Source organism: uncultured Mucilaginibacter sp., assembly GCF_913773635.1.
Taxonomy (GTDB): domain Bacteria; phylum Bacteroidota; class Bacteroidia; order Sphingobacteriales; family Sphingobacteriaceae; genus Mucilaginibacter.
On the sequence record NZ_CAJYGQ010000012.1, the window covers coordinates 57,672 to 115,342 of the forward strand.

Below are 57,671 nucleotides of genomic sequence, written 5' to 3' on the forward strand. Positions count from 1 at the left end.
GCCGCCCAAGATCAAAAGGTAAACGAACCAAGCCCATTTAGTAGAGTACCAAGGTGGCAAAATTTCAAATTGGAAGGCGGTAATAGCAGTTTGTAAGCCGTTGGCCAATCGTGCTTTAACCTTAAATGTATAAACACCTGACCCGAGGTTAGTAAAATCTTTTTGTGTTGCCGCACCCCAATCTGACCATTGTTGGGAGTAACCGTCTAAATAGTATTGATACCTGATTTTATTCTGCCTGTAGTAAGGAAGCGTGTATGAGATGCGGACATTGTTACGGGAGTTTTTTAATTGCAATTCATCGTTTGAAGTGCCTGTTTCAGTTAATGTAATATACTTGTCGGTTATATCATCAACTTTACGTATAAGTACTTTTGGTAACTTCTTTGGATATTGATAGACATCTTTTTCGCTACTGTCATAAATTACAAAGCCGTCATCAATACTAATGAGGTATGTTGATTTAGTTATGCAGCTTATATTTTCGTAATACTGAACCATACGCCCGTTTAAAATACTGAACGGCGAATGGTTTGCTATAACTTTTCCGGGTTGTGTAAAGCTCACCAGGGCAACCTTTCCATGGTTAATAAACCAGTACTTATGCTCGTCGGCCTGAATGACTTTGTTTGAACCCGAAAAAAGCTGTAATGACTTATTCAACGATTGATAAGACGCAAAGTGGTTACTAATGTCGTCATAGGTATAAAAGCCCGAGTCGGTTGCAAACACTATTCGGTCTTCAAGATTGAAGACGTTTATATTGAAATTCGCCGGTAGACCATTGCGCTCATTAAAATAAGCTTTACTGATCACTTTTCCATAATCGGCACTTAAGGTTAATTTTATGAGCCCCTTGTAAGCATGGCTTACCCAAATGTTGCCTTTATTATCCTGCTCAACCAGTCTTGATGGCTCGTTAAAACCATTGATGTGCTTATAAAATTGCCAGTGGCCAGTTGCACTTTTGTTGTACAAAACAAGGCCGTTATAAGTGCCTTGGATGAGGTAGTTGGATGACGATTTTAGTTTTTTGATTGTCCAGCCGCCGCTTACCTTCGAAATTTGCTCAACGGTGTTTTCATTTACGAGGTAGGTGCCGTTGTTGTGTCCGCAAAGTAATTCACCGTCAATTAAAGACAAGTCCCATACCTGCCCCTGAGTACCTGGAATAAGTTCAAACTTAAGCTGATTGCGGTTCACAGACGACCACTTGCTGTAAAACAGCCCTTGGTTTGTGCCCAGGTATATTTTACCATTATGAATTAAGCTGGAATATACTGTACCAAAATCTCCTGACTTATCAAGGTAGAAGTACAGCGGCGAGTTAAGCTCTACCCGGTCAATGCCGTTATCAAGTCCGGCCCATAGGTTTTGGTCATTATCTGCGTATATACTTAAAACAGTATTATTTTGAAGACCACTGCTTTTACTTATCTGCTGTACAATTTCGCCTAGCTCATTAATGATAATGAGGCCATTCAATATGGTTCCGTATGCATAATATTTACCAAGTACTTTGCAGCCATTGTTCAACTGGTAATTTTTCAAGAATCTATTTGCCGGAGTATTAAAGGCCGAAAAACTGCTTCCATCGAACAAATAGAGTCCGTTTTTTACTGTACCGATTATAAACTTTCCGTTAGTGAAGGGTAGTATAGAGAGCACCTGTTTTATGCTTTCGCTGCCTTTAACAAATGATAGCTTATTGTCTTTAAGTTCAAAAAGTCCCTTGCCTAAAATTTCCACAAGGAAACGATTGCCGCATTTGTGCAGGAACAAGAATGATGCATCAGCTTTAATTGTGGTTATTTTGTTGTGCTGATATATATAAATCGACGAGAAGGATTGGAACAGCACACGGTCGCCATCTACGTAAATCTTCCATATTTCATCGGTTACTTTTGCCTTTTGCGGAAGCAACGACGTAAGAGATTTAAAAGTAAGCTTGTTGTTTTTATAATGCCAGTACCCAAAATCACCAAAGCCGCCCGCATAAACTCTTCCGTTGTTATCAGTTGCTACCGAACGTACAATTTGCCTGTGAGGCATTTGATGCTTTTGCCAGTAACGGCCATCGTATACTAATAAACCCTCAGCATTTCCATAATACATTATACCACTCTCGTCTTGCGCAACTGCCCAGTTTTGGTTTCCGGCATTATAAGCGGCTTTGGCATAATTTTGAATGTATGGCACACCCAGGCTTTTTATCTCTGCAGCATAAGTAAAATTGCAAGCAAAGACGAATAATATGAGGCAAGCAAGGCGAAAGAGTTTCATTTCAAGAGTGTATAGTTACTACTTTAATGCTTTAGCCAAGCGATCAGGGTAGTCGGTAATTATGCCATCAACATTGAATGCTAAAGTTTTATTTATATCATCAAGCTCATTCACAGTCCACGGGCATATTTTAATGCCTTTTGCATGCAACGCGTTAACCATTTCGGTATTGACCATGCCATAATGCGGATTGTAGAATTGAGGTTTAAAGCCAAGCAGCGCCAGGTTTTGCTCTACACTCACTTTATTATCGCCCGTTAAAAAACCAAGCTTTACTTTCGGATACTTTTTAGTTAAAACTTGCAATGGGCGCATATCAAATGATTGAATAACAAGGCGGTCACGAAGTTTATTAGACTTAAGTGCAGACATAACCTTCTCAACAAATACAGCAGGTACGGGTTGTTCAACACCATCTGTTTCTTTGCTTGATTTGATTTCGAGCAGGTAATTAACTTTCGGATATTTGTGTGTTGCGGTGAATGCTTCAACCGAGTCAATCATTTCGGATAACAGGGGGGCATAAGATGCTGTTAATTGCTGCTCCGGAAAAGCCGGATATTTTTTTAAGCCTATCTTAAAATGTCTTATATCGCTATAATTCATCTGGTAGAACGTATACTTTTTACGTTCACCCGGCGCAATATCACTTCCGCTGGCTAATTGAGTATATTCAGGGTTTACCGATGAGTCATGATAAACCACAACTTGTCCATCTTTAGTAATGTGCACATCAAATTCAATAGTGTTACAGCCCAACTCAATAGCTTTAAGCATAGACGGGATGGTATTTTCAGGCATCAATCCGCGTGTTCCACGGTGGCCTATTTTTAAGAATGCAGTATTACGCTTTCCAATAGAAAATGATAAACATACAAAGCTTGTAATAACTACAGCAACGGCTGTTATTGATTTTTTATAATGCATATTAAATTGTGTGATTAGATGAAGCAGTAGGTTGTCTGCTATCCTAAAGTACGGGCAAAGGTAATGAACCCGTTTAAATTGCAAACATTTGCAAGTAAATTAGCTTACGGCAAAAAAGACTTTGAAGGTATTGAGGATTGCCGAACAATAAGTTCTGTGCTAACTTGGGTGCTCATTGCTTCATATACCGGGTACTTACTTTCAATAACGTTTATAAGCATTTCGGTAGCCATTTGGCCCATAGTGAATGCAGGTTGCCTGATTACAGTAAGCGGAGGTGCAAATGATTCTGCCACCTCTGAGTTGGTGAAGCCGGTTAAGGCCACATCCTCAGGTATACGGTAGCCCATTTTTTTAAGTATAGGTATGCAGCCGGTTGTTAGCCTGTCGTTTGTTGATATAATAGCCTGAGGCCGGTCGGGCAAACTCATCAGTTCTTGCAAAGCATTTTCTACCTCTCCGGCAACCATTCCGCCATGATGACAATACTTAACGTACTCGGGTAAAATTTGAATATTATGCTTAAGTAAGGCAGCTTTGTAACCGTCAAACCGTTCACGTGTATTAAGCAAATTAGGTGTACTGGCTAAGTTTGCAATTTTGGTGTACCTGGCATTTATCAGTTGCTCAGTAGCTTCAAAAGCACCTTTAAAATTATCCACAGTTACTTTGTGAGTATCAATATTTTCGGCAATACGGTCAAAGAAAACCATAGGAAAACCTTTACTGTGCAAAAATTTAAATTCTGAAGTATCGGTAGTTTCTGCCGAGAGGGCGATGAGCAGCCCATCTACATGCCTGGATAAAAGGTGTTGCACATTTGCCGCCTCACGTGCTGCTGATTCATGTGTTTGCGTGATGATTACATGATAGCCTGAGCTGTAAGCAATTGACTCGATACCATTAATTGCCTGCGAAAAGTAGTTATTAGCAACTTCACATACAACAACGCCAATTGAACGGCTTCGTTGTTCTTTCAGGCTAAGAGCAATAGGGTTGGGGCGGTAGTTAACCTTTTCGGCGTATTCTAAAACCAGTTTTTTTGTTTCGGTCCCTATTTCATAGCTGCCATTTAATGCGCGAGACACCGTTGAGGTTGATAAACCCAGCGCTTTAGCAATGTCTTTTATAGTATAGGGCTTAAACATATGTCCGCTGTAAAATTATGGTATTTAAATCATTTATGTAGTACATAAATCATAGTTCACTAATGGAAGTTTGACTATTGAATAATGCTTTGCATTGACATTTAAGCGGGCAAATTATAGTACTTTTGCAAGTTGAATTTTAAGCGTAAGTCATTGCGCATTAATTGTTATGTTAAAGCTTGCCAAACTAAATAACAGGCCCGAAATTTTTCATTCCATACAAGGTGAAGGTAAAAATTTAGGCAAACCATCAGTTTTTATACGTTTATCATTGTGCAATTTATATTGTAAGTGGTGTGATACTGATTACACCTGGAATTGGGAAGGAACATCTTACACACATAACAATGAAGCTTTGCCAGGCTACCAGAAGTTTGCTAAAGATGAGATGATGGCTCTTTTGAGCGATGACGAGATAAACAACATTGTGGCCGACTACAACTGTAAAAATTTGGTTATTACAGGTGGCGAGCCACTTATTCAGCAAAAGTCGCTTATTTCATTGCTTCAATTACTGCGTAAAACCAACCCGCTTTACCATATTGAGTATGAAACTAATGGTACGTTTATTCCTTTGCCTGAAGTAGATGCTTTGTCTGATCAATACAATGTTTCGGTGAAGTTATCAAACTCTGGGGTGGATTATGGCGAACGCGTTGTGCCCGAGGTAATAAGTTGGTTTGCAGCATCTCCAAAATCAAACTTCAAATTTGTTGTAGATACAAATGATGACCTGAATGAAGTTCAACAAATAATCTTTGATCATAAAATAAATAACGAAGCCGTGTTTTTAATGCCACAAGGCTCATCGGTTGAAAGTTTACAGCAAAAACAAAACTGGATTGTGGAGTTATGTAAACAGTATAATTACAACTATTCTGATAGGTTGCACATCCATATATGGGGTGCTAAACGCGGCATTTAAATTCATTCATCTGCGCTTAAGACTGTCGACTTCCAGCGTTTGTTCAGTCAATGTTAAGTGTAACGGAAATAGATAGTCAATTGGTATAAAAACTTAATGTTACAATTATGTTAAGTTATTGTATATTTATTATAACCAATTGTAAATAGCGTGAAGGGTATAGTAGGGATGAGTTTTTTTGCTTTATGCTTTAAGTGTTTGGTTTTTACCGCTAACGCTCAGGGCAGGAGCATACCTATTAAACTTAATTTGTATAATGACCCCTTTGTTGCAACTGCCGATGCAAGTGTTCAAATAGCGGTTGATACCGTTTTAACACAAAAAGGTATTAAGGAATTTTATAGCAAAGTTAATTCATCTCAATACAAGCTCATTACTGATTCACTAATAGCCTATAAAAAGGAACATCAACTTAATGATTGGTTGTATTACCAGCTTGTAAGGCGTGTTGCTGAGCAAATAAGCCCTAAAAAGGAAAACTACCCTCGCTATACTTTATATAAATGGTTTTTACTTGCTAAAACCGGATATGATGCCAAATTAGCTGTAGCCAATAACAAGCTAATATTTTATGTTTACAATGATGAGGATATACGCGATATACCCTTTTTTATGATTGATGGTAAAAAGTATATGTGTCTTAATTACCACGATTATCCAAAAACTGATTTAAATGAGGATGTGCCTTACCAGGTGAAGATTGAAGTGCCGGGGGCAACAATGGCTTTTTCATATGCCGTAACGCGTATGCCCGATTTTAAACCCGAAGCGTATTTTGATAAACAGCTGGCTTTTGTGTATGAGCATAAACAATACAGCTTTAAAATAAAGCTTAATAAAACGGTGGACAGCTTGTTTACAAATTACCCTGGCGTAAGCTTTAAAAGCTATTTTAATATACCGCTTACTAAAGAAACATATGGATCATTAATACCCTTATTGAAGCAAAATGTTAAGGGGATGGACGAGAAAAAGGGAGTTGATTACTTGATGCGTTTTACACGCTATGCATTTCTGTATGAAGATGATGAAGTAAGCTATGGGAAAGAGAAACGCATGTCGCCCGAGGAAACGCTTTTTAATACCTACAGTGATTGCGATGACCGTGCCGCCCTGTTTTTTTATTTAGTGAAGGTAATTTACAACCGCCCAATGATTGCCTTGTTGTTTCCAACGCACCTTACCATTGCTGTGCAATTTGATAAACCGGTAGGGGGCGAGTCAATTATTTATAACGGTAAGGCTTATTGGGTTTGCGAGCCTACGTTGCAGCCGGAAGATTTAAAAATAGGGCAGCTTGCAACTAAATATAAGCATCAGCCATTTGAAGTAGTTTATCAATACCAGCCAGAAGCTTACCCGAACGGTCTTTGATGTTAATATGTGTTAATCAAAACGGGCTGCATTAACGCGGCCCGTTTTGTTGTAAATTAAGTATCAATGCGCTGTTTTTAAATCATTTGTAGTGATTTCTTTAGCCTCTTTTTTACCAAAGAAATAGTTCTTCATGTTCACGCGTATGAGGTACATACATGGTACCAGTATCAGCGTAATTATGGTTGCAAAGCCCAAACCAAATATCATTGTCCAGGCAAGCGGACCCCAAAAAGCTACGTTATCACCACCAAAGTGAATGTGTGGTTTAAAGTGGGTAAACAAGCCTACAAAATCGATATTAAAGCCAACAGCCAACGGAATTAACCCTAATATGGCGGCAGTTGCCGTAAGCAATACAGGTGTCATTCGGGTATGCCCTGCTTCAACCACAGCATCGTGCACGTTTGCTCCCTGGGCTATAAGCATATCGGTAAACTCAACTAATAAAATTCCGTTTCGTACCACTACACCGGCCAACGCAATAATACCAATACCTGTCATTACAATTGACATAGTCATTTGGAACATACTCATACCCAGCAATACGCCAATAATACTGAAGAATATCTCGCTGATGATGATGAGAGTTTTTCCGACGGAATTGAACTGTAACATCAAAATGATAAGAATTAAACCAAAAGAGGTAAGTAACGCGCCGCCTAAAAAGGTTGCAGCCTCTAACTGATCTTCCTGCCCGCCGCCCTGGCGTATAATAATGTTATCGGGTTTTTTAAAGTTCTTTATTGCCGTTAAAATGCTTGCGTTTACATCATTGGCATTATAAGGCTTTATAACATTTGATGATAATGTTAAAACGCGGCGTTGTTGTTTACGCTTAATGTTGCTAAAGGTATTAGTGTAACGCACATCACTGAAAGCAGATACAGGTACCTGTCTTATAGCTCCACCTGTAGCTAAATCACGATAGGTAATTTTCATGTTCTGCAACTCTTCAATGCTGCTGCGCTGGCTTTCAAGCGCACGCACTTTAATCTGGTAGTCGTCTTCTTTGGTGTTTCTGAAATCAGCAGCTCTCCATCCAAATATTGCGGTAAGAAGGTTATAGTTTATTTGCTGTGTTGAAATACCTTCACGATTTGCACGTTCTCTATCAATGTCAAAAATAATTACTGGCTTATCGCTTTCAATATCAGGTACTAGGTTTTCAATACCGGCAATGTTTTGTTTAGCCAGGTAGGTTTTTAACCTGTTTCCTGTTTTTACAAGTGAATCCAAATCGTCTCCGGCAATTTCGATACTAATATCTTTTTGCACCGGTGGGCCTGCAGCCTCTTGTGTTACAGCAATCTGCACGCCCGGTACAATACCTTTAACGCCATCTCTTATTTTATTTAAAATTTCCTTAGTGTCTTTGCCGTCACGCTCACCAAACTTTATAAAGGCAACGGTTACCTTACCCTTGTTTTGATAATCGAGCTGGTCTTCATCTTGCGGGTCGGTAACGCTTTTTGTAACGTTTGATATGATTGACGTTACAATGTCTTTATCGGGTTCAACTATTTGCGACACCTTTTGCTCTACTTTTCTAGTAACCTCGTTGGTTGTAGCCTGGTCGGTACCAATAGGCAAGGTGATATATACATATGCAAAGTTGGGGTCTCCAGATGGGAAAAAGTTGGGCGTTTTACCCACAAGCCCGGTTAACACTATAGCAAAAACAAATAAGCCTAGGGTTCCTAATAATATGGTAACAGGACGCTTAACAGCACGCTCAAGCCATTTAGCATACCAGCGCTGAAACTTTGGCCATGTGTTTTTCTGAAACCTGTCGATAACTTTTAGCAGGAAGAAATGATTGATAAGGTAAAGTGCGATGATAAGCACCATAAAATTACCGAAGCCAACGTTTATAAGATAAGCTATGACCGTAGCAATGCTTAAATAAATGAGCGCACGTTTAGTAGCCTTATCAAATTTGGGGTTTTCATGTTCACCTTCATGGTGCGGCTTCATAAAGTCAACGGCAAAAACCGGATTCATGATATAAGCCACCACTAAGGAAGCAAGCAAAGTAATGATTAACGTAATTGGTAAAAAGAACATGAACTTACCGATTATACTATTCCAAAATGCCAAAGGAACAAATGGTGCAAGCGTGGTCATGGTGCCTGAAAATACAGGCATAAAAACTTCACCCGCGGCAATTTTAGCAGCCTCTTTAATAGGCACCTTCCCATTGTCAAAAATTCGGTGAGTATTTTCAATAACCACAATTGCATCATCAACCACAATACCCAGCGCCAGCAAGAATGAGAACAGCACAATCATGTTTAATGTAAACCCTATGGCAGGCATAAGCAAAAAGGCTATAAAGCATGATAGCGGAACCGAAAGCGCCACAAACAGCGCGTTGGTTGTTCCCATGAAAAACATCAAGATAACCGTAACAAGAACGAAACCAATGATGATTGTGTTAATCAAATCATCTAAAGTAGTTCGGGTTTTGTCGCTTTGGTCGCCGGTTACAGTAATGTTTAAGCCTTTTGGAAATGAGCTTTTCTTTTTCTCTTTAATCAGCGCAAATATTTTGTCTGATGCTTCAATCAGGTTTTCGCCCGAGCGTTTACTAACGTTTAAGGTAATTACGTTTTTAAATTTTGTATCGTTCGGTCCTTTTAAACGTGCAAAGTTCTCTTGCTCCAAAAATGAATCTTTTATTTCGGCAATGTCTCTTAAGTAAACAGGTTTACCCTGTGGGTTACGTATAATCATAGCCGCAACCTCGTCTGCACTTTTAAAGTCTTTTTTGATGTCTATACTACGGCGTACACCGTCAGACTTTATAGTACCGGTTGATGACAGGATGTTTTCATACCCTATAGCCGTATTAATGTCCTGAAAAGTAAGTTGAGCTGCGCTCATCTTATTAATATCAACGTTTACTTGTATTTCAGGAGTTAAGGCACCAATCTCATCAACCTTTGATATTTCTTTAAAGCCTTCAATTTCATCTTTCAAAACATCAGCATATTCTTTGAGCTTTTTCAGGTCATAGTCACCTGAAAGGTTCACGTAAAGAATAGGCAAATCGGCAACGTTAATGTCAGATACAACCGGCTCCTTAAAATTATCATCGTTTTGAGGTAAGTCGTCTTTTGCTTTGTCTACGGCATCCTGTACATCAATCTTTGCATCTTTGGTATCAATGTTTGGCGTAAACTCGGCTGTAATAATTGATACGTTTTGTACGGAGTTTGAGGTAACCTTTTTTAAGCCTTTTAATGATTTAAGCTTCTTTTCAATTTGCCTGGTTACCAAGTTTTCAATATTCTGAGGTGACTGACCTGCGAAAGTTGTGTTGATAAAAATTTTAGGAACAGCAATATCAGGAAAATTTTCTTTTGGCAAATTATTGTAACTGATGATACCCAAAATGGTTATCAGGAACATAAGTACGTAAATAGCCGTTTTATTATCTATGGCCCAACTTGAGGGGCCAAATTCTTTGTGTACATCTTTCATATTAATATGATGTAAGGTGGTTGCCTATATGGTTTAGTTTTACTGCTGGGTTACCTTTACCTTGTCGCCGTCTTCAACATCGGTAGCTCCGTCAATAATCAACTGGTCGCCGGCCTTGATGCCTGATAAAATTTCAGTTTTCCCACTATAGGTTTTGCCAGCTTTAATAGTTGATTTTTTTGCAGTGCCGTTATTGATGATGTACACAAAATCGCCCTCCTCTGAGCGTTGTATAGCTTTAATAGGTATAACTATAGCATCAGATTTAGTATAATCGGCAATCTTCAAAATTGCAGTCATGTTAGGGCGCAAGCCTTTGCGTTCGGGTAGCTTTACCTCAACCGCAAAGCTGCGCGACGCCTGGTCAATTGATTTTGCGGCAAATGTTACCCTGGTTTCAACAGAATCTCTGGCATCCGGAACAAGAATTTTCACCATATTACCGGTATTAACACTTCTTGAATACGACTCTGGGACATCGGCCTTAACTTTTAAGTTTTCGGCATTTACTATGCGTATACCGTTTTGTCCTGGCTGTATTACCTGGCCAAGCTTTAGGTCCATTTGGTCTATGGTGCCGCTTATAGGAGCTATAATGCGCATTTGGTTTGCCTGCTGACGCAGTGCGGACAGACCTTTTTCGCTGGCCTCTAAAGTAGTTTTAGCTTGCAGGTATTGTACTTCGGTACCAATTTTTTGATCCCATAAAGCTTTTTGGCGCTGAAATAATGAGCGGTTAAGTGTCAGTTGTGCCTCGGCCTGAGCTATATTTTGTTTTACCACGCCATTATCAAGCTGAACAAGCAATTGCCCGCGGCTTACGCGCTGACCTGCTTTGGCGTAAATTGCTGTAATAGTACCCGGCACCTGCGGATAAGCTACTACATTGTCTTGGGCATCAATGCGTCCCTGTATTTGAACATAATTGACAAACTCACCAGTTTGAACCGGGAACACCCCAACCTCAACAGCTGCTGTGGAATCGGTATTACCAACCTCGGCTTGTAGCTTAGTTATTTTGGAGTTTAAGTCGGCTTGTTGTTTTTTCAATTCAGCAAGTTCGGCTTTCTTGTCTTTAGGTTTATTACTGCAGGCCGCTAAAAAAAGCAGTACAGGTATGTATATAAATTTTTTCATGATTTGTGTTCTATAGGTTGTGTTTGATTATTGTATACGTCCGTATGCTTTCTCCAGGTCAACTTTACTTACCAGGGCATCATATAAACCTTGTATGTACTTGTTGTCGGCATCTTCAAGAGCCGTTTGGGCTTGGGTTACCTCAATGCTTGAGCCAACGCCTTGCTGATATTTAATTTTTGATACCCTTAGTACTTCGCGGGCAAGTTCCTGGTTTTTGCGTTGACTGCCAAGGGTTTGTAAGCCGTTGAAGTAAATTATTTTAGCCTGGTTTGCTTCAAGAGCCAATGCATTTTTAAGGTTTGACTGCTCATTTTTTGATTTCTGAACTGTTATTTCAGCCTGGCGCAGTTGATTGATGCGCTGACCTCCGCTAAAAATAGGTACGTTTAAACGCAGCCCTACATAACTTGCCGGAAACTGACTACTGTATAAATTGCCAAAAGTGTTATTTTGGTAAGATGATGTATAATTACCAAAGGCGCTTAATGATGGTAAAAACAAAGCCTTGGTACGTTTTATATCATATTCATACAGCTTTATTTGAGTTTCAGATAAGCCATATTCAATACGTTTTTTATAAAAAGTAGTATCAGTGCTTTCAGCAGTAGCAGATTCATCGAGTTTTACATCTGCCAGCTTATCTTTCAAAATTAAGTTATCATCAACGGGCATACCCATCTGAAATTTAAGAAGCTGATAGTTGAGTGCCAAAAGTCTTAATACATTTTCGCGCTGGGTTTGCAGCGAGTTGTATTGCACGGTTAAACGGTCAACATCAATTTTCTCAACAAAGCCTTGTTTGTTTTGGGCTGTGGTCTGATCCAATTGCTGTTTCAGCTGTTTTATGTTTGCATCAAGCAGCTTCACCTGCTCATCACTTACCAAAACCTGGTAATAAGCCTTGGTTACATTTACGTTTACATCAATGCGGCTGCGGGTATAGTTGCGTTGCGATAGCTCTTTGTAAGTTTTTGAAGCTTTCACACCCACCAAAAAGCTGCCGTCAAAAATAAGTTGAGTAACATCTGCCGCTAAAGCCGACTGGTATTTTACCCCAAACTTTACTGGAATAAACGAGCCGGGCTGCCCAATAAATTCACCAGGGATGAGTGTAGTAGGAATTTTAAGATAATCCTGGAAAGATGCACTTCCATTAATTTGCGGCAAGCCGGATCCGATTACTTCCTTGATACGGTATTCTGCGCTTTTAACGTCTAATGCGGCATTTACCACAGAAGCCTGGTGCTCGTAAGCATAAGTTATACATTCATTGACACTGAAATTGTGAATTCCCTGCGCTTCGGGTGGTTGATTTTGACCCGAGGCCGTTTCAAAGGCTTGAAATCCACTAATCAGTAGGAGTACTGCTGTTAGTTTTGACAGATTCATATTTAAAGGTTGATATGCGTTGTAAATTGTGTTTGGTGTTGATATGTCAACTATTTATTGCTTCAGTTTCTTCGATGTTGTTGGCGCATTTGTCTAAAAGTTCAGTAAGTATCAGCTTTTCAGCAACAGAAAGATTTGAAAACATCCTATCATCCATTTCGCCAACTTCTGCCGTGATTTTTTCTGTAAGCCAAAAGCCCTGTGCCGATAGTTTTACAAGTTTTTTTCGTTTGTCTTCCGAGTCGTTTTCTACTTTTAAAAAACCTGCTGATTGTAAAGAACTAACGGTCCTTAATACCGATGATTTGTCTCTTAAAAGTTCGTGTGCTATATCTTGTTGAGAGCAAGGCCCCAAATGATGAATCACCATTAAAACGGGTATTTGCTCAACCTGAATTTGCATCCCTTCATTAGAAAAAAATCTGTTGGCTTTGTTACAAATAATTTTGTGCAAATGAAAAATTCTAAATAACAAAAGCCCCTTATTAAAATCACATTTCTTCACCTCACAAAGCTATAAATAATGGTTGATGTGTCAACTAAAATTTGGTGCAACAAATATTTTATTACTGTTACATGTCAATAGATGGTATTCCTTGTGTGCTAATTTTGGTGAATTAAAACAAATCCACTTGTATATGATTGCGTATAAAAAAGGTTTAATGAAACGCTTTGACACGCTCTTCATCATTATAGTTGTTACTGCTTTTATTGTTGTATATGCAGTTTCGTATTTTATGTTTGATATGCTTGATGCAAGTATTGGATATAAATATGGAACACCAATTTTTATCATCAGCCTTGTTACAGCCGTTTACTACGCATTTAAATACTACGGCCCCCAAAAATGGGAAGCTTATACAATAATTGTTTTTGTGACTGCTATAACCTGGGCAGGTACACTAAGCACTATTCAAAAAGCCAGTTTTATTTGTGATGCCATATTTAACAAACAGGTTGATGTAATAGTTCCGGTAGTAAGTGTGACCAAAAAATTCACCAAAAGTTCTTTTTCTCACACAAACGTATCCATTACTTATGATAACACGGAGGTTAAGCTTGAAACCTCGCGCACTAACTTTTTCTTATTACAGCATAAAAAAGAAATCAGGATAATAATAGGGAAAACATCTGATTACGGATATTATGTTACCAAGCTTTACACCTCACCGGGCGAGGAAAGCCAGGCAACATTATTATATTTCAAAGACTGGTGGCACCGTAACTGGTTTTGGCCTTTGCTGCTTGGAGGTTTTATCTTAATTATTGTCTTAACCGTTGTATTTGGTAAACCAAAGCCGGTTACACTAAGGGATGAAATAAAAGTAAAAAAGCCAATGCCTTTTTGGAAAGCAATGGCTTTGATTATGCTGATAGTTTTTGGTTTACTATTGTTAGCTTACCTCGCTGTGGTAGCTTACGTTTACCTGTTTAAAGGTGGTTGCCAATACTGTGGTGGATAAATAATCACTAACTTGTAATACGTTTTTAAACTTGTACTGCAACCAACTGTTACGGTTAAAAGTTAGGCTTAAGAAGGTACTTGTTATAAAATCTGAAGATGTGCTCGCACGCTTCTTCGGCAGTATCAACCAGGCGATAAAGGTTCAAGTCGTCAGGGCTGATGTTTTTTTCCTTACCAAGCATGGTTCCTTCTATCCACTCAAACAAACCCTTCCAGTAATCTACGCCCACAAAGCAAATAGGGAAACGGGCTATTTTGCCGGTTTGAATAAGTGTTATCGCCTCAAATGCTTCGTCCATAGTACCAAAGCCGCCAGGCAATACAATATAGCCCTGCGAGTATTTCATAAACATAACCTTGCGCACAAAGAAGTAATCAAACTCCAATAGCTTGTCGCGGTCAATATATTTGTTATGAAATTGTTCAAAAGGTAGCTCAATATTCAATCCTACTGATTTGCCGCCGGCTTCATAAGCACCTTTGTTAGCTGCTTCCATAATACCCGGCCCACCGCCCGATATTACGCCGTAACCTTGCTCAGTTAACAAACGGCCACATTCTACAGCCATTTCATAATAACGGTTATCATTAGCAGTACGTGCCGAACCAAATATTGATACACACGGACCTATTTTAGCCAGCTTTTCAAAGCCGTCAACAAATTCGGCCATTATTTTAAAAATCTGCCAGCTGTCAGTAACCTTTATTTCGTGCCAGTTCTGGTTCTGAAAAGCTTGTCTTATTTTATCATCGCTTGTCATATAAAATCAATTCAAAATATAAATAATTACAACGCTGCAATATGTTTTTTAGCCTTTGAGGTAAGCAGCAAGCCCACAAAGGTTATCAATCCGTTTACTATGATTAATTCATTGTCAAATACGTAACCGCCCATTAACTCTTTTGATTCTGTACTTAAAAAGTAACACACCGCCGGCGAGATCAAGCAAACAAACGGTACCAGCTTGTCATTAACCTGGCGGCCACTCATAAAAAGTCCAAACCCGTAAAGCCCCAGCAGCGGTCCGTAGGTGTATGATGCTACTTTGAATATAGCACTTACCACAGCATCATTATTTACAGCGTTAAATAAAATAATGGTTAAAAACATGAGCGCCGAAAAGGCAATATGAACGTAATGCCTAGTTTTAACCATGGCTGTACTATTAACATCGGCGCGCTTGTTAAAGTTTAAAAAATCTACACAGAAGGAGGTAGTCAATGCCGTAAGGGCCGAATCGGTAGTAGCAAAGGTTGCTGCCGTTAGACCGAGCATAAATACAATAGCCGGTAGGGTACCTAAATGTTGCAGGGCAATGGTAGGGTACAAATAGTCTGTTTTTTCTACCGATATGCCATTTTTTGCTGCGTAGAGGTAAAGCAGTGCGCCAACGCTTAAAAAGAAGATATTAATAATTACGAAAACGGTAGTGAAGCTGAACATGTTCTTTTGCGCCTCGCCAATGTTCTTACAGCTGAGGTTTTTCTGCATCAGGTCTTGGTCAAGCCCAGTCATTGCAACGGTTATAAACAGGCCACCTAAAAACTGTTTGCTCAGGTGAAGCTTGCTGCTCATGAAGTCATTCAAAAAGAAAACTTTTGAGTAACTGCTGTTCTTAATTGCCTCGGCAGCTTCAAAAATATTATAATTTAAACTGCGACATATAAAGTAAATAGACAAAAAAACGGATGATACCAAAAAAAGTGTTTGAAGACTATCAGTTATGATGATTGTTTTTAAGCCGCCTTTAAACGTGTACGACCAGATAAGCAACAAGCAGAACAAAACTGTAGCTGCAAACGGCAATCCATAACTGTCAAATATGAATTTTTGCAATACAATTACAACAAGATAAAGCCTGAATGACGAGCCAATAGTTCGGCTGATTAAAAATATGGTTGCCGCTGTTTTATAGCTCCATTTCCCTAACGCGCTTTCAATGTAACTGTATATGGAAGTGACCTGCAGGCGGTAATACAATGGCAGCAATACGGTTGCAATTATGATGAAACCTGCAGCATTGCCCAATACAAATTGAAAGTATGCAAACTGATCACCGCTGGGGGCGCCAACCTTGCCCGGAACCGAAATGAACGTAACACCACTGAGGGCAGTACCAATCATACCAAACGCTACCAAATACCATTTTGAATTGCGATTCGCTACAAAAAAGGTATCGTTATCAGCCGATTTGCGCGATGTGAAATAAGAAATTAAAATGAGCACCAAAAAATAGGCAGCAATAAATAAAAGTAAAACTCCGGGCGCCATGCTGTGTCTTGTTTAAGTGTAATGTCTATTTAGCCGCGTTATTATATCAAAAGAACCATACGTGGCAATACTCTCGCATATATACGAATTTTAGTAACGATAAAGTAAAGCCTTTAAAACGGCAAACCTAATTGCCGTTGTTTTTGTAATTTTGGGTAATGAATTTTTCGTCGAAGTTGCTGGAGAATGCAGTTGCAGAGTTTTCGAAGTTGCCCGGTGTTGGACAAAAAACAGCTCTTCGGCTAGTGTTGCATTTACTTAAGCAGGAAAAAACCGATGTCGAGCGGTTCAGCAATTCGGTAACTAAGCTACGTAACGATATACAGCACTGCCGCACCTGCCACAACATATCAGATTTTACCGTTTGTGAAATTTGCGCATCACGTAAACGCGATCATGGAACTATTTGCGTTGTTGAAGACACGCGCGATGTAATGGCCATAGAGAATACAAATCAGTACACTGGTGTATACCATGTGCTAGGCGGACTCATTTCTCCTATGGATGGAATAGGTCCTTCTGACCTTGAAATTGATTCGTTGGTAGAAAGGATGAAGGCCGAAGAAGTGCGTGAAGTGATATTTGCGCTTAGCGCAACTATGGAAGGCGACACAACCATATTTTATTTGCACAAACGTTTAAAAGAATTCAAAATAAATTTCTCAACTATAGCCCGTGGCATAGCATTTGGAGGAGAACTGGAGTATGTAGATGAAATCACCCTTGGTAGGTCGATTGCTACCCGCGTACCATACGAAAGTTCTCTATCTAAGTAAAATATGCAGCTATCTACAATTATTATTAATCATAATCAATGTAGACCTTTGAGACATGCTCTCGGGGCTTTAAAGCGCGCAGCTTTACCAGACAGTGAAGTAATAGTAGTTGATAATGCTTCTGAGGATATTTCGGTTAGAATGGTAAAAGCTGAATTTCCTCAGGCAAAAGTTATCGAGCATTCGCGTAAGCAGGGATTTGCCAATGCAGCTAACGAAGCAATTAAGGCGAGCAAAGGTGAGTTTGTACTTTTACTTGATGCAGCAATACTTGTTAGTGAAGAAACCCTTGACAGATTAAAGGAGTTTTTGCAAGCACATCCGGAGGTAGGTGGAGTATCTGTACGTATGCTTGATGCCGAAGGGAATTTTGTTGAAGGATCTAACAAAAACATGCCCCCTGAATGGATCAGCTTTTTCAGATTAACTGGCTTATCAAGGTTATTTAGCAAATCGAGGTTGTTTAGCAAACATTATGAAGCCGGTTGGATAGAGGGCTTTGAAAATACCGAAACGGACGTGCTTAATTCATGTTTTATGTTGTTACGTCGCTCGGTATTACAAGAAATAGGCATGTTTGACGGCCGCTTTAAAGGTTATGGCTACGATATAGATCTATCGTACCGTATACGTTTGGCCGGCTTTAAAAACTACTATTTTGCCAAAACATTCGTAATTCAGCAAGTATCACAACCCGCATCAAAGGTGAATTGGCAGCACATGAAAAACTTTTACGGTGCAATGCTTACTTTCGCAGTAAAATATTTATTCAGGCTGCCTGAGTTGCGTGTTAAAAACATGCCGGGGTGGTCATCTCCGGCATATGAGCTTAAACAATAAAGTAGTAATAATCACCGGCGCATCTTCGGGTATTGGTAAAGCACTGGCCTATGAACTTGCAAAACGCGGTGCTAATTTGGTATTGGGTGCAAGGCAGTTTGTAACCTTGTGTGATATTACGAGCGATATACAAAAGCAATTTAATGTAAAGGCACTGGCAGTACAATGTGATGTTACTGTTGAAGAAGATTGTGCCCATTTAATTAAGCAGGCCAAGCTAACTTTTAATAGGGTGGATGTGCTTATAAACAACGCCGGCATATCAATGCGTGCCTTATTTAAGGACCTTGACTTGCAGGTTTTAAAGTCATTAATGGATGTGAACTTTTGGGGTACGGTATATTGCACTAAGTACGCGCTTCCTGAAATTTTAAATACACAGGGAAGCATTGTAGGCGTATCATCAATAGCCGGGTATAAAGGCTTGCCCGGGCGTACCGGTTATTCTGCATCAAAGTTTGCCATGAATGGTTTTTTAGATGCCCTTAGGGTGGAAAATTTAAAAACCGGAGTACATGTAATGACGGCCTGCCCCGGGTTTACTGCATCGAACATTCGCAATACAGCCTTGAATAAGGAAGCAAAACAACAAGGCGAAAGCAGCCTTGAAGAGGACAAAATGATGACCTCCGAAGAGGTAGCAGCTATAATTGCCAATGGTATCGTTAATCGTAAAAGAACTTTGATACTAACAGGGCAAGGTAAGCTAACAGTGTTGCTTGGTAAACTATTTCCGGCCTGGTTAGATAAGCTGGTGTATAATGTATTTGCAAAGGAGAAGGACCCTTTGTTGAAATAATTGAAAAAAGAAAACCCTCGCCCTGAAAAGCGAGGGTTTTCTTTTTTCAAACAATGCTTCGCGTACTGTTAAAAAAACGATTTAATTAACCGTTAATCACTTCTCCACCGTTTACATGAATAATTTGTCCGGTAATATATGACGAATCTTCAGACGCAAGAAAAACATAAGCCGGACCCAGTTCTGAAGGTTGACCTGCGCGTCCCATTGGTACATCCTGTCCAAACTTTGCAACTTTTTCTTCATCAAAGCTCGATACGATGAGTGGCGTCCAAACAGGTCCGGGGGCTACACCGTTTACACGAATATTTTTTTCAGCCAGATTTTTAGCAAGCGACCTTGTAAACGTCACAATAGCTCCCTTTGTTGATGAGTAATCAATTAACTCGGGCGATGAGCGATATGCAGTTACTGATGTTGTATTGATAATGGTATCACCATCAGTTAAATGCGGTACAGCTGCCGCGGCAAAATGAAAGTGCGAAAAAATATTTGTTCTGAAAGTGTCTTCCAGTTGTTTATCGTCAATATCGCTCACATTTTTTTGTGGAAACTGTATGGCTGCATTATTGACCAAAATATTCAGCTTGCCTAATTCAGCAATTGTTTTTTCAACAGCATCTTTACAAAAGCTGCTGTCTTTAATGTCGCCTTTCATCAGTAAACAGCGTTTGCCTGCTTCTTCAACCAGTTTCTTCGTCTCTTGGGCATCGGTGTCTTCATCAAGGTAAACAATTGCTACATCGGCACCTTCTTTAGCGTAATGCACACTAACAGCACGTCCAATACCGCTGTCTCCACCGGTTATTAACGCAACTTTACCGTTAAGCTTGCCGGCAGCTTTGTAGTTGGGGTTAATGTACTCCGGTCTTGGAGTCATGGCGCTTTCGTCACCCGGTTGATGTTCCTGCGTTTCAGCCGGGAATGAGGTTGGTTTGTTTTCCATAGTTCAGTAGTTTTAATACTAAACCTATTTATTAACTATTAGTTCAATTTAATTCAAATTAAGCATCAAAAGGCGTTTTAGATTGTGCAAAATCACTTATCTTACTTAAATCTAAAATCATCTTACCGCTGTAATGGGCGTAAAATGCAGGCACAAAGCTTGCACCTCAAACAATTTATCATATTGGTAAGAGGTTCGGGAATGTACCGTTTCCGAGAAGGAATCATCATAAGCCTTTAACAACACGGCAAAATTGGCGTTGGAACGCTCTAAATCTTCGCTGGTAATATTTTTTATAGTGCTATCATCGTTTAATGGATGAACAACCGTCCGACTCAGGGCCGAAAAGAAAAAGGCATTATAAAAGTGCTCGGACAAGTTTCCGCCATCGGCACCTCTGAGATTTTCGATGCCGGTTAAGTTGTAAACGGTTGCAAAAATAAGGTTTGTAATCAAATATCCGGTTACAATATTTACCAAAAAGCGGATCCAGCTCATGCAGATGAGGTTGTTGCCTGCCTGCCAAAACCTAAATCATCTTCTGGGGTACTCACTCATTTATCAGAAGCCATATGATGTATTGCAATATTATTTGTTAATAAAATTATATTAAGATTTGCAATTAGAAAAATCAATAATATATTTGCCAACATAAACACAACATGAAATTACAAAACAACAACTGGTGGTGGCTTAACGAGAAATCGTAAGGCAATCTCCTGTTTTTGTATGTACAAAATATTACGAAGGGTTGCCCAAAAGGCAACCCTTTTTTTTGCCCCCCAGCCCCCTGAAGGGGGAGCAAATGAATCAACCAGGGATAAAAAGTTTAAACAATTTAGAAAGGCAGCTCCCCCTTTAGGGGGCTGGGGGGCTATGAAAGCAATACTTAACCACTTATTTGAACATAAAACATTCAGCCGCGAGCAGTCGAAAGAGATTTTGACTAACATCGCTCAAGGTAAGTACAATACCTCGCAAATGGCGGCATTTATGACGGCCTATTGCATGCGTATGATTACGGTAAACGAGCTAGAGGGTTTTCGTGATGCTATGCTTGAGCTATGCCTTCCTCTTAAGCTGGAAGCCGATGAGCTGATAGATTTGTGCGGAACAGGCGGAGACGGTAAGGACACGTTTAATATATCAACGCTGGCATCATTCGTTGTAGCCGGGGCGGGTTATAAGGTGGCTAAGCATGGTAATTACGGCGTGTCGTCGGGCTGTGGTTCAAGCAATGTAATGGAGTATTTAGGTTATCAGTTTACCAATGATTTTGATGAACTAAACAACAGTTTAGATAAAGCTGGCATTTGCTTCTTGCATGCTCCACTGTTTCACCCGGCTATGAAAACGGTTGCGCCGGTACGTAAAGAACTGGCCGTGAAAACATTTTTTAACATGCTGGGGCCAATGGTAAATCCGGCAAGGCCAAACAACCAAATGGTGGGGGTATATAACCTCGAACTGGCAAGGTTGTATGCTTACCTTTACCAAAAAGCCGACGTAAATTACACCATTGTTAACGCGCTTGATGGGTATGACGAAGTATCGCTTACAGGAGATTTTAAAACTTTTTCAGCCGAGGGCGAAAAGATTAACAGCATTAGCCAGTTAGGTTTTGACAAAGTAAACCCTGCAGATATAACCGGGGGGCATACCGTAGCCGATTCTGCTGGTATATTTACGCAAGTATTAAAAGGTGAAGGCACAACGGTGCAAAATAACGTTGTGCTATGTAATGCTGCATTGGCCATTCGTACCATTGAGCCAGCTAAAACTTTCGCCGATTGTTTTTATGAAGCAGAAGAAGCGTTATTAAGAGGAAATGCTTTAAAGAGCTTTAAGGCGTTGTTGAATTAGTTTTTAGTTCATGGTTCATAGATGATGATAGTTAGTAGTAAGAATTATCAACTAACAGAAGCCAATATGAATTATGATATATCACCTATGAATTACCAGATGAAAATAAAGGTATGTGGCATGAAGGTGCCTTGCAACATAAAAGCTATTGCTGGTTTAGAACCCGATTACATGGGATTTATTTTCTTTGATAAATCACCACGATATGTGGGTGGTTTGCCTGCTGGTGAATTATTCACTTTACCTGCATCTATTATTAAAACAGGTGTTTTTGTGAATGAAGATGTAGACACCGTTAAACAACTTATAAACCAATACCAGCTTGCTGCCGTACAATTGCACGGCAATGAGAGCCCGGAATACTGTGTTGAATTGAGAAAACAGGTAACCGTACTTAAGGCCTTTGGTGTAGATGAAACTTTCGATTTTGATAGGTTGACAGACTACGCTAATAAAGTAGACTACTTTTTATTTGACACCAAAACGGCGGCACATGGCGGCTCGGGGCTGGTATTTGATTGGCGTGTGCTGGAAAGATATAAGTTAGATGTGCCGTTCTTCCTTTCGGGCGGATTGAGTGCTGACAACCTACCTGAGGTAAAACAAATTAAACACCCGACGTTTTACGGTGTTGACTTAAACAGCCGCTTTGAAGTGGAGCCGGGAGTGAAAGACGAGGACAAATTACGCACTACTTTTACATTATTGAGAACAAACTAAAATGAAATATACGGTTAACGAACAAGGTTACTATGGCGATTTTGGTGGTGCTTACATCCCCGAAATGCTGTACCCGAACGTAGAGGAGCTACGCCAACAGTACCAAAACATTATTACCGACGAAAGCTTTAAGGCCGAGTTTGAATCGTTGTTAAAAGATTACGTAGGCCGCCCATCGCCTTTGTACCATGCCAGGCGCCTGTCCGAAAAGTATGGTGCAAACATTTTCCTTAAGCGTGAGGATTTGAACCATACCGGCTCACATAAAATTAATAACGCTATTGGGCAAATACTTTTAGCGCAGCGTTTGGGCAAGAAGCGCATTATTGCCGAAACCGGTGCCGGTCAGCATGGTGTGGCTACAGCCACCGTTTGTGCCCTCATGGGTATTGAATGCGTAGTTTACATGGGCGAAATTGACATGGAGCGCCAGGCACCAAACGTAGCACGTATGAAAATGCTGGGAGCGAAGGTGGTGCCGGCTACATCGGGGAGCAAAACCTTAAAAGATGCCACCAACGAGGCCATGCGCGACTGGATCAACAACCCGGTTGATACGCATTACATCATAGGTTCGGTAGTGGGGCCATACCCTTACCCGGAGATGGTGGCCAGATTTCAATCCATTATATCGTTAGAAGCTAAAAAACAACTGCTTGAGCATACCGGCAGCGAGTTGCCGCAGTACGTGCTGGCCTGTGTGGGTGGCGGCAGTAATGCAATGGGTATGTTCTACCATTTTTTGGAAGATGAGCAGGTAAAACTAATAGCTATTGAAGCCGCCGGAAAAGGGGTAAACAGTGGTCATTCAGCTGCAACCTCGGTTTTAGGTAAAGAGGGAATACTGCATGGCAGCCGCACCATTTTAATGCAAACCGAAGATGGGCAGGTTGTAGAACCATACTCTATCTCAGCCGGTTTGGACTATCCGGGAATAGGTCCGCAACATGCGCATCTGCATAAAATCAAACGTGCAGAATATGTGAACATTACCGATGATGAAGCTTTGCAAGCAGGCTTATTGTTATCGCAACTGGAGGGTATTATACCGGCCATTGAATCGGCACATGCATTCGCCCAGCTTGAAAAAATGAAGTTTGAGAAAACGGACAACGTGGTTGTCTGCTTGTCAGGTCGTGGCGATAAGGATTTGAGCACTTATATTAAACACTTTGGATTTTAACATTGGTTCATGGTTCATAGTTGATAGTTCATGTTAAAAAATACAGAACTAATCTTTACTATGAACTATCAACCATCAACTATGAACTAACAGAATGAACCGATTAAACAGCATGTTCAACCAAAAGAAGAACAACTTGCTATCAGTATATTTTACCGCCGGGTACCCTGACTTAAACGCTACTGTTGATGTAGCCGAGGCTTTAGAAAAAGCCGGGGTTGATTTTTTGGAAATAGGCTTTCCCTATTCCGATCCGGTTGCCGATGGACCAACTATTCAAAACAGTTCGCAGCAGGCGCTTGATAACGGTATGACGTTGAACGTTTTGTTTGAGCAACTGGCCGAGTTGCGGAAGCGTGTAAGCATTCCTGTTTTACTAATGGGCTACGCTAACCCTATGGTGCAATACGGTGTTGAGCGTTTTTGTGCCAAAGCAGCCGAAGTAGGAGTAGATGGCGTAATTGTACCCGACCTGCCAATGTATGAATACGAAACCTTGTATAAAGAATGCTTTGCCAAACACGGCCTCAGCAATATTTTCCTGGTAACACCGCAAACCGCCGAAGATCGCATACGCAAGATAGATGGCCTGAGTAATAGCTTTATTTATCTGCTATCATCAGCGTCAATTACAGGCGGTAGCTTGACCCTTTCAGATGTTACGGAAACGTATTTCAAACGCATTAAGGACATGGAATTAACTAACCCGGTGGTTATCGGTTTCGGCATCAGCAATAAGGCTGCATTTGATAAAGCTACCGCATATGCCAACGGTGCAATTGTTGGTAGTGCGTTTGTGAAGTTCCAGGCTGAGGAAGGGTATTTAGAGCGTATTCCGGAGTTTGTAAAGAGTATCAGAAATTAACCGCAAGGCCGTCCTGATCCCCCTTTAAATTATTTTATGTTATTTCGACGTTGGAAGAAATCTTTTCGAGGCGATCAGTTGGTCGGGTCAAAAAGATTTCTCATTCTTTGAGATGATTGGTGGTGGAGATAAGGATATGACGCTTTAGGTACCTACGGCTACAAATAAGCCTCCAAATCACCCTTACCCTCACGTATAACCTCAAACTCACCCGACGTAACATCTACTACGGTTGAAGCTACGTTGCCGCCATATCCTCCGTCAATTACAATGTCAACTAAATCCTGATATTTCTCATGTATCAGTTCCGGATCGGTTGAGTACTCTATAATATCATCATCATCTTTAATGGAGGTTGACAATATTGGGTTGCCTAACTGGTGTACAATTTCGCGGGCTATAACGTTATCAGGCACACGTATACCCACAGTTTTCTTTTTAGAACTAAGTAGTTTTGGTACTAAGCCGCTGGCATTTAATATAAAAGTGAACGGACCAGGCAGCGCCTTTTTCAATACCCTGAAAATGCTGTTATCTATTGGCTTGCTATAATCAGCCAGGTTGCTTAAATCGTAGCATACAAATGAAAAATTAGCCTTTTCAGGCTTTATGTTTCTAAGTTTGGCCACAGCCTCAATAGCCCGGTGGTTAGTTATATCGCACCCTAAGCCGTACACGGTATCGGTAGGGTAAATAATCAAACCACCTCGGCGCAAAACCTGCACCACCTGTTCAATAGCCTTAGGATTTGGGTTTTCGGGATATATTTTAAGTAGCATAAATATGAAGCAAATATAGCGTTAAATGGTTTTAGCAATGTTTCCCAACAGCGTTTACAAATATTAACCTTTAGTAATAATATTGCATTTAAGTCAATAACATTTAGCTGTTATAGTTAAAAAACATATTACTTTTTGTACCCCAAATTAGAATAATATACATTAGTACCGTAACGCAACTCTGCCTTTTTGCGTATTAAGCTTGTAACCGTGCAATGAGGGTAGGAGAGGTAAAAATTTCACTGATATATCTGTTGACTTGTTGCTTGTGGATAACCGCAAGCGATAAGGTACTCTTTTTATTCAGAAGCCAGCTTAATGCTGCTGATATGCTTATCGTAAGCAGCTTAAAAGGTGTTTTCTTCGTTTTTATCACGACCTTATTGTTGTGGTATCTCATAAAATTAAATAATAAAAGGCTTTTAGATGACGAACGTCAATATCGCTCTATGTATGAGGGAAGCCCGCTGGCTAAGTGGATATATGACCCTGTTACCTTAAAGTTTATCTCCGTTAACGATACCGCAATTGCCCAATACGGTTACTCGCGCGATGAGTTTTTAAACATGAGCATATTGGATATGCGCCCCGATGAGGATAAACAGCGTGTAATTGATTCCATAAGTCAGGTGTCAGATCAACTTAAACCTTCAGGTATCTGGCGTCATTTAAAGCGTGATGGAAGTGAAGTTTCTGTAGCTATTAGCTCTCAGCAAATAGCATTTAATAAAAAGCGCCACATTATGGTCACGGCGCAGGATGTTACACAAAAGCTTGCATATGAACAGGAGCTTAAGCGTTTAAATGACGAATTGCGTGAGGAAAAAAACAAGTTAAGTGAAACTCAGCAAATTGCAAGAGTTGGCGGTTGGGAGTTTTATCTTGAAAATAAACAGCTCATTTGGTCGGAGGAGATGTACAGTATAGCCGGCATCGAGCCATATACTACCGAAAATCCTTATGATTTGTATGTGCAGCAGATATACCCCGAAGACAGGGCCGATATGCTTGATGCACTAAACCTTTTAATTACCACCGGTAAAAAGTTTGATGTAATTCACCGTATACATTTGTTAACCGGTGAAACACGATATATAAGGCAAATTGCAAAATTGGTGCATTCGGCTGATGGAAAACCACTTAAATTGCTAGGTTCGGCGCAGGATATAACCGAGCTTAAACAATTGGAGCATGAGCGCAATAAGTATATGCTTAACCTCGAAGATACACTTAACAGTATTAACGAGGGTTTTTACACGCTCGATCATAATTTAATATTTACCAAGGTAAACAGGAAATTTGAAATAGAAACTGGCCTTTCAAGCCGTGAGGTTATTGGCAAGGGATTGACTGATGTGTTTCCGGGTATTGAAGGCAGAATTACTTATAAACAATATACTAAATCCATCAAAGAGAATATTCCGGTACGTTTTGAGGCGTATTGGAAGCACTTTAAAAAATGGCATTACGTTGATGCTTATCCAACTGTTGATGGTATTGCCGTTTACTTTGTTGATATAACCGATAAAAAGCTGAAAGACATGCAGCTAGAAGGTGCAATTTCAAGGTATGAAACTGTAGCTAAGGCAACACGTGATGTTATCTACGATTATGATATAAAAAATGATTATCTATCGTTTTATACCGACGTTAGTGAACTGTTAAATTGTGACCCCGGAGAGATCGGCAGATCTATTAAATGGTGGCGATCACACATTCATCCCGACGACCGAGAAAACGTAATCAGGAGTCAGCAGGAAGTGTTGAACCGTGGCGAAACCAACTGGGACTGTGAATACCGCATTAAGTGTGCCGGACACAGGGATTACATATGGGTATTTTCACAGGGATATTGTTTGTATAACTCATCGGGCGTTGCAACCCGCATAGTTGGCGCGGTAAAAGATATTGATGCTTTAAAGAGAGCTAACGAAGAGAACAAGCGCCTGGCTGAGATCATCACCAAAATAAATAACATGGTTATTGTTATGGATACTGATCATAGCATAACCTGGGCTAACCGTGCGTTTGAAGAGTATTCGGGGTATACGCTTGACGAGTTAAAGGGTGTTTATCCGGGTGATATTTTGGGAGGGGATAAATTTGCTCCGGGTACAATTGAAGAAATTAGGCGCCGTAAAGAAACCCTGGAAACGTTCAGCATTGATATTCAACATTTCTTGAAAGACGGTTCGTCGCCTTGGGTAAATGTAGAATACAAGCCAATATTTAATGATAAGGGTTTACACACCGGATACATGGCCGTGCACCAGAATATAACCGACCGGCGTAAGCGCGAGGAAAAGATAAACCATCAAAATAAGGTGCTACAGCACATATCATGGCTTAGTTCACATGAAATTCGCAGACCCGTTGCCTCTATTTTAGGGCTTGCCTATGTGGCACGTGGTTCAAAAAGTATGGAGGAAAAGGAACAGGTAATAGAAATGATTAATACCTGCGCCGAGGAACTTGATGGTATAGTTCACCACATAAATGATCGCATTAGCAATGAACTGTACGCAGGCGATGATTCAATAGCCTACGAGCCAATAAGTTAATCGAATTTATAGTTCTTTACGTAGCCTTGCAACCGGAATATTCATTTGCTCGCGATATTTAGCTACGGTACGGCGTGCAATGTTATAGCCGCGTTCTTTCAATATCTCGGTTAGTTTTTCATCAGCAAGCGGATGCCTTTTGTCTTCGCCACCAATGCATTCTTCCAAAATTTTCTTAACCTCTTTGTTTGAAACCTCCTCACCGCTCTCGGTTTGTATAGCTTCAGAGAAGAAAGACTTTAAAAGAAAAGTTCCATGCTCAGTTTGTACATACTTAGAGTTGGCTACCCTTGATACAGTTGAGATATCCATACCAATACGATCGGCAATATCTTTAAGAATCATTGGGCGAAGGTTACGCTCATCACCCGTTAAAAAGAATTCATACTGATATTGCATAATGGCATTCATGGTTTTAAGCAGCGTTTGCTGGCGTTGCTTAATGGCATCAATAAACCACTTGGCCGAGTCAAGCTTTTGTTTAACGAACTGTACCGCTTCTTTCAGTTTTTTATCGCGTTGTGAAGCTTTATCATAATGCTCAAACATTTCTTGGTAAGAGCGACTTACCCGCAACTCAGGCGCATTTTTCGCATTCAGAGTCAGTATAAGCGTTCCGTCGTTGTTGGCGATATGGAAATCAGGGATTACCTGGTGCTGCTTTGTATTAACCTCGTTAGTATCGCCCGGTTTAGGGTTAAGCTTTAAAATTTCATTAACCACGCCACGCAGCTCAACCGAATTCATGTTTAATGACTTCTCAAGCTTATCGTAATGTTTGCGGGTAAACTCTTCCAAATAGTTTTCAACTACCAAAATTGCCTTTTTTACAATTGGGTCGTTGGGATCTTTACGGCGAAGTTGTATAAGTAAACACTCTTGTAAACTGCGCGCACCAACACCCGGAGGATCAAAGGTTTGAATGAGCTTCAGCATTTCTTCAACTTCTTCGTCTTCCGCCATCACATTTTGTGAAAATGCCAGATCATCAGTCAACGACATTATGGGGCGACGCAGGTAGCCGTCATCATCTAAACTTCCTATTATTTGTTGACCAATACGAAAGTCCTTATCATCCAAAGGCACAAGATCTAGCTGTGCCTGCAGGTTTTCAAAAAACGAGCTTTGAATTGCTATAGGCATTTCCTTACGGTCTTCTTCATCATCACCATTTTGGTCATAACGCGAGCCGTAATCGTTCACACTGTCATCCTGAAGATAATCATCTATGTTAAACTCATCGTATTCAGAATTTTCATCGTTAGAAGAGTAATCATCATCGTCAGGATCACGGTCGGGGTATTGCTCCTCCGGCTCGTTCATGTTGGTTAAACTCAGATCTTCAAGCGCAGGGTTTTCTTCAAGTTCTTCTTTAATACGGGTATCTAATGATACGGTAGGAACCTGCAACAGCTTAATAAATTGAATTTGCTGAGGCGAGAGCTTTTGTAAAAGTTTTTGTTGAAGATTCTGTTTTAACATATAAATAGGCAGCGCCAAAAATACATCAAAGGCGCTATTAAACAAAAAGTAAAGTTGATGATTATTGGTTAATGCTAATTGGCCGCTTTTGTTTTAAACAATAAAAAATTTTGATGTGAATGCATTACTCGTAAATTAGCTATGTAAACCAATACTTTCCGCTATGTCATTTATTAAAGAATTTAAAGAATTTGCCGTAAAGGGCAATGTGCTGGATTTGGCCGTTGCTGTTGTTATAGGTGGTGCATTTGGTAAAATTGTAAGCTCACTGGTTGAGGATATAATTACCCCGGCAATACTTACACCCGCACTTAAAGCAGCCAATTTATCAAACCTTAGCCAGCTGGTAATACCGGGAACAGCAATAAAATATGGCAACTTTCTATCGCAAATAATATCATTTATAATAGTAGCTTTTGCCCTCTTCTTGTTTATAAAGGCTATTAACCAGTTTAAAAAGAAAGAAGCGGCAGCGCCAACCGTTGCTCCGGCACCTACCAAAGAAGAAGTATTACTTACTGAAATACGTGATTTGCTTGCCCGTAAGGTTTAAAAGCTTTTAGACAAATTTCCGTTCGTCAAAATTATATAGTTGTTGCTTTTGCTGTAGCTGTTCCAATTTATATTATTGTAATCGGCTACGGCATAGGCAGCGATATTAATAATGCGTGCTTTAGGTGCGTACTTTTTTAATTGTGCAGCGGCGCCCAGTTGATCCTCACTGTGAAAGCCGCCATTGATATGCATAATTTTGCTGCGAGGATTTACTTTTAAATGCTTGGCTATGCTCCAGGCCATGGTTGCATCCCAAAGGTTTTGCGATTGATATATTTTCATGCCGCCCATGCTGGCATGTCCACCCATTGTTTTAACAAATTTATTATAGTATGCGCCAGCTGCCGTGTCGATAGGTAGGGGCGGGAGCCATTCTTTTGCTTTACTATCTAATTCATGAAGACTACCCAAGCCTAAACGCGTAACCCTGTTAGTATACTTGGACGGCGCGTTTGCTGCAATCACTGGCAATTGATGTTGTTTAGCCAGTTCAACCAACGGCTTGTAATCTTTATAGTTGCTCCACGCCCTGGCATCAGTGAGCAAATTCTTTTCTCTTATCAGGTTATTTAAATATTCGTTCACTACCGGTTGGGTGTCGGTTTCAAACATCTCTAATGATAGTGCCGCATTTTGTGGGTATTTCTTAACCAGCATGTCAAATATTGCCAGTTCAATTGTATGGCCCAGTGAGTCGTTGTGTTCCTCACCATAAAATAAAACATCAGCCTTGTTCATTTCGGCAACAACCTCGTCCAGTGTTGCCGTTTTTTGCGTATTGGTGTTGTATATTTTATAATTAACTTGCGCCACTCCAATAAACGGAAGTAAGTATAACAACAGAATAGAAGCAATTTTCATAAGTTGAGCTTTAGTGTGTTACTATGTGCAAACGTAAATAGTAATAATTATATTTGAAAACTTAAATAAAAAGCCTAAATTTGCACTCCCGTTTTTTAGTTTATATAATAACGAAATACAAAGAATATAACAATCATGAAAAGAACGTTTCAGCCGTCTCAACGTAAAAGAAGAAACAAACACGGTTTCCGTGAGCGCATGGCAACTGCTAACGGCAGAAGAGTATTAGCTGCAAGAAGAGCTAAAGGAAGAAAAAGATTATCAGTTTCTGACGAGCGTCGTCATAAAGCATAATATAGGTTGCTTGCCCTGTAATACCGGGAGTGGTGCCGTATTGAATTAATATTTTTCGGTTAACCATTTAAGCAATATGTACACTTTTAAAAAGGAAGAGCGGCTATGTAATAAAAGGCTTTTAGATAAGCTTTTTCATGGCGGCTCTTCCTTTTTGTGTTATCCATTTCGTGTTTCGTGGATAGCTGCGCCTCAGCCCCAAATTTATCCGGTGCAGGTGGTTTTTGCTGTAGCGAAGAAACGGTACCGCAGAGCGGTAGATCGTAACCTGATCAAACGCCGTACACGTGAAACTTACCGCTTACATAAGGATGCGTTACTTTACGGGCCTCTGCTGCAAAACAATAAACAAATACTGCTTTCTATAAATTACATAGGCAAAGAAATTAACGATTTTGCTTTTATGGATAAGCGTATGGTGAAACTTATGGTACAACTTTGCCAGCAAGCAGATGTTGCAGCTATTTAACTTTATAAAACGGTGTGTAGGTGCTGTTTTTATTGCACTTATAAAAGTGTACCAATATATTATTTCTCCAATACTACCATCGGCATGCCGTTACACGCCTACCTGCTCTCAATACGGTGTAGAGGCAATAAAAAAATATGGGCCTTTTAAGGGCGGATGGTTAACTTTGAAACGTATTGGCCGCTGTAACCCGTGGGGAGGGCATGGGCATGATCCGGTACCTTAATATATATTTATGAGTTTAATACTTCAAATAGAAACAGCTACCACGGCTTGCTCTGTTGCAATCGCATCACAGAATGAAATCCTGGCCGTTAAAGAATTAAATCAGCGTAACGTACATGCCGAAGTGATTACTGTTTTTATTGAAGAAGTTTTTGCTGCACTGCAAATGCAATATGCTGATATTGATGCTGTGGCAGTAAGCAGCGGCCCGGGATCATACACCGGTTTACGGATAGGCGTATCAACTGCCAAAGGACTTTGTTATGGTTTAGACAAGCCGCTTATAGCAGTAGAAACATTACAAGCTATGGCAAATGGTATGGCTGAATTAATTAATGACGAAGATTTGCTACTATGCCCTATGATTGACGCCAGGCGCATGGAAGTGTACACAGCGTTGTTTGACGCAAAAGGTAACCGGTTACAGCCAACAACTGCCGAAATTATAGATGAGCATAGCTTTGCATCGGTGCTTGAGCAGCAAAAGGTTTTGTTTTTTGGTGATGGTGCCGCTAAATGTCAGGAGGTATTGGGTAAGTGGAGCAACGCCCGTTTCGAAACTGATTTTATAAATTCCGCAAAGCACTTAAGTAAAGGAGCATTTGAAGCTTTCAGCTCTCAAAAGTTTGAGGATGTGGCTTATTTTGAGCCGTTTTACTTGAAAGATTTTATTGCCGGTAAAAAGGCGTAGCACTTTTATACTAATTATTCCAGCGTTTCCACGTACGGCCTAACGGGCCTTGTTCAGAGCCGTCATAATAGTAGCTGTCGTTTTTCCACCTTTCTAAAAGCTTTCCAAACTTAAAAGAGAAGCCAAAGTATATGTTAGCACCCGAGTGCGACATAGGCTTGGTTACTGCACTTTCGTTTTCCCTGCTGGCGCTATATAAATTAAAGCTGCGCGTTAGCTGTTCGCTGCCAATAAATATATCAACATTGGGTGTTTTATACATAAATTGTAAGCCTAAATCAAACAGTCTATCTTCGTTATAAATACCGCTAAGTGAGGTACTGAAATTGCTGAAATTTACCTGGTTCACCAGTGCCGCCGCTGTGCCGCTTCCGTTAATCAGCTTTGAAATTATTGCAGTTGGGAAATAACTAATAGTTTCATCTAGCATAAATTTTTTTCCTACTGAAAGATCGGCCCGGCCAACAATTGCTTTTGTGAATGAACCTCTACGCGGGTTGCTTTCAAATATGCCGGTTATAGCATCCTCTACATCTTGTTCTGTTTGTGCGGGCGTAGTTGTCCGGATAGTACGTGTTTGATTAAAGCGGTATGTGGTAGCTTCTCCGCGCCAGCGTATAGCTCCTAAGTCTTTCAAATTGGCTTGTATAATATATCCTTTGGGTGCATAGGTTGCTCCAAGACTAATGGCTGCGCCAGGGCTTCTAAAAAATGGCAACAAATCCCGCCTTGGGAACTGCCCCAATACATAAGTGCTTTGGAAGGTTCCTCTTAATCGTAAAGTGGCAGCATTTTGATCAGCCTGATTACGGTTTAGTTCAGATTCCGTAACGTTCAAGTTGTTGTAGCCGATGCCCGACAGCAAGCTGAGTTTTGCGCCTACAGCAAAGTTATGCGTAACTTTTTCCCTGTAATTTATACTAAACTGGTGAAATGCCTCATAAAAAGCGCGGTTATTAAACAAGTCAAAATAAGGCTGGTTGGTGTTGAATTTATCTATGCCATTAAAAAGGGCAATGGTTTCGTCTGTTACATGCCCGCGGCCATTTCCTTTTATCTGGTATGACAAGCCAACTTCGGTCTTTCCGCTCATGCTGGTAAACATGCGTAGCATACCTATATATGCATTTACGTTTGCCGTTACATCATTAAATTTTCCCTCGCCAATGGTAAAGGCGCTGTTATCATACTTTCCTAAAAAGAACCTCGACTTTAAGGTGTATTGAGCATTGCCTTTTAAATACAGATTAGCGTTAAAATTTGGTAGTAAATTAAATGCAAACTGCCTGCTTGAGTCAGGTATGAAGGCTGCCTGTGAAGGATTTTCAAAAGAATCGTAAAGAGTACCTGTGTTAAAGTGCGCAAAACGCTGCGCATAACACGAAACACTGATAAGCAGCATCAGTACTCCTGCAAAAAATTTCTTCATCAAAAAGGATTATCAATAGTTAGTAATCAATAATACGTAATCCTCCTGATATTTATTTCATGCCAGACGGCTAATTGTAAAAAATTAGTTACCGTTTATGTTCAGCGAATCAGGCGCATTAATCTTAAGACAAAGGTTTGTATAAAATTGTTTATCAGATGCTGATAATTGGTAAGCTGCTGCATAGTAGTTCTTAAAACCAGGCTCGGTATTATAAGCATTAGCATACTTACGCTTTAACGCGCGTTTAAATGCGTAACCTGCATTTTTAAAATTAATAAAGTAGCTAACGTTGCAACGCTGCGCCAGCAAATTCGAAAACTCTCTGAAATCTGATTGCTTGCTCAGGAACAGGTTACCAAAATAGTTTTCACGGAAATTGCTTACCTCACGTTGTGAGTTTCCTAACACCAAATAATTATCAACTATGGTGAAGTACGGCTTTCTGAAGCCTGAAAGTACATCTCCCAGTAAGTACATTGGTACCTGGTTAAAGTTAAACTGGCCAATATCTTCTGTTAGCATATTGCTTATATTATTACAAAACGGACGTAGCGCAGCACCATTTTTAACTTTTATAATGGCTATTCGTTCCTGAAAGCGTGTAGTAACCAGCGCAAATTCATTATCAAGTAATTTGTTAAACTCGCTGTCAAATTGTACTCCGCTTTCTGTTTTTATTTTGTTAAAAAGCGCTTTTTTATCTTTAACCAAGTGAGCTTTTTGTTGCCAGCTGGTAAGCAAATTTTTAAATGCTGCTAAATCACTTATGCCGTAAACATTGCTGTAAGCTGTTGTTATTGGGAGTATGTTCTGTAGTGTGAGTTCCACCGGGACCATATTTCTGAATATATCCATATAACTTACAGGTGATTTGCCTTTGAAAGTAGTGAAGCCATTAAAGAGCAGCGCGTCACTTTTGTAATTTAAGCTCAACGATGTATTTGCAGGTAGCTTGAATAACCCTTTCCACAAATCAGAGTCCTCACTTTTGTATAGATTGTTTAAAAGCGAGCCACATTGCTGATAGTTGATGTATAAATTACCCAATGATGTTGAATGCTGCTGATCAGACATAAGATCAAAAGTGCCTGCCGACGCTTTTTTACTATCCAGGCTTTCCTGCAAAAGAGTTTTAGAAAAGCTTCCGCACCAAACGTTGTGTTGTTTCTCAATAATATAAAATTCTCTTTCAACTGAATCTGCCTGAAATACAAATGCCTTTTTACCGCCCAATGTTGTAGGCTTCAACTTCATTTGTGTAGCCGCTTCATTGCTAAAAGCACCGGATGAAGCCATCGTAAAAAGGTATTCAATGCTATCTGTACCCAGCGTATGAAGGGATAAAAAAATATCCTGCGCATTTAGAAGAGTTTGAGCAGATGTATTGTTTAACAAGCCTTTACGAAGCATATGCAGTTCGGTCATTTTATCACTACCTAGCAATGAGGCAAACAATGGGCTGTTTTGATAAATGTCGTAAAAGCTCGCATCGTTGTTAAACTCAAATACTACTGCAGCAGATGAGGGAATGGAACTGATAATATCGGCAGAATGATTGCCCGATATTTTTAAATTATCAAAATACTTAACTGTTACAAACACGGTGGCGGCAACTAGTAGGATGGTGATAGTAATCAGTCGTTTCATATATTTTGAATTAGGCAAATGTAGATTTTTACCTTATGCCAATAAAGTAATACTTGCAATTGGTTACATTAGCAACTGTATAATTACAAATGAATAAGTCTATAATTATTACCGCTGCCATTTTTGGCATGTTAGCAGTCATAACCGGTGCGTTTGGTGCTCACGCGCTTAAAGAAAGGCTCGAACCGCAGCAATTGCAGGTTTGGGGCACCGCTGTTCAATATAATTTTTACCACGTGTTTGCGCTTTTAGCTTTAGCGGCGCTTAATAAAAGCGATAGTAACTTAACCTACGCCGGCTACCTGTTGTTTACGTTTGGTATAGTGTTTTTTTCGGGCTCATTGTATTTATTGTCTTGCAGAAACATTTTACAGTGGAGCTGGCTTCGAATTTTAGGGCCCGTTACGCCAATTGGCGGCTTATTGTTCATTGCCGGCTGGTTCACCCTGCTTTTGTCTGCTTTGAAGGGTAAAGTATAATATGCTCGAATTTGCCGAAAATCAATCAGCCGAAAGGGTTACCCTCTTTGTAAACGTAATATTGCCGCTGGCTATATCACGCTTATATACCTACCGTGTGCCTTTTGAACTAAATGATGTAGTGGCCGTTGGTAAAAGGGTAGTGGTGCAATTTGGTAAAAGTAAGCTTTACACTGCGGTAATAGACGAAATTACTACGATTGCACCCCAAAAATACGAAGCTAAATACCTGATGGAGGTTTTAGACGACCGGCCGGTGGTAACATCACAACAATTAGATTTTTGGAAGTGGTTGGCTGATTACTATCTGTGCAATACCGGAGAGGTAATGGCTGCTGCGTTACCCTCTGCGCTTAAGTTGGCGAGTGAAACCCGCATTATGCTTAACCCCGATGGTAACATTGACCGATCGTTGCTGCATGATAAGGAATATCTAATAGTCGATGCCCTTGATATCCAACCGGTACTTTCTGTAAGTGATATTGTTAAGCTTTTGGGGCAAAAAATTGTAATGCCCGTGCTTAAATTAATGTTCGATAAAAACATCATTCATATTAGCGAAGAGGTAAGTGAACGGTATAAGCCGCGTAAACGCAGCTACGTAAAACTTAATCAGCTTTATAACGAAGCTGATATGCGGCGCGAACTGTTTGCAGAGTTGGAACGCCGTGCACCTAAGCAGGCAGACGCTTTACTGGCATACTTGAAGCTGTCAAGAAATGAAGCATTAGTATCAAAAAATGATTTGATGGAAGAGAGCGGCGTAAGCGCAGCAGTGTTGAAGGCTTTGATTGACAAAGAAATATTCATAGTTGAGGAGCGAAACGTAAGCCGGTTATATTACGATGAATTTGAAATGGGTGCAAATTTTGAACTAAGCCCCGCTCAATCCAATGCCCTTAATGAGATAAGAAATCACTTTATTCAAAAAGATGTGGTGTTGTTGCATGGGGTAACATCATCCGGCAAAACCGAGCTTTACATTAGGTTGGTTGAGGAGGCTTTGCATAAAGGTAAACAAGTGCTTTATCTTTTACCCGAAATTGCACTCACCACCCACGTTATTGAAAGGCTGCGCAAATACTTCGGCAATGACATAGGCGTGTACCACTCACGATTCAGCGACAATGAGCGTGTTGAAGTTTGGCAAAAAGTGCTTAATCATGAATACAAAGTGGTGCTTGGTGCCCGGTCATCAGTTTTTTTGCCGTTTGACGATTTAGGTTTAATAATTGTAGATGAGGAACATGAAACTTCATACAAGCAATTTGACCCGGCGCCACGATACAATGCCCGTGATGCGGCTATTTACCTTGCGGGAAAATATCAGGCAAAAGTTCTCCTGGGATCGGCTACGCCATCATTCGAGTCCTACTTTAATGCGCGTACAGGTAAGTACGGACTTACCGAATTAACAGAAAGATTTGGCGGCGTAAGCTTGCCTGAAATAGAGGTAGTAAGCATTGCAGAAGAAATAAAACGAAAAGTTATTCAATCGCACTTTACCAGTGTGCTGATGACCGATATACAAACAGCACTCAGTAATAAGGAACAGGTAATATTGTTTCAAAACAGAAGGGGGTATGCTCCGGTACTTATATGCCGCGTATGCGCATTTACGCCTAAGTGTATTAACTGTGATGTTAGCTTAACCTATCACAAGAGCAGCAGTCACCTGCATTGTCATTACTGTGGCTACAAAGAAGATAACATTAACGTGTGTCCAGCATGTGGTTCAACACATTTGGAGTATAAAGGCTTTGGTACCGAAAAAATTGAAGATGATTTACAGGTATTGATTCCTGATAGCCGCATTGCGCGAATGGATTTAGATACTACGCGCGCTCGCAATGCATATCAAAATTTGTTAAATGATTTAGAGGAGAAGCGAATTGATATTTTGGTAGGAACGCAAATGGTAGCCAAAGGGCTTGACTTTGCTGATGTAACGGTAATAGGAATTATCAATGCTGATAGCTTATTGAAATATCCTGACTACCGGGCTAATGAGCGCAGCTATCAAATGCTGGCCCAGGTAAGCGGTCGTGCCGGCAGGCGTGGTAAGCAGGGTAAAGTTGTTATACAAACGTATAACCCGCAGCACCGGGTAATTGATCAGGTTATACGCAACGATTATAAGGACTTGTACCTTACAGAAATTGATGAACGCAAAAACTTTAAATATCCTCCTTTCTATCGTATTATAAACTTGGATATAAAGCATAAAGACGCTGATAAACTATACCAGCAGGCCGAATATCTGGCAATTGAATTGCGTAAACATTTTGGCGATCGTGTTATAGGCCCTGAATATCCGTTGGTAAGCCGCATACGCAATTTTTACATTAAAAGCATCATGCTTAAGTTTGAAAAGGATGGTATTTCAATTGTGAAGGTAAAGTCGTTAATACGTGACATTATTGTTCAATTTCAAACCACTCCGTTAAGTAAGGGCTGCATTGTACAACCTGATGTGGACCCTTATTAAACCAGGTCTGAATGTTCTTTGCGCATTATTAGCGCTTTCCAAATTCACAAAAGCTTGTAAACTGACATTAGTTCAAACCCTAAAATTGCATGTTTTTAACATTTAGTCAATAAGTGGGAAAAACATTCGTTTTGTAGATTGTTAATTATTAGTTATGCTTTTAGGTGCAAATAATTCGCAAGTACAGCAGCAAAGTCAGGAAGACTTAATAGTACGACTTATTGATAAAGGCCGGTTTAGTGAAGCTTATCAGTTATTAAAAGCTGAACCTGATGATATTACTTCTACCCATTTTAATACGGCTCTTTGTCTTTTTGGTAGTAAAAACTATAAGGATGCACTGATAAGCCTTGATAAGGCGCTTGCTACACTACACAACAAGCCAAACCCGCATCATCAAACCGACGCAAATTATCAGTCAATTGTGAACGCACAAAATCAAACTGATGATCACTTAATTGCTGTTGATACGAAATACATAACACTATTTACCGAAAGATTTAGAGATGCTGTTGTGAGATTAAAAACTGATTGCTGGTTAGAGCTAGGCGAGTGGAACCGTGTTGTAGAAACCGCAAGCCATATTCAATTCAAAAAATACCGCAACATTGACAATGCATTGCAAATAGCTCATAATATACTTGATAATCATGAATGAATTTAATCAAATACGGGATGCTTATCATCGGAACGTGATTGGAGGTCAGCCAGGTGTAGACATTGCGGGGATGTATGAAGCATTACAGCAAGTGGATATTAAAGGCGATGCAGAAGAAAACTTGTATCATTTAGCTGCACGTTTCACTGATGAAAATGCTGTAAATTTTTTAATGACTAAAGGCTTACAGCCAACTGCCGATAAATATGGCAACACCCCATTACATGCATTAACTACCACCCGTTTTGATGTAAATGCAGCAGCAATAGATGCTAAAGCGCAACAAATTTATAATACTGCAAATGCCTTAATTAAGGCAGGCGTTAACCCGAAGAAAAAAAATGACTCGGGTAAAGTGGCATATCTAGACGCCGGTTTGGTATACATGTATCCGTTTATACAAGCAATGGCCGATGCAGGAGTCAAGATGCATGCCACTGCCGAAGAAGGAAAGAACGTTTTACATCTTATTTGCGATAAGTTGGTGCATCGTAAAACCATACCCGGGGCTGTTGAAGCAGCTGCGAAAACCGTGAAAATACTTGTTGAAAGTGGCGGGATTGACATTGAAGATAAGGATATATTTGAAGTAACACCATTAACCTATGCTCAGCGAAGCGGCGTTAAAGAAATTGCAGCCATTTTATCAGGTGATGATAGTGCATTGCAAACCGGTGGAATGACGATTCATGAAGCCGTACTTAACCGTGATACACAGGCTGCTGAAGCTATCATTGCATCAGGAGCTGACTTAAACGAAGTATCAGACTCTCATAAACGAACAGCCTTGATGCTTGCCTGCGAATATCCATCCTTACCCATGGTTGAGCTATTGCTGAATGCAGGTGCCGACGTTAACTACAAAACAGGCACAGGTGAAACAGCAGTTTTTTACCTCATAGCCAGAGGTATTAGCAATTTTGGCCGTGGTATGAGCAAAGACCTAAAAGATATTGCACTTATTCTGCAAAGCCTTATCAGCAATGGGCTTGATAAAGATGCGGAAATAAACGCTAACGGCGATACTGCTTTAGGATTAGTTTGCTCATCAGCCTATCTTGCCGACTTAAATAGCAAGCTCGCTGAAATACTTGTTGAGGCTGGGTGCAATATCAATAAGCCAGATTTGCTTGGTAAAACGCCTTTAATGTGTTTTGCCGCACGTGGTAACGAGTCGAAATATAACATGGCAGAACTTTTACTTGATAATTCAGCAGATGCAAAGTACGTTGATAGCACGGGATCTACAGCGTTAATGTATGCCGCAGCGAATCCTGATAAAGCATCTGCAAAAATGATAACTGAATTACTACTTGACGCCGACTCATCTGTTGCTGAAAAGGTAAATAACGCCGGACAAACGGCTATGGATATTGCAGTAAATAATAACAACGAGGCTGTGGTGAAACTACTACTAACCGCAACCATATAAAGCCATTGTTTATGGACAACATGTTTTTAAATGCCTGCAAAAATGCACAAAAGGGAATAGTTGAAGCGTTTTTGAAAAAAGGCGGAATAAATGTAGATAAACGCGACACTTTAGGTAATACGCCTTTGTACTACGTAAGCGGTAAAGGGGCAAAGGATATTGTAAAATTATTGATTAACGCAGGTGCAGATGTAAACCTAGCTAACAACACCAGCGAAACACCCTTGCATATGGCGGCCCGCACCGGGAACAAAGAAATTTTGAAACAACTTACTGATGCCGGTGCCGACATTAACGCTGCCAATAATTATGGTCAAACCCCTGTGTTTTATGCGGTATTGGCGCAAAAAACGGAGACTGCTTTATACTTAATAACATTAGGAGCAGATACTTCTGTAAAAGATAACGGTGGCTACAATATATTTGATCATGCTACGGCTAATGGTATGCGTGAGCTAGTCAGCGCTTTGAGTTCGGACAATGCCGCGCAAAAAGACGATAACGGAAATACACCACTGCATCAGGCGGTTTATAATAATCATAGTGAAACTGTAGCCTCATTGCTTAAAATGTCGAATGCAGGCGTAAATGAGTTGAACAACAACGGTGTTAGTGCGCTGATACTTGCGGTTAACAACTCCAACATGCACATAGTCGATTTACTCATTAAGCATGGTGCCGACGTGAATTTACACTTGCATAACGGCAACTCGGCATTACATTATGCTGCAGGTATTGGCAATCATCATTTAGGTAAATTACTCTTACAAAACGGCGCCGAGATCAACTCACGCAACAGCTTTAGCGAAACACCCTTGATAGTTGCCGCTCAATGCGGGTTTAATGATTTTACATCAATGCTAATTGAAAATAATGCTGATATCGCTGCTGTTAATAATGACGGCCGTAGCGCTATGGACTTTGCAAGCGAGCGCGGGTATACAGAAATACTGGAGCAATTGTTAGCGGCAAGTTGATAGATGTGAACACTATATACCAGCCCCGTATAATTTTTTTACCGGGGCTTTTTTATTTTAAAGCACTCGAAACAACGGGTATTTATTAGCTTAGCCCAAACCAATTTCATTTATGCCTATCAAATATTTCGTTATTGTTCTGCAAATTTTCATTTGCACAGCATCAATTGCCAAAAGTAAGGTACTTGTATTTTTTAAAACTGCCGGCTTTAAACACCAGTCCATAAGCGCAGGTATTGCCGCAATCCAAAAGCTTGGTGATGAAAATAAATTTAAGGTCGATACCACATCAGATGCCTCTGCCTTTACCTATAAAAATTTAAAGAAGTATGATGCAGTTGTTTTTTTGAACACAACAGGTGATGTGCTTAACGATATGCAGCAAAAAGAATTTCAAAAGTATATAAGAGCTGGAAATGGGTATGTTGGCGTTCATGCAGCTACCGATACAGAATATGGTTGGCCTTGGTATGGTCAGCTTGCAGGTGCTTATTTCAATACGCACCCTAAAGTGCAGCAGGCAACTTTAATTAAAACAGCATCAAATAACCCATTTACAAGTCACTTACCCGAAAAATGGTCGAAAACAGATGAATGGTATAATTTCAAAGGAATATCAGATAAAATAAGTGTTGTGCTGACAGTGGACGAACAAAGCTACACGGGTGGAACCAATGGTGCTAATCATCCAATTAGTTGGTATCAGGAGTTTGATGGCGGACGTGCATTTACTACCGCATTGGGGCATACAGCTGAAACTTATAGTGATGATTTGTTTCTTAAACACCTTTTGGCAGGCATTAAATATGCCATGAGAAAAAATTAATTTAGTAATTACTCATTTGAAAGTGTGACAAAACTACGTGCCGGAACTTTAAACTGAATTTGGCCATTCGAGGACTTTTTAGGGCCTAACTCTTTTGCGTTATTCTCTGCATTAGTAATTGTCACTTTAAATTTCAATACTTTGCTGGGCAGGCCAGTCACGGTTACAACCCTTTCGGCTCCGTTATTTACTATATGCAGCGCAAATACCTCATTGCTATTGTTACCAAGGGCTGCACACATTATGTTGTCGTTGTTACTTGTAGCAGGTAAGGCAAATACATTTTTAGGTGTTGATGAAAGTTGCTTTAAATTCCAAAAGCGCTGCGTAGGGCGAAGGGAGCTGTTGTCGCCAAATATACCTCCACCGGCAAGCGGGGAATAGTCGGCAGTTAGTTGCCATTGTAAGATTGAGGCAGGCTGACAAATGTTTAATAGTCTTATATATAAATTAATCTCATCTATAGCGTACGACGGTTCCTGAAAAATCATAGGGTATTGCCATGCCGAAGCATCAATACTACCTTCGCTTACTAACAATGGTATATTTAATTGAGTGGCGGCATCGGCCCACTTCTTCAAAGTTTCGGTTTCCCAGCCTCTCCATGAATGGAATGATACCGCTCCAATGTAAGGTCTTACTGCTGCATCGCTCATTGCTGCATTTAAAAAAGGCCAGCTGTTAGCATCTGAATTATCACCAAGTAACAGCTTTGTTTTTAATCCTTTGCTTTCCAGGTAAGCGCCAAAGCCTTTGATAAACTCGGCATGCTCAGTTGCCGTCATGCGCACATTTATTCCTAAGTCTGATTCATTAAAGGAAAAATACCTGGCTTCAACACCATAATTATCCTTCAGGTAGGTCAGGTAACGTGTAAGTGATCGGTAAATGTCCGTCATTACATCTTTTCTCAAAGGATTACCCCATATACCATTTACGAAGCCTTCATTGTACGTACCTTCAATTGCCCAATCAGGCGCCGACCATGCCGAAACAATCACGGGTATGCCCAGTTTATTAAGTCGCTGTGCCATTCGCATGGCGTTAGTCACTTGTGAAGGTAACTGGTTTTGCTGGGCGGCATCTAAAGGATTGTTATCTTTTACAGGATGCCAATACCTCCAAGGCATCTCAACACGCCCCCAAGCCAGGCGGAGGTTATTTAAACTGTAGTCAATAACCTGAGGATCGGTAGTCGGGTTCTGCAACCTGAAATTACCACCAAGTCCATCAAAGCTACGCCCTTGCTGCTGGGTATTTATTTTAATTTCGGCAGGTTTTTTATCAATTTCACCCGAGGCCTCAATATCAAAGGTTTTCTGAATTTCCTCGCCTTTTTTTATTTGTGCCACTTTTAAGGTAAAGTAAACCAATACCTCGCCGGTATTTTCATCTTTACGTATAAAAATTGAATCCCGCTCCGTGCTTTCGGCTTTAAGACTTAATTGTGCATTTTTTAACTCAAAGCCTTTAGCGTTAATACCAGGTAAACTTTTAACAGGGGTGATGCTGAGCGCGTTGGCGTCGATAACTTTATTGTTGCCAATTAATCCGAGATTTGTAGAGTTGTTTGTTAGTTGCGGAAGCTTAACAATGAAAAACGCACCCACAAAATTCGTATCGGCGTGGGCGGTCATTTTTATATTAACCCGAGCTTTGGTGCCGGTATTGCTACTTACAGTTTCTTCAAAGTACAGGCTATCTAAATTTGTTCTAACGGTTTGCTCACTGCCGTTACGACTGTAAACAGGTCTTTGTCTCTCGCGTGCCGTAGTTAATATTTGTACACCATCGCTTTTAATGTATTGCAGTGCTGTTTCAAACTTAAGCAAATGACCTTGCTTGCGAATGCCATTGATATTTCCCCAGGGGGATAATTCCGCCTGGCTAAACGCCTGGTTAATTAGGGTGAAAATGGCTGCAATAAGTAAAAGAAAGCGCTTCATAAAGGCTGTAAAAATAAACTTTTGCCTTTGTATACGGGTGATTAATGTTGCAGGTTGGTGCAAATGGTCAACTCTGCATGGTTTGTAAACGCTGTCTCAATCAAATTCGTTAATCAATCAAAGTTGATATATCGCTTATTTGTTGTAAATCTACAGCTTATGCTTCTTCTAACTCCAAAGCCTTTTCCTTACGACGGCTCTCGCGCCATCCGCTAAACAGCAGGTTGCGGTCTAAATTTGGTTTAGGGAAGAACAAGCTTGCGACATATCCAACACCTATAACCACCAAGTGACTATACACCCCTAACATTAATTTATTATGTGTAAAGTTGTATTTTCCTAAATCAAGCAGCAAAGTTTTATTTTCGCCAAGGCCAATAGGAGTGGAGGTCAGGAATGCATACGAAGTAAAAATGATACACACCACTATAGCAATATTTACTCCCTCACGATTAGCGCGTGAGCTTAGTAAGCCTAAAAGAAAAATACCAACTATACCTCCCGAAAAAATAGCATAAAGCGTAAACACAACGCCTAGCACACCTTCGTTTCCAATGCTGGTATAAAGCATACCAATGGCCATTGATAGTAATCCGGAACATACCACCATTACGCGGCCGCCAAAAAGGTATTCTTTATCAGGGCGGTTAGGACGTATTTTTTTGTAGTAATCTTCAACGCCTACAGCAGCAAGCGAATTTAAGTCGGCACTGAGGCTGCAAATAGCTGCAGATATCATGGCTGCCAGTATAAAGCCTACCACACCCGTTGGTAGCTGAGTTATGATAAAGTATGGGAACACACCATTGGCACTTACACCCTCAGGCAAAGGATTTTGCTTATAGTAGACAAACAGTGCAGTACCTATAAACATAAATAAAGTCCATACAGGCACAGTAAGTGAAATACCGAGTAAAGAAGCTTTTATAGCTGCCTTGTCATCTTTGGCAGTCAGGTAGCGTTGTACAACGGTTTGGTCGGTGCCATATTTTTGAATGGCATAAAACATACCATTAATGGCCATTACAATGAAGGTAAGTTTGCTGAAGTCAACGTCATATGGGCCAAAGCCGGTACGGTTATTTGCAGAGGCTACGTTCCATATTTCGGTAACGCCACCTTTTACCGAAAATAGCAAGACTAGCAAGCAAACAACGCCGCTGGCAAAAAGCATAAAGCCCTGAAATACATCAAGCCATATAACAGCCTCAATGCCACCCATCAAATTCACAGCAATAATTATCAACCCGGTTACAATGATGATGGCAAAAGTATTACCGCCAGTCATGTTACTCAAGGCAACAGCCAGCAGGAAAAATACCGTTCCCATGCCTGAAAACTGCCTCAAAACGAATGCAATGGAACTATAATAACGGGCTACAGTACCAAAGCGCTTTTCAAAATATTCATAGGTACTTAAACCAATTACTTTTCGGTATAGGGGCACAATAATCCAAATTACGCCAAGCAATACAATTGGTACCATTAAACCTTGTACCAGCAAAATCCAGTTCGAGGAGAAGCCTTCACCCGGATAACCCAGAAAGGTAACACTGCTTATAAGTGTTGCCAGTAACGACATACCAATAGCCCACGCCGGAACGCGGCCTTTAGCAGCAAAATATGATTGGGTGCTATTTTGATTTTTTGCATACCGCAAACCCAAATAAAGGGTTACCAGTAATACGCCAATAATAATTGAATAATCTATAACGCCTAAAACGGGCTTCATAATTTAATATTGGTTCGGTTTATAATTAAAATGCCCAAATGCTCTTGCTCCAGCTGTAGCTGCCGGGTTTAAGCGTTATGTGCAAATTAGTGTTTGGTACAGCACTGCGTATAACACCGGGTGCAAGTTCTTGCACGGGTACCATAGTGTGTACATTAAGCAAATCTAGTATAGCGGCAGCTGTTGAGCCTCCTTCAATTACCAATTCATTTACTTGTACCTTATTAAAAACTTTTTTTACCGCCAGCGCCATAACTGAGCGTTTGTGTAAAGCACCATCGCCAGTATGGGCATCGTTGGTATCAGGTATGCTCATTACTGCCTTTCCTCGCTGCTCAATAAGGCTGGTTGTTTCATCAGCCCAATCATTCAATAACATTTCGTCAGCATTGCCCAAAATCGCTACGTTCTCAGGCATATAACTTACAGGACCGTTGCCGGCGTTCAGCTCTTGAATAAGAGTAACACTTGGTTTAAACGTACTGCCGCTAATATACAATATAGAGCCAGCTAAACTAAATTCATCAACGGTATTGTTACCTCCTTGAGGCTCTCCTAAAAGCTTGTTTAAGCAGGCAGTGAAAAAGCCTGCTGCGCCTGCAGCAAGTGTGCAGTTAGTTAATTTATCAGCCCAATTATTTAAGTCACCCTGCACTTCGGCTTCACCAACTATAATGGCTTCATTATTTGTGTAGTCAAAGTGGGGTAAAACGCTAAATGGATAAGGCGAAGAATTAAAACGCGTAAGTATATGCGAGTGAGTTACCGGAAACTCCGGATCGTCTTTAAAGCTGGTTTGATGAATAGGTGTATTGTTAATGTAATAATGCCCGTTAACTAATGTACGGCCAAGTGATGGGTTTGCAGGAACTATAATAGCACTGCTAAAATTCATTGCCTTACATTGTGCCGCTATTTCGGCAAATACATGGCCACGTAGTACAGAGTCAGTCTTTTTAAAAACGAATTTCGGGTTCAGCGTTTTAAGTTGCTCACTCACCTTTCGGGTAACTTCGATGGCATTAGCCTCGTTCATTGAGCGGGCATCGGTGTTAATCACCAGCATATCGGCAGGTGAAGCCGTATTAACATTGCGTGATATCTCGACTTCAAGGCCGTATTTAATGCCAATGCCGCCAATTTCGGCGGCACCGGTTAAATCATCCGCAATTACGGTTATCCTCATACCGTAGCAGTAGTTTTATGGTGAGCCAGCTGTACAGCCGATTCAATAGCTAAAACCATAGCGTCGGGGCTGGCAATGCCTTTTCCGGCAATTTCAAATGCTGTACCGTGGTCAACAGATGTACGTATGATTGGCAAACCCATAGTTATGTTAACGCCTTTTACGCTGTCCATTTGTTTCTTTTCCGGATTCCATTTAAAGCCTGTAAGCTTAAATGGTATGTGCCCCTGATCATGATACATGGCTACTACACCACCATAGTAGCCGGTAGCTGCTTTTGAAAACATGGTATCAGCCGGAACCGGACCTTCTACGTCGTATCCGCGGGCTAAAGCCTCTTGTACCGCAGGTAGAATTTCCTGGTCGTCTTCGGTGCCAAATAGGCCCGAATCTCCTGCATGTGGATTTAAGCCTGCAATGCCAATTTTAAGGTTTTTTTCACCAAGGCTTATTAATCCGTTGTGAAGCAACTCAGTAACTTCAAGTATGCGATCTTTTTTAACAAGGTCACAAGCCTGACGAAGAGACACGTGAGTTGAAACGTGTATAACCTTCATACTATCTTCAACCAACAGCATAGCATATTTTTTAGTTCCTGTGTACTCGGCATAAATTTCGGTATGGCCTGCATAGTGGTGCCCGGCCTCGTTAACCGATTTTTTATTGATAGGGCCGGTAACCGTTGCATCAATATCACCGGCCATTGCCAGTTCAATAACTTTGGTAACCGACTTGAATGATGCATCACCTGCCATGGCTGAAATCACACCAAACTCCAATTCATCCAAGTTTACGTTATTCAGATCGTAAACATCCGGGCGGCCAAATTCAAATTTTGCTTCATGCACACTCTGAATTTTGTTGATACTTAAATCAAGACCAATCTTCTCAATGATGTGATTAAAGACACCAGCGTCGCCAACAATAAGCGGACGGCAAATTTCATATATCTTGCGTTCAGTAAGCGCTTTCAAGGCAATCTCCGGTCCAATACTGGCCGGGTCGCCCATGGTAATTCCGATGATAGGTTTTTCAGACATTTGAGGGCTGTTTAAAAAAAGATGATTCCTGTTGTAAAAGTTGATGGTATGATTTAACCAGGTTTTGCTCATCGCGCTCATGTAGTGCGCTCAAAGGCGGCATCATGTGCGCATCACATAAGCCATTTTCCTGCATTAACACTTTTAAGGCGCGTAATGATTCGCCAAGTGTACGTCCTGACTGGTAAACGTTGCCCAGTGTATCAGAAAGGTGCTGATAGTGATAAGCTTTTTCGGTGTCGCCAGCAATTACAGCCTTCGTCATTTCACAATAAATTTCGGGAGCAACGTTGCCTGTACTTGGTATCAATCCGTCGCCACCATTTAACAGTGCATAAGCCGATTTGGCTGCCCATCCTAAAAAGTGACTAAAGTCTTCTCTTCCCGACCAAAGTTCCAATGAACGATCCAATCTGCCATCGTTGCGTTCAGAGTCTTTTGTGCCAACGATAAATTCATGGTGGCTCAATTCATCAATCAATTCAAGGGGAATTGACATATGTGTTGTTGCCGGTATATTATAGATAATTACAGGACCAGCTACGGCATCAGCAAGGCGTACAAAGTAGTCCTTCATCTGGTCTTCAGAAAGATGGTAGTAAGTTGGAAGCGTTGCCGCAACCGCTGCTGCGCCTGCATCCAAACTGCTTTTAGCCAACTCTACACTTTCTTCGAAGCAATTACTTGAAATGCCAACATAGAACTCTGACCCCGGTTGTTTGAGCGCAGCTGTTGCTTTGATGAACGCATGCTTTAGTGTAGCAGGCAAAGAAGCCGACTCGCCGGTAGTGCCCAAAATAAAAGGCATAGCATCATTTTTGTACAAGTTAAGTACAATACGTTCCACGGCTTGTTCATCTAACTCATACCGGGCAGTTAGAGGTGTCACCAGCGGAACAACTGTGCCTTTGTATTTCTTTTGTATCTTCATTAATATATAGAGGTTTTTACACCAAGTTTTTAATCTATTTGTTATTCAAATGCGGCGTTAAAAATGCCAACAGCATCATCATATGATACATGACGCGGATTGTTTACCAGCAAACGCTGTATAAGCATGGCTTCTTCGGCCAACTGCGGTATTACCTCTTTGGTTATACCAGCTTCTTTTAAAGTAGCCGGTATGCCACAGGCGGCAATAAGTTCTCTAATTTTTGCAATGCCTGCCTGTGCTGTACTTAAATGATCACTTTGTCTTTCGCAACCTAAAGCAACGGCAACATCAGCGTAACGTTGCGGAGCTGCCGGAACGTTAAACTCCATTACATAAGGTAAAAGCAAAGCATTAGATAAACCGTGAGGCAGATGGAATGTGCTGCCCAATGGATATGATAATGCGTGCACGGCTGCCGTATTTACCGGACCAAGGCAAAAGCCTCCCAACATGCTGCCCATTGCCACTTTTAAACGTGCATCTTCATTCTTGCCATCTTTAACAGCATCAACAAGGTTTTCGGCTATGAGGCGCATGCCTTCATAGGCATAAATGTCAATAAATGGTTGTGCAAATTTATTGGTGTAGGCCTCAAGGCAATGTGTCAGTGCATCTAAACCGGTGGCAGCAGTAATTGCCGGTGGAACGCTGAGTGTAAGTAATGGATCAACGTAAACTACATCAGGCACCAGGTATGGGCTAATAATACCTTTCTTTTGATGTTCATCATCAACTAAAATGGCGTTTGGCGATACTTCACTTCCTGTTCCGGATGTTGCGGGTACGCAAATAAGACCTGTTTGACGACCTTGTAATAAACCATTGCCAACAATTGCTTCAAGAGGCTGATCATTTTTTAATTGTGCTGCCACAAGCTTTGCAATGTCAAGAACGCTGCCACCGCCAATACCAATCACCATATCTGCATCAACACCTTCAAATTGCTTCATCAAAGCACGGAAGTCTGCAAAACTTGGTTCCTGGTTAATGTCAATGTTAACATGAACCAATACGCCTGCTTCCTTAAGGGAATTAAAAAAAGGATCGAGTTGATTTAGCAAAGGGCCAATTGTAATAACGATAATTTCGCGTGCATGAGGCAAAATCTCATCCTTTAAATTGGCAAGTGAACCGTTGCCAAAAACAAGTTTACCCGGAAAATGAATTTTTAGTAATTGTTGAACCATGTATAGTGTTACAGTAACTTAATAAGCCGTATGCCTGATTACCGGCGAACACGCTGCCGTAAAAAGTAAATAACAAATCATCGCCTGTTGTACATGTTATTGCTATACAACTTTTCTAATCTGAGCAGTGCCTTAGTTTGATTATTGGTTACTTTAAGCACAAACATATTAAAGGTTAATGCTAAATCTTTATAGTATTTTTTCTATAAATAGTAGAATGTTAGCATAAACTGTCCACGCCAGTACTTTTTAATGGATATTTTATATAATATTGACATGAAATTACAGTTAAGCTAATTTACAACATTCATTTATGAAGCCGCTTTATCGTAAACTTCCGGGTAAAATTGAAAGCTCATTTAGTGTGAGGCATGATGTAATGCCCAATTATGGCAATATATGGCATTATCACTCTGAGCTTGAGCTACATTACAATATACAAGGGGAAGGTGTGCGCTTTATAGGTGATAACATTGGCAACTTTTCATCAGGTGAGCTGGTATTACTGGGTGAGAACCTGCCACATGCCTGGCGGTGCCGTGAGGAATATTATCAGCCAAACTCAGGCTTGCATATTGAGGCTATTGTAATGCACTTTTTACCTACGTGCCTTGGCAAAGATATTTTGCACTTGCCCGAAGCTTATGCTATACCAAGATTGTTTGAGCGCGCTAAGAGTGGTATGATAATTACCGGTGAAGCTAAAGTGAAGATCATTGAGTTGATGAAGCAGGCTATTGATGCAACTAACCTCGACCGTATAATTATTATGCTGTCGATAATGAAGTATTTGGCCGAGACAAGTGATTACAAACCTATTGTTAACGAGATAAGTGCGTTTCAGCAAAATACCGATCTGGATGATAAGCGGTTGAGTAACATCTATACGTATACGCTTTCCAATTACAAGCGCGATATCACACTTAAAGAAATTTCGGCATTGAGTAATTTAAGTGTTACTTCATTTTGCAGGTACTTTAAGCTAATGACCAATAAAACGTATTACGATTTTTTAACCGAAATACGCATTAGTCACGCCTGCCGCCAATTAGTAGAGAATAAGTTAACCACCGAGCTTATTTGCTTCAATTGCGGCTTTAACAATATTTCCAATTTCTATCGTCATTTTAAAAAAATAAAAGGTGTTACGCCGGTAGAGTATAAGCGTAAGTACTTAAATTATTAAGCATATAAGCCGTCTTAAAGATGGCTTTTTTTATGCGACTAAGTTTACCAGAGCTTTTTTCAAAATCCCTCTTAAGTGTAAACGACCGATTAGTCGGTTAAACTTCTACCGTGCTGAGCATACCTCATGCTATACGTCTAGCTTATTTCGTAGGCGTAGTGTATTTCGTTATTTTATTCCTCATTTGTGCTTTCGACTGCCGGTGCGCACCTGTAACCTGCAAAGCAACATTATACCGCAGCATCACTATGTTTGGGTTTGGTTATACGTATTTCAATCATTTGTGAAAGTGTAATGGCTGCAGTACCGCCATGTTCGCCAGCAGGCCTTCGCCTATCGCGTTCGCCAGATCTTCTGGTGCGTTTTCCTCTTTAATCTTCACAGGTGTGTTTTAAAGCTGTAACATCTTTTATAACTATTGCTTTAATAATTTTCTATTATAAAACACAAACTGCTGTTTAACGTACTTATTAAACAAAATACTAAATGTATGTCTTTTAAAATATCAAAGCCTTTTTGGCAAGCTTTAAGTTTAGGCGCTATCGCCGGTAGCCGTTCAATGGCTGCACCTGCTATTACCAGTCATATTCTCAGCCAACACAAATCAGCTGCGATGGAAGATTCGCCTTTAAGTTTTATGCAGTCTGACAAAACAGCAACTGCTTTTAAGCTATTAGCCGTTGCCGAGTTTGTGGGTGATAAAATGCCTACTGCTCCTAACCGTGTAGCGCTGCCAGCTTTAACCGGAAGATTTCTGACCGGAGCATTAGCGGGGGCCAGTGTTTACAAAGCGGGTGGGGGTAATGCAGCACTTGGTGCGCTGCTTGGTGGTGGTGCAGCCATACTCTCAACCTTCGGAAGTTTTTATTTGCGAAAAGCAACCGTTAAAAGTTCTCACATACTGGACCCTTTGATAGGCGGACTGGAAGATGCGCTGGTTGTAGGAGCAGGCACTGGCCTGGCCAGCGCAGCCTAAATAGAACTTTCTGGTAAGGCCTGCGGAAATTTGTCCTTGTAATCTGTGCGTATTTTTGGCAGGCCTTCCGGGTAGTTTTGTTGTATGTAAGTAATCATGTTTTCGCGTATAAAACACCGCAGGTCAAAAGCGTCTGATGAATTACGTGCGCTTACGAGCATTCTTATTTCAATAGTGCGTTCTTTAGCATCCGTTAATTGGAGTACCTGCACTTTACCGTCCCAAAGTTTAGTTAAAGATAGTAGGCGTTCAAACTCGGCACGCAAAGCCTGAAGCGGTATAGAGTAATCCATGTATATGAAAACAGTGCCAATGATGTCTGCCGAGATGCGCGTCCAGTTTTGAAATGGCTTTTGAATGAAGTAATTAATAGGCAAAATAAGCCTCCGCTGGTCCCATATACGAAGTACAACATAGGTAAGCGTTATATCTTCAACGCGTCCCCATTCTCCTTCAACTACTAACACATCATCAATACGAATAGGCTGCGTAAAAGCCAGCTGCATGCCCGCCAGTAAATTGCCCAATGAGTTTTGCGCCGCAAAACCAATAATTATACCGCCTATACCTACACCGGTTAATAATCCTGTGCCCAATTTGCGAAAACTTTCAAAGCTTAGTAGCACAAGCGCTATCGTTACAAACACTATTATGGCAACTACCAACTTACGTAGAAACTTAAGCTGGGTACGTATTTTACGTTCTTTTAAATTGTCGGCTTTATTTAAATCATATATGTGGTACACATAATCTTCTAAGACGCGGATTGCCCTTGTGAGCAATATGGCAAAGGATATGACCAATAAGATGTTTACGCATCTATCAAGAAATCCATAGTATACCTTATTCATCCGCATAAGCGGCATCATTATTTTAAATACAAGTAAGGGTATGAAATAACCTATAGGCCAGCTTAAGTGAGTTACAAAAGAGCCAAAGAAGGAGTAATTGTTTCTTTGAGAATAAATACGCAATAAGCGTGATGTAAGAAATTTGATGAGTAATCCTAGTACTGTTGCAGCTATCCATATGCAAAAGTTCCAGAGTAAGGGATGCATTTGCTTCGATACAACTAAAACTTCGGGCGGAAGACGGTTACCAATTTGTAGTATTATTAACGTCATACCGTTGTAAAGGCAGGAGAGGACTTATTGTTTGCAGTTAGTTTAAATACGCTTTTACGCAGCGGTGAAACACAATAAATATTAGCTATTTGTGTTAAATATGAGTAACGATGAGCGAGTAAACCAGAAACAAATAAAAGATTGTCAGTATTTGGTAAAAGGCTGTATTATACAGTGGTGTTTTATGATTAATTAATAAATTTTCTTTATAATATTAATAAAGGTTTTGGCCTTTATTAATTAAGAAACTTCTAAAGAGTAGAGGTGATTGTTTTAGAGTGATTGAGCAGGCCGTTGATGTAAATCGTCGGCCTGTTTTATTTAAACCTTTGTGAAAAAGCGTAGTCTATAAATTCTAAAATTTATCACTATGAAAAAATCAATCATCCTTATTGCTTTACTCTTGCCTTTAGCGGTTATGGCTCAAACACCAGGATTTTATGTCAAGTCTAAAGATCAGTTTTTTACATTATTTGCTACCAGTTATATGGGATCAACAAAGTGTTCAATAAAAGTTGATTTTGGTAGTGACAGGCAGCTGCTTAAGCAGTTTGATAATAAGATAATTGATGAAACAAGCAAAGTAAAAGAATATGACTCGCTCGCTGATGCTTTAAACTATGTTTCGGCGTTAGGTTGGGAGTTTGTTTTTGCCTATCCAACAAAATTTGAAAAAAATTACTTTTTCAGTCAATACCTTTTCAAGAGAAAGGTTTTATCAGAACCCGCCAAATAATTTGCGGGCTTATACCGTGAAAAATAATTGCTATATTTTATAAGCCTGAAATTATTTTCAGGCTTATTCTTCAATATAAATCTATTAAACAGTATTATTCAGTATGCTCATCTTTGGGTTCCCAAAGCTCGATAATGTTGCCTTCAGGATCTAAGATGTGCACAAATTTTCCATAGTCATATTCAGCTATTTCATCCACAATGGTTACGTTGTTTGCCTTTAACTCGCCTACAAGTGCAACCAAATCAGCAACCCGGTAATTGATCATGAATGGCTTGGCCGATGGATTGAAATATTTGGTATCGGCCGGGAAGGGATTCCAAACCGTGGACCCTTTTTTTGAAGCGTCATCAGCCTCTAACCAGTCAAAGGTTGTACCATATGCACTTGTGGGTAAACCCAGGTTTTCAGCATACCACTGATTTATGGCCTCCGGGTTGTCGCTCTTAAAGAAAATTCCACCAATACCTGTAACTTTTTTCATGACTTTGTTTAGTTATGTGAATATAGAAAAAAGCCGATACGTATTGATTACAAATGTAAGTTATAGCTGACTGTGTTTTAACGATACAATAACTAGAGCTAATTTTCTCTAATCATTAATCCGTCAGCAAAGCTTCGTAAATACTGCTTTTTATCTTCAGATACTGATAGATTATTTAAAGCCTCGAAACCTATTGCAGCGTAGTGATGCATTGCTTCTTCGGCCTGTTGCCTTATATTTAAAGAGTTATATACTGACGTTACCGCTGTTACCTTGGCAGCAGTATCAAAGTCATTGCTATTAAGCCAATTATCAAGCTCAAGCTTTTCACTCTCACCGGCAAGCTCAAGTGCTTTAATAAGTAGAAAGGTCTTTTTGTTGGAAATAATATCGCCGCCTACCTGCTTGCCAAACTTTTCCGGATCTCCATATACATCAAGTATATCATCTTGCAGTTGGAAGGCTATTCCAAGCTGCTCGCCAAATGTATAAAGCAACTTTGCATCTTCTGCGCTGGCCCCACCAATTAATGCTCCGATGTTAAGCGCACCGCCTAATAGTACTGCTGTTTTAAGACGAATCATGTTGATGTAGTCATCTATTTGTACATGAGTTTGCTGCTCAAAGTTCATGTCAAACTGCTGCCCCTCACACACCCCAATTGCTGTATTACTGAATATTTCGAGTACCTGCCGCAAAATACTGTCATCAACCTGCATCATAAGCTTGTAGGCCTCAACCAGCATTACATCTCCTGAAAGAATGCCTGTGTTTGGGTTCCATTTTTCATGTACGGTGGCTTGGCCGCGCCTAAGCGGCGCATTATCCATAATATCATCATGCACCAGTGTGAAGTTGTGAAATACTTCAATGGCTAAAGCAGGTGAAATGGCCTTCTTAACATCGCCGCCAAACATATCGCAAGCCATGAGCAGCAGGGCAGGGCGCATTCGTTTGCCGCCGATTGAGAGGATGTATGTGATGGGCTCGTATAACTCTGCAGGTGTTACCGGGTAAGATAATTTTCCTACAGCGTCTTCAATAAGTAGCTGTAAATTTTTAAGTGTGTTCATAAAATAGATGGTGCCGTCAAAAGCTAATCAAGCACCAGCGAAAAATCAATTTGCTTTTTGGTAAGATCTACGTTTTTTACTTTAATTCGGACTTCGTCACCTAGTTGATAGACTTTCTTTTTTCGCTGACCAATAATGGCGTAATTTTTTTCGTCTAAGGTATAAAAGTCGTCTGATATATCACGCAGTCTAATCATGCCTTCGCAATTATTTTCGGTAATCTGCACATACATTCCCCATTCCGTAACTCCCGAGATAACGCCTGTAAATTCACTTCCGATGTTATCTTGTAGGAACTCAGCCTGTTTGTATTTCACTGAGGAGCGCTCCGCATCAGCAGCTTTTTTCTCCATATCTGAGCTGTGTTTACATAGTGCTTCGTAATGCTCGGCATTTACTGGCTCGCCACCATTTAAATAATGAAACAGCAGGCGGTGCACCATTACATCGGGGTAGCGGCGTATGGGCGATGTAAAATGGGTGTAATGGTCAAATGCAAGGCCGTAATGGCTACTGCTTTTAGTGGTGTATATAGCTTTGGCCATTGAACGTATTGCCAGTTGTGTAAGCACGTTCTGCTCTTTTTTACCCTCAACATCAGTCATTAAATGGTTAAGCGATTTTGCAATCTCCCGGTCCGATTTCATATTGATGCGATAGCCGAAACGTGCGGCGAATTGTGCAAAATTTCCTAACGTCTCGGGGTTAGGTGCATCGTGAGCACGGTACACAAACGGAAATTTCTTTTTACGTCCCTTACCTTTTTTGCTTACAAATTCGGCAACCTTGCGGTTAGCCAGCAGCATGAAGTCTTCAATAAGTTTGTGCGCGTCTTTACGTTCTTTTACATAAACGCCAGTAGGCTTGCCTTGCTCATCCAGCTTAAATTTAACCTCGGTGCTTTCAAAACTTATTGCTCCGTTTTTAAACTTTTGCTCGCGCAGCTTATAAGCCACGGCATTCAAAATCTTTATTTCATCAGAGTACTCACCTTCGCCAGCTTCTATAATTTCCTGCACTTCTTCATAAGTAAAGCGTCGGTTGGAATGAATAACGGTTTTTCCGAACCATTCACTCAGCACTTGCCCGGCATCATTCATTTCAAAGACAGCTGCGAAGCACAATTTGTCTTCATGCGGACGAAGCGAGCACAATCCGTTTGATAATCGCTCAGGCAGCATGGGTATCACGCGGTCTACCAGGTAAACCGAAGTTCCACGTTCATAAGCTTCCTTATCTAAAGCCGAATCGGGGATAATGTAGTGCGCAACGTCGGCAATGTGTACACCAATTTCGTAATTGCCGTTATCAAGCTTTTGGAAGGAAATGGCATCATCAAAATCTTTTGCATCAAACGGATCAATAGTAATGGTAAGCACCTCTCTAAAATCACGGCGTTTAGCTATTTCTTCATCAGTTATGTCATCTGCTATATTCTCAGCTTCTGCCTCAACCTCAGCAGGGAAGGTTAGCGGAAAACCATACTCGGCCAAAATGGCGTTCATTTCCGTATCGTTTTCCCCCTGCGTTCCTAATATGGTTTTAATGGTACCAATTGGGTTTTTGGCTTGTGGTGGCCAATCGGTAATAGCGGCTACGGCTTTCATGCCGTTTTTGGCACCGTTAAGGTCACTCAGCGGTATAAAAATATCGTGAAGCATCTTGCGGTCGTCAGGTATGAAAAATGCAAAGCGCTCAGATATTTTTACAACACCCGTAAACTCCATTTTAGCGCGCTTAATAATTTCCATTACTTCACCTTCCTTGCGCTTGCCTTTGCTTTTAGCATAAACGTAAACTTTAACGCGGT

51 protein-coding genes (2 of these 51 cut by a window edge) are annotated in these 57,671 nt (G+C 40.5%); 25 read left to right on the top strand and 26 right to left on the bottom strand.

Annotation, left to right across the window (positions count from 1 at the left end):
- From QZ407_RS14855 to QZ407_RS14865, 3 genes are all read right to left on the bottom strand, one after another.
- Positions 1 to 2,283: the 5' portion of a triple tyrosine motif-containing protein gene (locus QZ407_RS14855; RefSeq protein WP_295772449.1), read on the bottom strand. It extends 597 nt beyond the left edge of the window; only the first 2,283 of its 2,880 coding nucleotides appear in the window; it begins with the start codon at positions 2,281 to 2,283; its stop codon lies beyond the left edge, outside the window.
- A gap of 18 nt (positions 2,284 to 2,301) precedes the next feature.
- On the bottom strand, positions 2,302 to 3,210 hold the full coding sequence (locus QZ407_RS14860; protein ID WP_295772450.1) for a glycerophosphodiester phosphodiesterase family protein: 909 nt from the start codon (positions 3,208 to 3,210) through the stop codon (positions 2,302 to 2,304).
- A gap of 104 nt (positions 3,211 to 3,314) precedes the next feature.
- Positions 3,315 to 4,358, bottom strand: a complete 1,044-nt coding sequence (locus QZ407_RS14865; RefSeq protein ID WP_295772451.1) for a LacI family DNA-binding transcriptional regulator — start codon at positions 4,356 to 4,358, stop codon at positions 3,315 to 3,317.
- Positions 4,359 to 4,527: 169 nt separating this feature from the next.
- Here QZ407_RS14865 and QZ407_RS14870 point away from each other — a divergent pair, with 169 nt between their 5' ends.
- Both QZ407_RS14870 and QZ407_RS14875 read left to right on the top strand, forming a co-directional pair.
- The gene (locus QZ407_RS14870; RefSeq protein WP_295772452.1) at positions 4,528 to 5,283 is read left to right on the top strand and encodes a 7-carboxy-7-deazaguanine synthase QueE; all 756 of its coding nucleotides are present in this window, start codon (positions 4,528 to 4,530) and stop codon (positions 5,281 to 5,283) included.
- Between the two features lie 168 nt (positions 5,284 to 5,451).
- Positions 5,452 to 6,657, top strand: a complete 1,206-nt coding sequence (locus QZ407_RS14875; RefSeq protein ID WP_295772454.1) for a hypothetical protein — start codon at positions 5,452 to 5,454, stop codon at positions 6,655 to 6,657.
- 63 nt (positions 6,658 to 6,720) lie between these two features.
- On the opposite strand, the gene QZ407_RS14880 is transcribed toward QZ407_RS14875, so the two are convergent.
- The 4 genes from QZ407_RS14880 to QZ407_RS14895 are packed head-to-tail and all read right to left on the bottom strand — an operon-like array spanning position 6,721 to position 13,177.
- The gene (locus QZ407_RS14880) at positions 6,721 to 10,143 is read right to left on the bottom strand and encodes an efflux RND transporter permease subunit (protein WP_295772457.1); all 3,423 of its coding nucleotides are present in this window, start codon (positions 10,141 to 10,143) and stop codon (positions 6,721 to 6,723) included.
- A 39-nt stretch (positions 10,144 to 10,182) separates the two neighbouring features.
- Positions 10,183 to 11,280, bottom strand: a complete 1,098-nt coding sequence (locus QZ407_RS14885; protein WP_295772459.1) for an efflux RND transporter periplasmic adaptor subunit — start codon at positions 11,278 to 11,280, stop codon at positions 10,183 to 10,185.
- 27 nt (positions 11,281 to 11,307) lie between these two features.
- A complete protein-coding gene (locus QZ407_RS14890; protein ID WP_295772460.1) occupies positions 11,308 to 12,672 on the bottom strand; it encodes a TolC family protein in 1,365 nt (454 codons plus the stop codon).
- Positions 12,673 to 12,718: 46 nt separating this feature from the next.
- Positions 12,719 to 13,177 carry a MarR family transcriptional regulator gene (locus QZ407_RS14895; protein ID WP_295772462.1) on the bottom strand — a complete coding sequence of 153 codons (459 nt, stop codon included), beginning with the start codon at positions 13,175 to 13,177 and terminating at the stop codon, positions 12,719 to 12,721.
- Between the two features lie 133 nt (positions 13,178 to 13,310).
- Here QZ407_RS14895 and QZ407_RS14900 point away from each other — a divergent pair, with 133 nt between their 5' ends.
- A complete protein-coding gene (locus QZ407_RS14900) occupies positions 13,311 to 14,135 on the top strand; it encodes a hypothetical protein (RefSeq protein WP_295772463.1) in 825 nt (274 codons plus the stop codon).
- A gap of 55 nt (positions 14,136 to 14,190) precedes the next feature.
- Here QZ407_RS14900 and QZ407_RS14905 read toward each other — a convergent pair whose 3' ends face one another.
- A complete protein-coding gene (locus tag QZ407_RS14905) occupies positions 14,191 to 14,898 on the bottom strand; it encodes a TIGR00730 family Rossman fold protein (RefSeq protein WP_157542271.1) in 708 nt (235 codons plus the stop codon).
- A gap of 26 nt (positions 14,899 to 14,924) precedes the next feature.
- Positions 14,925 to 16,409, bottom strand: a complete 1,485-nt coding sequence (locus tag QZ407_RS14910) for a sodium:solute symporter (RefSeq protein ID WP_295772466.1) — start codon at positions 16,407 to 16,409, stop codon at positions 14,925 to 14,927.
- Positions 16,410 to 16,567: 158 nt separating this feature from the next.
- On the opposite strand from QZ407_RS14910, the gene recR reads away from it, so the two are divergent.
- From recR to QZ407_RS14925, 3 genes are read left to right on the top strand one after another with little or no spacing between them, the layout of a single operon-like run.
- Positions 16,568 to 17,185: a recombination mediator RecR gene (recR, locus tag QZ407_RS14915; RefSeq protein WP_295772468.1), complete on the top strand. Its 618-nt coding sequence runs from the start codon at positions 16,568 to 16,570 to the stop codon at positions 17,183 to 17,185.
- Between the two features lie 3 nt (positions 17,186 to 17,188).
- Positions 17,189 to 18,025 carry a glycosyltransferase family 2 protein gene (locus tag QZ407_RS14920; protein WP_295772470.1) on the top strand — a complete coding sequence of 279 codons (837 nt, stop codon included), beginning with the start codon at positions 17,189 to 17,191 and terminating at the stop codon, positions 18,023 to 18,025.
- Complete coding sequence (locus QZ407_RS14925; RefSeq protein WP_295772472.1) at positions 18,009 to 18,824, top strand: SDR family oxidoreductase; 816 nt, start codon at positions 18,009 to 18,011, stop codon at positions 18,822 to 18,824. Before QZ407_RS14920 ends, QZ407_RS14925 begins: the two co-directional genes overlap by 17 nt.
- A gap of 85 nt (positions 18,825 to 18,909) precedes the next feature.
- On the opposite strand, the gene QZ407_RS14930 is transcribed toward QZ407_RS14925, so the two are convergent.
- Positions 18,910 to 19,770 (bottom strand): SDR family oxidoreductase, encoded by an 861-nt coding sequence (locus tag QZ407_RS14930; protein WP_295772475.1) that lies wholly within the window; start codon positions 19,768 to 19,770, stop codon positions 18,910 to 18,912.
- Between the two features lie 117 nt (positions 19,771 to 19,887).
- On the bottom strand, positions 19,888 to 20,268 hold the full coding sequence (locus QZ407_RS14935; protein WP_295772476.1) for a hypothetical protein: 381 nt from the start codon (positions 20,266 to 20,268) through the stop codon (positions 19,888 to 19,890).
- 378 nt (positions 20,269 to 20,646) lie between these two features.
- Between QZ407_RS14935 and trpD the strand changes: the two genes are divergently transcribed.
- From trpD to trpA, 4 genes are all read left to right on the top strand, one after another.
- Positions 20,647 to 21,633, top strand: coding sequence for an anthranilate phosphoribosyltransferase (gene trpD, locus QZ407_RS14940; RefSeq protein ID WP_295772666.1), 987 nt, complete (start codon positions 20,647 to 20,649; stop codon positions 21,631 to 21,633).
- Positions 21,634 to 21,654: 21 nt separating this feature from the next.
- Positions 21,655 to 22,353, top strand: coding sequence for a phosphoribosylanthranilate isomerase (locus QZ407_RS14945; protein ID WP_295772478.1), 699 nt, complete (start codon positions 21,655 to 21,657; stop codon positions 22,351 to 22,353).
- Between the two features lies 1 nt (position 22,354).
- Positions 22,355 to 23,536 carry a tryptophan synthase subunit beta gene (trpB, locus tag QZ407_RS14950; RefSeq protein ID WP_295772480.1) on the top strand — a complete coding sequence of 394 codons (1,182 nt, stop codon included), beginning with the start codon at positions 22,355 to 22,357 and terminating at the stop codon, positions 23,534 to 23,536.
- Between the two features lie 94 nt (positions 23,537 to 23,630).
- Complete coding sequence (gene trpA, locus QZ407_RS14955) at positions 23,631 to 24,401, top strand: tryptophan synthase subunit alpha (protein ID WP_295772482.1); 771 nt, start codon at positions 23,631 to 23,633, stop codon at positions 24,399 to 24,401.
- Between the two features lie 158 nt (positions 24,402 to 24,559).
- Here trpA and QZ407_RS14960 read toward each other — a convergent pair whose 3' ends face one another.
- Positions 24,560 to 25,180: an L-threonylcarbamoyladenylate synthase gene (locus tag QZ407_RS14960; RefSeq protein ID WP_295772484.1), complete on the bottom strand. Its 621-nt coding sequence runs from the start codon at positions 25,178 to 25,180 to the stop codon at positions 24,560 to 24,562.
- A gap of 266 nt (positions 25,181 to 25,446) precedes the next feature.
- Here QZ407_RS14960 and QZ407_RS14965 point away from each other — a divergent pair, with 266 nt between their 5' ends.
- Positions 25,447 to 27,741 carry a PAS domain S-box protein gene (locus tag QZ407_RS14965; protein WP_295772486.1) on the top strand — a complete coding sequence of 765 codons (2,295 nt, stop codon included), beginning with the start codon at positions 25,447 to 25,449 and terminating at the stop codon, positions 27,739 to 27,741.
- Between the two features lie 6 nt (positions 27,742 to 27,747).
- On the opposite strand, the gene rpoN is transcribed toward QZ407_RS14965, so the two are convergent.
- Positions 27,748 to 29,223: an RNA polymerase factor sigma-54 gene (gene rpoN / locus QZ407_RS14970; protein WP_295772488.1), complete on the bottom strand. Its 1,476-nt coding sequence runs from the start codon at positions 29,221 to 29,223 to the stop codon at positions 27,748 to 27,750.
- Positions 29,224 to 29,386: 163 nt separating this feature from the next.
- Between rpoN and mscL the strand changes: the two genes are divergently transcribed.
- On the top strand, positions 29,387 to 29,776 hold the full coding sequence (gene mscL / locus QZ407_RS14975; RefSeq protein ID WP_157542258.1) for a large-conductance mechanosensitive channel protein MscL: 390 nt from the start codon (positions 29,387 to 29,389) through the stop codon (positions 29,774 to 29,776).
- On the opposite strand, the gene QZ407_RS14980 is transcribed toward mscL, so the two are convergent.
- Positions 29,773 to 30,639, bottom strand: a complete 867-nt coding sequence (locus QZ407_RS14980; protein ID WP_295772490.1) for a ChaN family lipoprotein — start codon at positions 30,637 to 30,639, stop codon at positions 29,773 to 29,775. The two genes, mscL and QZ407_RS14980, sit on opposite strands and share 4 nt — an antisense overlap.
- A gap of 135 nt (positions 30,640 to 30,774) precedes the next feature.
- Between QZ407_RS14980 and rpmH the strand changes: the two genes are divergently transcribed.
- The 4 genes from rpmH to tsaB all read left to right on the top strand — a co-directional run bounded on the left by rpmH (position 30,775) and on the right by tsaB (position 32,318).
- Positions 30,775 to 30,933, top strand: coding sequence for a 50S ribosomal protein L34 (gene rpmH / locus QZ407_RS14985; RefSeq protein ID WP_157542256.1), 159 nt, complete (start codon positions 30,775 to 30,777; stop codon positions 30,931 to 30,933).
- Positions 30,934 to 31,009: 76 nt separating this feature from the next.
- Positions 31,010 to 31,402, top strand: a complete 393-nt coding sequence (locus QZ407_RS14990; protein ID WP_295772494.1) for a ribonuclease P protein component — start codon at positions 31,010 to 31,012, stop codon at positions 31,400 to 31,402.
- Complete coding sequence (gene yidD / locus QZ407_RS14995; RefSeq protein WP_157542254.1) at positions 31,386 to 31,628, top strand: membrane protein insertion efficiency factor YidD; 243 nt, start codon at positions 31,386 to 31,388, stop codon at positions 31,626 to 31,628. The genes QZ407_RS14990 and yidD overlap by 17 nt, the downstream gene beginning before the upstream one ends.
- 9 nt (positions 31,629 to 31,637) lie before the next feature.
- Complete coding sequence (gene tsaB / locus QZ407_RS15000) at positions 31,638 to 32,318, top strand: tRNA (adenosine(37)-N6)-threonylcarbamoyltransferase complex dimerization subunit type 1 TsaB (protein ID WP_295772497.1); 681 nt, start codon at positions 31,638 to 31,640, stop codon at positions 32,316 to 32,318.
- 10 nt (positions 32,319 to 32,328) lie between these two features.
- On the opposite strand, the gene QZ407_RS15005 is transcribed toward tsaB, so the two are convergent.
- Complete coding sequence (locus tag QZ407_RS15005) at positions 32,329 to 33,747, bottom strand: DUF5723 family protein (RefSeq protein ID WP_295772500.1); 1,419 nt, start codon at positions 33,745 to 33,747, stop codon at positions 32,329 to 32,331.
- Positions 33,748 to 33,831: 84 nt separating this feature from the next.
- Complete coding sequence (locus QZ407_RS15010) at positions 33,832 to 35,397, bottom strand: hypothetical protein (RefSeq protein ID WP_295772503.1); 1,566 nt, start codon at positions 35,395 to 35,397, stop codon at positions 33,832 to 33,834.
- A gap of 89 nt (positions 35,398 to 35,486) precedes the next feature.
- Here QZ407_RS15010 and QZ407_RS15015 point away from each other — a divergent pair, with 89 nt between their 5' ends.
- The 6 genes from QZ407_RS15015 (at position 35,487) to QZ407_RS15040 (ending at position 42,257) form a co-directional block, all read left to right on the top strand.
- The gene (locus QZ407_RS15015; protein WP_295772506.1) at positions 35,487 to 35,876 is read left to right on the top strand and encodes a DUF423 domain-containing protein; all 390 of its coding nucleotides are present in this window, start codon (positions 35,487 to 35,489) and stop codon (positions 35,874 to 35,876) included.
- 1 nt (position 35,877) lies between these two features.
- Positions 35,878 to 38,364, top strand: a complete 2,487-nt coding sequence (gene priA / locus QZ407_RS15020) for a primosomal protein N' (RefSeq protein ID WP_295772508.1) — start codon at positions 35,878 to 35,880, stop codon at positions 38,362 to 38,364.
- A gap of 154 nt (positions 38,365 to 38,518) precedes the next feature.
- Entirely contained in the window at positions 38,519 to 39,022 is a 504-nt protein-coding gene (locus QZ407_RS15025; protein WP_295772510.1) for a hypothetical protein, read from the top strand.
- Positions 39,015 to 40,454, top strand: a complete 1,440-nt coding sequence (locus QZ407_RS15030; RefSeq protein ID WP_295772512.1) for an ankyrin repeat domain-containing protein — start codon at positions 39,015 to 39,017, stop codon at positions 40,452 to 40,454. Before QZ407_RS15025 ends, QZ407_RS15030 begins: the two co-directional genes overlap by 8 nt.
- An 11-nt stretch (positions 40,455 to 40,465) precedes the next feature.
- On the top strand, positions 40,466 to 41,431 hold the full coding sequence (locus QZ407_RS15035) for an ankyrin repeat domain-containing protein (RefSeq protein ID WP_295772515.1): 966 nt from the start codon (positions 40,466 to 40,468) through the stop codon (positions 41,429 to 41,431).
- Positions 41,432 to 41,543: 112 nt separating this feature from the next.
- A complete protein-coding gene (locus QZ407_RS15040; RefSeq protein ID WP_295772517.1) occupies positions 41,544 to 42,257 on the top strand; it encodes a ThuA domain-containing protein in 714 nt (237 codons plus the stop codon).
- Between the two features lie 8 nt (positions 42,258 to 42,265).
- Here QZ407_RS15040 and QZ407_RS15045 read toward each other — a convergent pair whose 3' ends face one another.
- The 6 genes from QZ407_RS15045 to QZ407_RS15070 all read right to left on the bottom strand — a co-directional run bounded on the left by QZ407_RS15045 (position 42,266) and on the right by QZ407_RS15070 (position 50,282).
- Positions 42,266 to 44,203, bottom strand: coding sequence for a hypothetical protein (locus tag QZ407_RS15045; protein ID WP_295772519.1), 1,938 nt, complete (start codon positions 44,201 to 44,203; stop codon positions 42,266 to 42,268).
- Between the two features lie 157 nt (positions 44,204 to 44,360).
- Positions 44,361 to 45,935, bottom strand: a complete 1,575-nt coding sequence (locus QZ407_RS15050) for a sodium:solute symporter (protein ID WP_295772521.1) — start codon at positions 45,933 to 45,935, stop codon at positions 44,361 to 44,363.
- Between the two features lie 25 nt (positions 45,936 to 45,960).
- The gene (locus QZ407_RS15055; RefSeq protein WP_295772524.1) at positions 45,961 to 47,121 is read right to left on the bottom strand and encodes a four-carbon acid sugar kinase family protein; all 1,161 of its coding nucleotides are present in this window, start codon (positions 47,119 to 47,121) and stop codon (positions 45,961 to 45,963) included.
- A complete protein-coding gene (gene pdxA, locus QZ407_RS15060; protein ID WP_295772525.1) occupies positions 47,118 to 48,161 on the bottom strand; it encodes a 4-hydroxythreonine-4-phosphate dehydrogenase PdxA in 1,044 nt (347 codons plus the stop codon). Before pdxA ends, QZ407_RS15055 begins: the two co-directional genes overlap by 4 nt.
- Positions 48,154 to 49,092: a dihydrodipicolinate synthase family protein gene (locus QZ407_RS15065; protein ID WP_295772527.1), complete on the bottom strand. Its 939-nt coding sequence runs from the start codon at positions 49,090 to 49,092 to the stop codon at positions 48,154 to 48,156. The genes pdxA and QZ407_RS15065 overlap by 8 nt, the downstream gene beginning before the upstream one ends.
- 41 nt (positions 49,093 to 49,133) lie before the next feature.
- Entirely contained in the window at positions 49,134 to 50,282 is a 1,149-nt protein-coding gene (locus tag QZ407_RS15070) for an iron-containing alcohol dehydrogenase (protein WP_295772529.1), read from the bottom strand.
- A 313-nt stretch (positions 50,283 to 50,595) separates the two neighbouring features.
- On the opposite strand from QZ407_RS15070, the gene QZ407_RS15075 reads away from it, so the two are divergent.
- Positions 50,596 to 51,468, top strand: coding sequence for an AraC family transcriptional regulator (locus QZ407_RS15075; RefSeq protein ID WP_295772531.1), 873 nt, complete (start codon positions 50,596 to 50,598; stop codon positions 51,466 to 51,468).
- 490 nt (positions 51,469 to 51,958) lie between these two features.
- Positions 51,959 to 52,444 (top strand): DUF4126 family protein, encoded by a 486-nt coding sequence (locus QZ407_RS15080; RefSeq protein ID WP_295772533.1) that lies wholly within the window; start codon positions 51,959 to 51,961, stop codon positions 52,442 to 52,444.
- On the opposite strand, the gene QZ407_RS15085 is transcribed toward QZ407_RS15080, so the two are convergent.
- Positions 52,441 to 53,568, bottom strand: coding sequence for a mechanosensitive ion channel domain-containing protein (locus QZ407_RS15085; RefSeq protein WP_295772535.1), 1,128 nt, complete (start codon positions 53,566 to 53,568; stop codon positions 52,441 to 52,443). The genes QZ407_RS15080 and QZ407_RS15085 overlap by 4 nt on opposite strands.
- Positions 53,569 to 53,938: 370 nt before the next feature.
- On the opposite strand from QZ407_RS15085, the gene QZ407_RS15090 reads away from it, so the two are divergent.
- A complete protein-coding gene (locus QZ407_RS15090; RefSeq protein WP_295772537.1) occupies positions 53,939 to 54,304 on the top strand; it encodes a hypothetical protein in 366 nt (121 codons plus the stop codon).
- 94 nt (positions 54,305 to 54,398) lie between these two features.
- On the opposite strand, the gene QZ407_RS15095 is transcribed toward QZ407_RS15090, so the two are convergent.
- The 3 genes from QZ407_RS15095 to rnr all read right to left on the bottom strand — a co-directional run.
- Positions 54,399 to 54,788, bottom strand: a complete 390-nt coding sequence (locus QZ407_RS15095) for a VOC family protein (protein WP_295772539.1) — start codon at positions 54,786 to 54,788, stop codon at positions 54,399 to 54,401.
- Positions 54,789 to 54,886: 98 nt separating this feature from the next.
- Positions 54,887 to 55,861 (bottom strand): polyprenyl synthetase family protein, encoded by a 975-nt coding sequence (locus tag QZ407_RS15100; RefSeq protein WP_295772540.1) that lies wholly within the window; start codon positions 55,859 to 55,861, stop codon positions 54,887 to 54,889.
- A 23-nt stretch (positions 55,862 to 55,884) separates the two neighbouring features.
- On the bottom strand, positions 55,885 to 57,671 hold the 3' portion of the coding sequence (gene rnr, locus QZ407_RS15105) for a ribonuclease R (RefSeq protein WP_295772542.1). It continues 355 nt past the right edge of the window; 1,787 of the gene's 2,142 nt are visible here — the last part of the coding sequence; the start codon falls outside the window, past its right edge; its stop codon occupies positions 55,885 to 55,887.

Excerpts from the sequence above, each read along its gene's own strand:
- QZ407_RS14860 (WP_295772450.1), bottom strand. The coding sequence starts at position 3,210 with ATGCATTATAAAAAATCAATAACAGCCGTTGCTGTAGTTATTACAAGC.
- QZ407_RS14865 (WP_295772451.1), bottom strand. The coding sequence starts at position 4,358 with ATGTTTAAGCCCTATACTATAAAAGACATTGCTAAAGCGCTGGGTTTA.
- QZ407_RS14870 (WP_295772452.1), top strand. The coding sequence starts at position 4,528 with ATGTTAAAGCTTGCCAAACTAAATAACAGGCCCGAAATTTTTCATTCC.
- QZ407_RS14875 (WP_295772454.1), top strand. The coding sequence starts at position 5,452 with ATGAGTTTTTTTGCTTTATGCTTTAAGTGTTTGGTTTTTACCGCTAAC.
- QZ407_RS14880 (WP_295772457.1), bottom strand. The coding sequence starts at position 10,143 with ATGAAAGATGTACACAAAGAATTTGGCCCCTCAAGTTGGGCCATAGAT.
- QZ407_RS14885 (WP_295772459.1), bottom strand. The coding sequence starts at position 11,280 with ATGAAAAAATTTATATACATACCTGTACTGCTTTTTTTAGCGGCCTGC.
- QZ407_RS14890 (WP_295772460.1), bottom strand. The coding sequence starts at position 12,672 with ATGAATCTGTCAAAACTAACAGCAGTACTCCTACTGATTAGTGGATTT.
- QZ407_RS14900 (WP_295772463.1), top strand. The coding sequence starts at position 13,311 with ATGATTGCGTATAAAAAAGGTTTAATGAAACGCTTTGACACGCTCTTC.
- QZ407_RS14905 (WP_157542271.1), bottom strand. The coding sequence starts at position 14,898 with ATGACAAGCGATGATAAAATAAGACAAGCTTTTCAGAACCAGAACTGG.
- QZ407_RS14910 (WP_295772466.1), bottom strand. The coding sequence starts at position 16,409 with ATGGCGCCCGGAGTTTTACTTTTATTTATTGCTGCCTATTTTTTGGTG.
- recR (WP_295772468.1), top strand. The coding sequence starts at position 16,568 with ATGAATTTTTCGTCGAAGTTGCTGGAGAATGCAGTTGCAGAGTTTTCG.
- QZ407_RS14920 (WP_295772470.1), top strand. The coding sequence starts at position 17,189 with ATGCAGCTATCTACAATTATTATTAATCATAATCAATGTAGACCTTTG.
- QZ407_RS14925 (WP_295772472.1), top strand. The coding sequence starts at position 18,009 with ATGAGCTTAAACAATAAAGTAGTAATAATCACCGGCGCATCTTCGGGT.
- QZ407_RS14930 (WP_295772475.1), bottom strand. The coding sequence starts at position 19,770 with ATGGAAAACAAACCAACCTCATTCCCGGCTGAAACGCAGGAACATCAA.
- QZ407_RS14935 (WP_295772476.1), bottom strand. The coding sequence starts at position 20,268 with ATGAGCTGGATCCGCTTTTTGGTAAATATTGTAACCGGATATTTGATT.
- trpD (WP_295772666.1), top strand. The coding sequence starts at position 20,647 with ATGAAAGCAATACTTAACCACTTATTTGAACATAAAACATTCAGCCGC.
- QZ407_RS14945 (WP_295772478.1), top strand. The coding sequence starts at position 21,655 with ATGATGATAGTTAGTAGTAAGAATTATCAACTAACAGAAGCCAATATG.
- trpB (WP_295772480.1), top strand. The coding sequence starts at position 22,355 with ATGAAATATACGGTTAACGAACAAGGTTACTATGGCGATTTTGGTGGT.
- trpA (WP_295772482.1), top strand. The coding sequence starts at position 23,631 with ATGAACCGATTAAACAGCATGTTCAACCAAAAGAAGAACAACTTGCTA.
- QZ407_RS14960 (WP_295772484.1), bottom strand. The coding sequence starts at position 25,180 with ATGCTACTTAAAATATATCCCGAAAACCCAAATCCTAAGGCTATTGAA.
- rpoN (WP_295772488.1), bottom strand. The coding sequence starts at position 29,223 with ATGTTAAAACAGAATCTTCAACAAAAACTTTTACAAAAGCTCTCGCCT.
- mscL (WP_157542258.1), top strand. The coding sequence starts at position 29,387 with ATGTCATTTATTAAAGAATTTAAAGAATTTGCCGTAAAGGGCAATGTG.
- QZ407_RS14980 (WP_295772490.1), bottom strand. The coding sequence starts at position 30,639 with ATGAAAATTGCTTCTATTCTGTTGTTATACTTACTTCCGTTTATTGGA.
- rpmH (WP_157542256.1), top strand. The coding sequence starts at position 30,775 with ATGAAAAGAACGTTTCAGCCGTCTCAACGTAAAAGAAGAAACAAACAC.
- QZ407_RS14990 (WP_295772494.1), top strand. The coding sequence starts at position 31,010 with ATGTACACTTTTAAAAAGGAAGAGCGGCTATGTAATAAAAGGCTTTTA.
- yidD (WP_157542254.1), top strand. The coding sequence starts at position 31,386 with ATGTTGCAGCTATTTAACTTTATAAAACGGTGTGTAGGTGCTGTTTTT.
- tsaB (WP_295772497.1), top strand. The coding sequence starts at position 31,638 with ATGAGTTTAATACTTCAAATAGAAACAGCTACCACGGCTTGCTCTGTT.
- QZ407_RS15005 (WP_295772500.1), bottom strand. The coding sequence starts at position 33,747 with ATGAAGAAATTTTTTGCAGGAGTACTGATGCTGCTTATCAGTGTTTCG.
- QZ407_RS15010 (WP_295772503.1), bottom strand. The coding sequence starts at position 35,397 with ATGAAACGACTGATTACTATCACCATCCTACTAGTTGCCGCCACCGTG.
- QZ407_RS15015 (WP_295772506.1), top strand. The coding sequence starts at position 35,487 with ATGAATAAGTCTATAATTATTACCGCTGCCATTTTTGGCATGTTAGCA.
- priA (WP_295772508.1), top strand. The coding sequence starts at position 35,878 with ATGCTCGAATTTGCCGAAAATCAATCAGCCGAAAGGGTTACCCTCTTT.
- QZ407_RS15025 (WP_295772510.1), top strand. The coding sequence starts at position 38,519 with ATGCTTTTAGGTGCAAATAATTCGCAAGTACAGCAGCAAAGTCAGGAA.
- QZ407_RS15030 (WP_295772512.1), top strand. The coding sequence starts at position 39,015 with ATGAATGAATTTAATCAAATACGGGATGCTTATCATCGGAACGTGATT.
- QZ407_RS15035 (WP_295772515.1), top strand. The coding sequence starts at position 40,466 with ATGGACAACATGTTTTTAAATGCCTGCAAAAATGCACAAAAGGGAATA.
- QZ407_RS15040 (WP_295772517.1), top strand. The coding sequence starts at position 41,544 with ATGCCTATCAAATATTTCGTTATTGTTCTGCAAATTTTCATTTGCACA.
- QZ407_RS15045 (WP_295772519.1), bottom strand. The coding sequence starts at position 44,203 with ATGAAGCGCTTTCTTTTACTTATTGCAGCCATTTTCACCCTAATTAAC.
- QZ407_RS15050 (WP_295772521.1), bottom strand. The coding sequence starts at position 45,935 with ATGAAGCCCGTTTTAGGCGTTATAGATTATTCAATTATTATTGGCGTA.
- QZ407_RS15055 (WP_295772524.1), bottom strand. The coding sequence starts at position 47,121 with ATGAGGATAACCGTAATTGCGGATGATTTAACCGGTGCCGCCGAAATT.
- pdxA (WP_295772525.1), bottom strand. The coding sequence starts at position 48,161 with ATGTCTGAAAAACCTATCATCGGAATTACCATGGGCGACCCGGCCAGT.
- QZ407_RS15065 (WP_295772527.1), bottom strand. The coding sequence starts at position 49,092 with ATGAAGATACAAAAGAAATACAAAGGCACAGTTGTTCCGCTGGTGACA.
- QZ407_RS15070 (WP_295772529.1), bottom strand. The coding sequence starts at position 50,282 with ATGGTTCAACAATTACTAAAAATTCATTTTCCGGGTAAACTTGTTTTT.
- QZ407_RS15075 (WP_295772531.1), top strand. The coding sequence starts at position 50,596 with ATGAAGCCGCTTTATCGTAAACTTCCGGGTAAAATTGAAAGCTCATTT.
- QZ407_RS15080 (WP_295772533.1), top strand. The coding sequence starts at position 51,959 with ATGTCTTTTAAAATATCAAAGCCTTTTTGGCAAGCTTTAAGTTTAGGC.
- QZ407_RS15085 (WP_295772535.1), bottom strand. The coding sequence starts at position 53,568 with ATGACGTTAATAATACTACAAATTGGTAACCGTCTTCCGCCCGAAGTT.
- QZ407_RS15090 (WP_295772537.1), top strand. The coding sequence starts at position 53,939 with ATGAAAAAATCAATCATCCTTATTGCTTTACTCTTGCCTTTAGCGGTT.
- QZ407_RS15095 (WP_295772539.1), bottom strand. The coding sequence starts at position 54,788 with ATGAAAAAAGTTACAGGTATTGGTGGAATTTTCTTTAAGAGCGACAAC.
- QZ407_RS15100 (WP_295772540.1), bottom strand. The coding sequence starts at position 55,861 with ATGAACACACTTAAAAATTTACAGCTACTTATTGAAGACGCTGTAGGA.